The organism is Sphingomonas echinoides ATCC 14820, from assembly GCF_000241465.1.
Taxonomy (GTDB): Bacteria; Pseudomonadota; Alphaproteobacteria; order Sphingomonadales; family Sphingomonadaceae; genus Sphingomonas; species Sphingomonas echinoides.
In genome coordinates this window covers 3,890,156-3,933,020 of sequence record NZ_JH584235.1, presented here as the reverse complement: position 1 = coordinate 3,933,020, position 42,865 = coordinate 3,890,156, and the positions used below count along the sequence as shown (strand labels likewise).

Genomic DNA, 42,865 nt, shown 5'->3' with positions numbered 1-42,865 from the left:
TCATCCTACGCCCATGCCCTCCCCTACCCCCTCCCGCAAGCGGGAGGGGAATTTTAGCCCAGCCGCGCCAGCGCCGCGCTCAGCCGCTCGGCTTCGGCGGCCTTTTCGGCATGATCGGCCCGCGCCTTTTCGACCGCTTCGGGCTTGGCGCGCTCTACAAAGCTGGGGTTGCCCAGCCGCCCGGCGAGCGCATCGCGTTCCTTGGCTGCCGCTTCGATGCCCTTGGTCAGGCGCGCGCGCTCGGCGTCGAGGTCGATCACGCCTTCGAGGGGGATGACGAAGGTAGCTTCGTCGATCACGATTTGCAGTGCCGCACCAGATGGCGGTGCCTGCACATAGCTATCCTGCAAACGGGCCAATCGCCGCAGCGCCGTGTAGAAGACAGTAATCCGCTTCTGGGTGGTCTCGTTTGCGTCCCGCACATAGGCGGTCAGCATCGTGCCGGGAGAAATGCCAAGTTCGTTCTTGGCAGCACGGACGTCGCTTACCACTCGGATAAGCCAGTCGATGTCGGCACTCGCTTGCGGATCGATCGATCGCGCGTCCGCCATTGGCCATTTGGCGACGATCAGATCATTCTCGCGCGGGCCCATGGCGTGCCACAGTTCCTCGGTGATGAACGGCATGAACGGGTGCAGCAGCACGAGGATCTGGTCGATCACCCAGCCGGCGACGGCGCGGGTTTCATCGGCTTGGCCTTCGACTTTCGCACCCTTAGGCAACTGCTCTTCATCCGAAAGCACCGGCTTGATCAGCTCCAAATACCAGTCGCAGAAGCGGCTCCACACAAATTGATAGACCGCGTTCGCCGCGCCATCGAAGCGCAGATCGGCGAGCGCGAGGTCGACCGCCTGCACGCACGCGATCGTCTCGGCGATGATCCATTTGTTGACCGCGAGCGTCGCCTTCGGCGCATCGAGCGTCGTGCTCGCGCCGATGCCATTGGCTTGCGCGAAGCGGCAGGCGTTCCACAGCTTGGTGGCGAAGTTGCGATAGCCCTCGACTCGCTTCTCATCCATCTTGATGTCGCGGCCCTGGCTTTCCATCGCCGCCATGAAGAAACGCAGCGCGTCGGCACCGTATGTGTCGATCAACCCGAGCGGGTTGACGACATTGCCCTTGGACTTGGACATCTTCTGCCCATCCGCCGCGCGGACGAGGCCGTGCAGGTACAGCTTCTTGAACGGCACATCGCCCATGAAGTGGATGCCCTGCATCATCATCCGCGCGTCCCAGAAGAACAGGATGTCGAAGCCCGAGATGAGCACGTCATTGGGGTAGCGGCCGTGGAGTTGCGGGGGGCGCGAGGTCTCCCTCTCCCCTTCAGGGGAGAGGGTCGGGGAGAGGGGCTGTCCTGGAACATCGAGCGGAACGCTCGTTGCAGCGTCCCCCTCTCCCCGACCCTCTCCCCGCGAGCGGGGAGAGGGAGAAGAAGAGTCGGGCCAGCCCATCGTCGCGAACGGCCACAAAGCCGAGGAGAACCATGTGTCGAGGACGTCGCTATCCTGCGTCAGCGCGACGCCTGCACCGGCCTGGGCCTGCGCTTCGGCCTCGGTCAACGCGACATAGATCGAACCGTCCTCGGCGAACCACGCCGGAATCCGATGCCCCCACCAAAGCTGGCGGGAGACGCACCAGGGCTGGATATTCTCCATCCAGTTGAAAAACGTCTTTTCCCACGTCTTGGGCACGATCTCGATCGCGCCCGAGCGCACCGCCTCGATCGCGGGTTTCGCCAAGGTCGCGGCGTCGACATACCATTGGTCGGTGAGCCACGGCTCGATCACCACGCCCGAGCGATCGCCGTACGGCGTCTGGATCGTGCGCGGTTCGGCGTCGTGTTCCACGCCGTCCTTGTCGATGTGCGGGATCAGGAAGCCTTCGGCCTTCAACTGCGCGACCACCGCCTTGCGCGCCTCGGCGGTGGTCAGGCCCAGGAACGTGTCGGGGATCAGCCCGTCCGCCACCTGCACGACCTGGGCCTTGGCATCGAGCATGTTGAGCATTGCGCCCGCCGCGATGCCAGCCCGCTTGCCGACCTCGAAATCGTTGAAATCATGCCCCGGCGTGATCTTCACCGCGCCCGAGCCAAGCTCGGGATCGGCATGGTCGTCGGTGATGATCGGGATCAGGCGGCCCGTGATCGGCAGCTTGATCTGCTTGCCGACGAGATGCGTGTAGCGTTCGTCCGAAGCGTTCACCGCGACCGCCATATCGGCGAGCATCGTCTCGGGCCGCGTGGTCGCGACTTCGATGAAGCCTGACCCGTCCGCCAGCGGATAGCGCAAATGCCAGAAGCTGCCCTTGATCTCGCGCGTCTCGACCTCAAGGTCGCTGATCGCAGTGCCGAGGCCGGAGTCCCAGTTCACCAGCCGCTTGTCGCGGTAGATCAGGCCTTCTTTGTGCAGATCGACGAACACCTTGAGGACGGCCTTGGAAAAGCCCTCGTCCATGGTGAAGCGCTCATTCTTCCAATCCATCGAGCAGCCGAGGCGGCGGAGCTGCTGGGTGATTTCCCCGCCGCTCTCTTCCTTCCATTCCCACACTTTGGCGACGAACGCTTCGCGCGTGTAATCGGTGCGCTTCTGCTGGCGCTCCGCCATCTGCCGCTCGACCACCATTTGCGTGGCGATGCCGGCATGGTCGGTGCCAACCACCCACAAAGCATCCTTGCCCTGCAAGCGAGCGTGGCGCGCGAGGATATCCTGCAGCGTGTTATCAAGCGCATGGCCGATATGGAGCGACCCCGTCACGTTGGGCGGCGGGTTGACGATGGTCCACGGCTCGGCACCGGGACGATCCGGGCGGAACTGGCCCGTATTTTCCCAATGCGCATACCAGCGCTTTTCAATTTCGGCGGGGTCGAAGGTTTTTGGAAGCTCGCTCATAGCGTCTGGCTTTAGCCGCGACGCCGCAAAAGAAAAGGGCGGCCCGCCCTCAAAACTGCCCGTGCAAGCGGATCGCAAAGGCACTGATCGGCCCGCGGTCGCGGTTATAGCCAGGGTTGCCGATCACCTGATAATCGGCAGTGATCGAGACAGGCCCGATCGGCACCCACGAATAATAGACTTCGCCAATCGCTTCCGCACCCGGATGCGGCAATTTCCCATCGCCGACCAGCACCCCGACGCCGCCCGCGTCAAGATAACGCTGATGCGCAGCCGAGATGCCGTTGACGACAGCGGCGATGCCGACCGTGTCCCCGCCCCGCCCCCACGACGCGCCCTTGATCGAAACGCCGGCTGAGGCGGTGCGGTCGACATCGGTGAAGTCATAGGGCTCGATCTGGCCGTCCGCGATCCCTGCGCGCGCAAAGACGCCGACCGATGCCGTTACCGCTTGCTCCAGATTGACCGACGCGCCGATCCGCGTCCGCCAATCGCGCACCGGCGCGGTGTCGGGAGCCGCACCCGCCTTTGCAGCAAGCGCCAGCGCATCGTCAAAACGCCCGAACCGCCCGTGATTGCGGAACACGGTGACGCGGACGGCACCATCCCGGTCCCCGATCGTGTGGCGATGCTCGATTTCGCCATCCAGTTGAAACTGGCTGAAATCGCGTTCCAGCGTTTCGCCATTGGGGATTTTGGAGAGGTTGAACAGCCCGGCCCGCACCGTCCACGGCCCCCGATACCATTCGACCGCCGCACCCGTACTATAGCCCCAGGCGTCGGCGGCATAATCGAAGCTGCCGGCATCGACGAGCGTCCAGTTGAGGAAATCGGCGCGCGGATCATGCGCGTAGCGGTTGGTGTCGAACACATCGCCGACCCCGAACTTGCCGAGCGTCAGCACCACCCGGTCGGCCGTCCGCCGGGCGGCGAACTGGTTGAGCGTCGCGGTCGCATCGTCGCGCGCGCCACCGAGGTTGATCGTCTGGCGGAAGAACAGCCGCTGCAGCCGGAAATATGGGCTGCTCTTGCCGACCTTATACGCCTCCGCACTGGGGAAACCCGCGACGCCCAGCGTGTTGGACAGGCCAAAGCCCTGGTCCATTTCCGGATTGATCCACACCTCGCCGCCTTGCCACGGGCGCACCCCGGCATAGAGCGTCGCGTCGACCGTTTCCTTAATCTGGTGCGGCGTCAGGCTGTTCTGCCCCGCATAAGGCGAGGAGAAACCCGGCGTGCCTTGTGCGGTGAGGGTGAACTGGCCGTGGACAGCGAAAATGTCGGACTGCGAGGGAGTCGAGGGTTCGCTGCCAGAAACGGCAGCCGGTGTGGTCTGCGCCATCGCCGGTGCCGCAATGCCCGCCAGAAGAGCCAGGAGGTAGATGCGCATCGGCGACTCCGAATTCACGCGCCAGCGCCGGTACGCCCAAACGGTGTGCGTACACCTATCCGGTACCGGAAGCGGACGATCTGCTTGTCAAGAATGCCCCGCCAACCGCCCGGCTTCGGATTCGGCAGCGCAACATCGCCACGCCCCGTAATCGCCCGGGCGCGCCGATGCTAGCCGGAAACGGCGCGCTTCATACGTGATGCGCAAGGTCCGGGTCGACACCGCACCAGCCCGGCATGAACCGCGCCTCATGCGACCGCGCATAGCCCAATGCCTTGTCGAGCGCCTTGTCGAAATTCTTCTCGACCGTCGTTTGCTTGATCAGGCGGCGCAGATAATCGGCCCAGATGAATTCGCTGAACGGCGTGGTTTCCTTGGCATAGCCGCCCGCCTGGCGCACCGCACCCGCCAGCGAGCGGAACGGATCGTCGGCAAGGTCGCGAATGCGTTTGGGGATATCGCCATAGCCGCGACGCTGGCCCTGCTCGTCAAACGGGTGCAGCCAGCCGCGATTGTCGAGGAATACCCAAAAGGCATCCTGGCTGAGCGGCCGCAGGTCGGCGATCACGGTGGTCAGCACCTCCTCCTGCCCCTCTTCGACCAGCGCACGCGCAAGATGATGATGGTCGATCACATAGGATTTGCCCTTGGGGCCGAGCACCACCGGGATCATGTGCCGCCCAAGATACTTGCCGGCATCGTCGCGCTGCCCGCGCCATTCCGCGCGCTTGCGTTCGACTTCGCGCAAGCCGACCGTCATTTGCGTCGGCCGCAGCGCATCGAGCTGAATGGGAAGAAGCATCGGCTCGCGGCTGGTTCTCATACCGTTGTCTCCTGTGAAAAAGGGCGTGTCGCTGAATCAACCGCGTCGGCGACGCTGCGTGCGCTGCGCCCGGCCAGCTCCACCAAGGCCGGGCCGCTCGCATTGAGCAAATCGCGCACCGGATCCTTCAGCCGTGCCAGCACCAATGTGCGCCCGGCCGCCCCCAAGCGGATCGACGCCTCGCTCAGAACATCCACTGCCGTGCTATCCAAATCGCTGCTTTCCTCCAGGCTGAGGATCACCGTGTGCGCATCCTGCGCCACTGCGCGCCGTTCGACCAGCGCCATGATTCGCTCGGCATTGGCGAAAAACAAGGGTTCGCCGGGGCGCAGCACCAGCACATCGGCTTGCACCAAAGCCTCCGGATGGCGCGACAGATCGACGAAATCACGCCCCATGCCAAGCCGCCCGAGCTGCGCGATTTCGGGAGATGCCAGCCGGTGGATGATCGCCAGCACAGACAGCCCCACCGCCAGCAACATGCCGTACAAAACGCCCAGCACCAGCACACCCAGCGCCGCCGCGCTCGCCACATATTGGTCGCGGTCGATCCGCCACAGCCGTCGCAAGGGCGACGGGTCGAGCGCGTGGAGCAAAGCTGAAACCACCACTGCGGCCAATACTGGCATCGGCACGCGCGCAATCAGCCCCAGCGCCAGCGCCATCAACGCCATCAAAACGCCGCCCGCGATCAGGCTGGCGCGCCGCGTCGCCGCCCCGGCGCTGTCATTGGCAGACGCGGCGGAAAACCCCGCCCCCACCACTTGCCCGCCCACCGCTGCGGCGGCGAGATTGGCAACACCGATCGCCACCAGCTCGCGATTGGGGTCGAAACTTTCCCCGCGGTTGAGCGCGAGCGAGCGCATCGTGCCCCAGGATTCCACAAACACGATCAACGCCAGCGGCATCGCGGCAGAGGCGAGCGCCACCCAATGCGCGTGATCGAGCTGCGGCAAACGCGGCGCGGCAAAGGTCAGGTCGATCGCGCCGACCAAGGGGACATGCCATGCCCGCAGATCGACGAGCGACGCCAGGAGCGTACCCAGCGCCAGCAAGACCAGCGCGCTCGGCACCATGGGCCAGCGCCGCAGCAACACCGCCACCGCGCGCGCCCCCGCCCCGATCGCAAGGCTGGCACCGTTCCACCCCGGGATATGGGCGACCGTCACGGCCAGTTGCGACAGGACGTCGCCATCGCCCGGCGCGACCCCGGTGGTGGCGATGAACTGGCGCAGGACGATGCTTGCCGCCAGCCCGATCGCAAAGCCGCGCAGCACGGGCCGCGAAACGAACGCCGCGACAAAGCCGAGCCGCAGCGCCCCCGCGATGAGAAACAACAGCCCCACCAGCCCGACCATCACCACCGCCGCCAGCAACCGCTGCGATGGGTCGGCTATGGCAAGCGATGCCGTCGCCGCAGCGAGCGTCGCGGCCGATGCCGATGTCGGCGCAACAATGGCAACGCGACTGCGCCCAACCAGCGCATAAGCGGCAATCCCGGCCAATGCCGCGACCAACGCCTGGCCCGGTGGAAAACCGGCAATGCCGCCATAAGCGATCGCCTCGGGCAGCAACAACGCCGCCACCGACACGCCCGCGACGCTGTCCCGTCTCATTCCGTCCCGATCCATCAATCGACCCTTACACGCGCGGGAGCTACGGTCGAGATTGGGAGGGTTCGCCGAGCGTCAAATCCACGCAACCACGCTCAGCACGACGCCCAGCACCGCAGACGCGCCCGCGCCCCACAACAGCCAGCGCCGCTGAGTCAACGCGCTGATCGAGGCGAGCGCGATCGCGATCTGGATGAAGGTCATTGCGATGGCGAGCTTGGTATGGGGCGATAGCGCGCGCCGCGACTCCGCATCCGCCTCTTCGGATTTGCGATCAAGCTCTTCCGCCGTCGCGCGCAGTTCCCGGGCACGTTCGGCATATTTGCGCGAATCCGCCGCTGCGGCGCTGGCCGAAGCGGGCGCGATCTTGGCCACGCTATCGGCCAAATGCCGCTTGATATCCTCCGCCTGATAATAGGCCCAGCTATCCGATGCCCGCGCCTTCATCAGCACGGCTTCATTCTTGTAATAGAGCGCGTCGTTCTGGGTGTGGCCGCCGAGGAAACTGACGATCGCGCCTAGCGTCGCCAGCACCGCCGAAAAGAGCGCGATCTTCTGGCTGAGCGGTTCGCGGTGGTGGGCGCGCTCCTCGATTTCCTCTTCATGCGCGCCGCGGATTTCAAAACCTTCTTCCGGCATCCTCTAGCTCCTCGTGATCGCAATAGGCCGCGCTATCACGTCTCAATCGGTGACGACACCGCCACCTGCCGCCTGAAACACTGCAACGGTGTCCGCCAAGCGCGCCGCACGGGCCTGAATGAGCTGCGCGCGCGCCTGTGCATCGGCGGCGGTGGCGTTGAGCAGCGCCAGCGTGCCGACATCCCCCAGCGCCAACTGGCGCCGGACGAACCCCAAAGCACGGCCCGAGGCATCGCTCGCGCGGGCCGCCGCATCCAGCGCATCGGCATCCGTCCGCAGACCGCTCAACGCGTCCGACACATCGCCAAAGGCTTGCAACACCGCCGCGCGATATTGCGCCTTCGCGCCGTCCAAGGCCGCTTCGGCAGCATGTTGCTGGTGTCGCAAGGCCCCTCCGTGGAAAATCGGCTGGGTGACGCCGCCAAGCAACGCCCAGAACGGATTGCCGTTCTGGAACAGGTCGAACAAATGCTGCGCTTCGCCGCCAGCGGTCGCGCTCAACTGAAGGCTGGGCAGCCGCGCGGCAATCGCCACGCCGACATCGGCCCCTGCCCCCTCCAGTTGCGCCCGCGCCGCGCGCACATCGGGGCGGCGCGCCACCAGGTCCGATGGCAAGGCAAAAGGCACTTCGCGCGGCAGCGAGAGCGCCGAGAGGGTCGGCAAGGTCGGCAAATCGCCCCCCGCCGCGCGACCGAGCAAGGTGCCGATCACCACGCGCTGATGCGCCTCAGCGCGCACGAGTGCGGGCAGCGCCGCTTCCGCCGTCGCCAAGGCGGTCTGCTGGGTCGCCACATCCGCCTCGCCCACGGCACCAAGTTGCTGACGGCGGCGCTGCGCTTGCAGAATATCACGATTGACCGCCAGGCTCGCCCGCGCCGCCTCGATCTGGTCGGCCAGCGAGGCGCGCTGGATGACGGCCTGGATCAGATTGGACACGACGGTCGCGCGTGCCGCGTCCAGACGATATCGCGCCACATCCGCCGCAGCCCGTGCCGACCGGATCTTGGCGTGCGTTCCACCAAACACGTCGGGCGAATAGCTGACCGTCACCTGCGCGGTGTGCAACGAATACAGATATTGCGACGCATCGGTCACGGCAGGCGCAAGCGCCTTGGACACGCGCGTGCGTTGCGCCTGATAACTCGCATCGACCTGGGGTAACGCCGCGCCGCCCGCCGCCCCGGCAAGCTCGCGCGCCTGGCGCAAGGCCGCATCGGCGACGGCGATGTCGGTCGCATGGCCGAGCGCCTCGTTGACCAGCGCATCGAGATCGGCCGATCCGAACGCGCGCCACCAGTCGCTCGCCACCGTGCCGGTCTGCGCCACCTGCGCCTCGCCAGCGCGCGGAGCGAAGCTCTGCGGTTTGACAGGCGGCGGTAACGCGACGTGCGGATCCAGGTCGCGCGGACCGACTGCGCAGGCCGATACCGACCCGGCGAGCAAGGCGAGCAAGAGGCGCTTCATGCGGGCATCTCCCCATGATCGGCGGCGGGGGGCTGGTGGTGCCCGACATCGCGCCCGTGCGCACCGCGATCCCCCGGCGGCACCCGGCGCGAGAAGCGATCGATCAGCACCGGCAGCACCAGCAGGATCAGCAGCGGGGCAAGCGTCATGCCGCCCACCACCACCAGCGCCAACGGCTTCTGCACCTGGCTGCCGATGCCGTTAGAGATAGCGGCAGGGAGCAGGCCGATGGCCGCCACCAGGCAGGTCATCACCACCGGGCGCAAGCTGTGCCGCACCGTCGTCGCCAACGCCCCCTGCCGCCCCATATATTCGTCGATCGCATGGTTATAGGTGGTGACGACGAGAATGCCGTCCATCACCGCAATGCCGAACAGAGCGACAAACCCGATCGCCGAGGAAATGCTGAACGCGGTACCGCTCAACGCCAGCGCCAGCACGCCGCCAATAATCGCCATCGGGATCGCCGAGAAAGCGAGCAGGCTGTCGCGGATCGACCCGAAATTGGCATAGAGCAGCAACAGGATCAGCAGCAGGCTGATCGGCACCACCACCTCCAGCCGGGCGACGGCGTTGGTGAGATTGTCGAGTTCCCCGGCCCATTCGAGATGATAGCCGGTCGGCAAATGCACGCTCCGCGTGATCCGCGCCCGCGCTTCCTCCACCGCACCGCCGAGATCGCGTCCGCGCACCGAGAATTTGATCGGGATGTAGCGTTCCTGATGCTCGCGATAGATGAACGATGCGCCCGATGTCAGTTTGATATCGGCGACTTCGGACAGCGGCACCTGGATCGTACCGCTGCCATTGGGTGCCGGTGCGCCAATGGTGATACGGCGGATCGCGTCGATCGAGTCGCGCTGTTCGGCCTTCAGGCGCACCACGATCGGGAAGTGCCGGTCGGTGCCCTTTTCATACAGTTCCGCCGAGGATTGCCCGCCAATCGCGGCCGCCACCGTTGCGTTGATGTCGTCGGGCGTCAGGCCATAACGCGAGGCGCGCGCGCGATCGACATCGATCCGCACCGTCGGCTGCCCCAGCGACTGGAACACGCCCAGATCCTCGATGCCTTTAACCTTCGCCATCTCCGCCTTGATCGCATCGGCATATTTTTCGAGCGTCGGCAAATCTGGGCCGAACAGTTTGATCGAGTTGGCCCCTTTCACCCCCGATGCGGCTTCCTCGACATTGTCCTCGATATATTGCGAGAAGGAGAAATCGACGCCGGGATATTTGGCCTGCAGTTTCTTCGACAATTCGGCGGTCAGCGTTTCCTTGGTCACGCCGGCCGGCCAGCTACCGGCCGGTTTCAGCGGCACGAAGAATTCGGCGTTGAAGAAGCCCGTTGAGTCGGTGCCGTCATCAGGCCGTCCATGCGCCGACAACACCGATTCCACTTCGGGATATTGCGCGATCATGCGGCGCACACCATCCACCACCGGTTGCCCTGCCTCCAGGCTGATCGAGGCCGGCAGGCTGGCACGGATATACATGTTGCCCTCTTCGAGATGGGGCAGAAATTCAATGCCAAGCGAGCGCACGCCAACCATCGCCCCGCCGAGTAGCAGCAGCGCACCACCGATCGCCAGCACGCGATTGCCCAGCGCAAAGGCAGCGGCAGGTTCGTACAGGCGGCGCAACCGCGCGACGATCCATGTCTCCACCTCGGACAATTTATCGGGCAGCAGCATCGTCGCCAGCACCGGCGCGACCGTGAAGGTCGCGATCAGGCCGCCGGTAATGGCATAGGCATAGGTCTTCGCCATCGGGCCGAAGATATGGCCCTCGACGCCCGTCAGCGTGAACAGCGGCAGGAAGCTCGCGATGATGATCGCGGCGGCGAAGAAGATGCCGCGGCTCACCTCATGGCTCGCCCCCAACACTGCGGAGAAGCGGCTGGCGAGCGTATAATGGCCGCGCCCGCCTTCGACATGCGCTGAGCGTTCCACCATATGGCGGAAGATATTCTCGACCATGATGACGCTGGCATCGACCACCAGCCCGAAATCGAGCGCGCCGACCGACAACAGGTTCGCACTCTCGCCCTGCAACACCAGGATCAGGATCGCGAAGGCGAGCGCGAAGGGAATGGTCGCGGCGACGATGATCGCGCTGCGCAAATTGCCGAGAAACGCCCATTGCAGGAAGAAGATCAGCGCGATCCCCGCCACCAGATTTTCCAGCACGGTGTGGATCGTCAGGTGGATCAGGTCGGATCGGTCATAGATGCGATCAAGATGGACGCCCGGCGGCAAGATGCCCGAGGCGTTGATGTCGGCGACTTCCTTCTGCACCGCTTCGATCGTCGGCATCGATTGTGCGCCGCGCTGCATCAGCACGATGCCCTGAACGATGTCGTCCTCATTGTTATACCCGGCGATACCCAGCCGCGGCGCATTGCCGATCTCGACATGGGCGACGTCCTTCAACAGGATCGGCTGACCATTGGCGGTGCCGACCAGCACATTCTCGATCCCCGACACCGACTGGATCAGCCCGACACCGCGCACGATCGCCGCCTGCGCGCCGAAGTTGATCGTCTGCCCGCCGACATTGCCATCGCTCTTGCTTAGCGCGGCGAGCACTTGCCCGACCGCGACGCCGTGCGCCGACAACCGATCATTGTCGATCACGACATCATAAGCGCGCAGCTTGCCGCCCCAGCCGGTCACGTCGATCACGCCCGGAATGCGTTTGAAGCGGCGTTGCAGCACCCAGTCCTGCAAGGTCTTGAGGTCCATCACCGAATAGCCCGGCGGCGCGCTGATCTTGTAGCGGAAGATCTCGCCGACCGGGCTGGTCGGCGACAGCGACGGCTGCGCCCCGCCCGCCAGCGGCGGCAATTGCGACAGGCGATTAATCACCTGCTGCTTGGCCGCCTCATTGGTCAGGTCATAGCTGAACTGGATCTTGATGTCGGAAAGGCCGAACAGCGAGATCGCGCGGATCGCAGTCAGATGCGGAATACCCGCCATGCCGACCTCGATCGGGATGGTGACATTGCGCTCCATCTCCTCCGCCGACAGGCCTTGCGTCTGCGTGATCACCTCGACCATCGGCGGCACGGGATCGGGATAGGCCTCGATATTGAGGTTCCAGAAACCGATCGCGCCCGCGACCAGCATCGCGGCAAAGATGCCGACGATCAGCAATCGCTGCCGCAGCGAAAATTCGACCAGGCGGTTCATTCGCCGAGACCCGCCTCATTCACGAACAGCGCGCCCGAGGTGACGATCCGCTCGCCCGACTTCAGACCGGCGAGCACGGCAATGGTGCCATCCTGCGCGTCACCGGCGGTAATCGTGCGGGCCTGGAGCAGCCCATCGGGGCGTACCACCCACACCCGCGCCGCTTCGCCCTCATGGATCACGGCTTCGGCGGGGATTCGCAGCGCCGTGCCACGTTGCGGCCGCTGGATCGAGAAGCTGGCGAACATTTGTGGCTTCAGCATGCCATCGGGATTGGCGATGGTTGCGCGGACCGGCAGGCGGCGCGTTTGCGGATCGAGCGCCGCGCCGACCAGATCGATGGTTGCATGGAAGCTGCGTCCCGGCAGCGCCTGCGTCGTCACCGTTACCGAATCCCCGACATGCACCGCATTGGCATCGCTTTCGGCAATCTGCGCGATCAGCCAGACATGCGACGGATCGGTGATCGTCATCACCGGCTTGTCGCCGCCTTGCGACACATATTGCCCGGCCGACACATCGCGCGAGGCGATCAGGCCGCCGATCGGCGCATGGAGCGTCGTGCGGTCGTGAATGCCCGAAACCTCGCTGACGCTTTCCAGCCGCGCGATTTCGCCCGACGTCTTGCCCAGGATCGACAATTTGTCGCGCGCCGCGCCCAGCGCCGCCGCTGTGGTGCGCGCGGTCGCTTGTGCCGCGACCAGATCGGTCTGCGCCTGGAGATAATCCTTCTGCGCGCCGCCCGCCGTCTCGAAAATCTGGCGCTGGCGCTCGGCATTGCGCGTCGCGGTCGCCAATTGCGCCTGCGCGTTCTGGAACGCCGCGCGCGCCGCGAACAGGCCGCTGCGCGCATCGACGAAATCGCTGGTCTTGACCAGCAGCAGCGGCTGCCCCGCGCGGACATATTGCCCGGCATCGGCCAGGACCCGCACGATCTGGCCGGCATAGGGCATCAGGACCGGCGTGCTGCGATCGCCATCGACGGTGATCGCGCCGCTCGCCAGCGTGCGGTCATCCGAGGCCGAATAGCCGACACGCATCGTCTTCAGCCCCGCCATCTGGTCGGCGGTCAGCCGCAAGGTTCCCGGCGGCGTCGGTTGCGGGGCGGCGGGCTCGCGGTGCGTCAGGCGCTCGACGGCGAACCACAACAGCACCGCGCCAACCGCGCAGACGGCGGAAACGACCAGCCAGCGTGTCTGCGTGGCCGGGGCCAGCGTGCGGGTCTGGGGCAGGGATTCGGGTGTCGGAGAAGCGTGCATCGGAAACCCTATTGCGGCAAGGCTGGCACCTCTACGTAAGCCAGCTTACATCTCGCTTACAAATTGCTGCAGTGCAGAAAGTCCGAGAATGCGGGTCTTGTTGGTCGAGGACGACGATGAAGTGGCGGTGCCGCTGGTCGATGCCCTCTCGCGGCGCGGTGTCTCGGTAGAACGCGCACGCGACGTTGGCGAAGCCGAAGCGTATCTCGCCGCAATCGATTATGCGGCCGTATTGCTCGACCTAGGCTTGCCCGACGAAGACGGCATCGCCCTGTTGACGCGGATGCGCGCGCGCGGCGACACGCGGCCCGTGCTGGTGCTGAGCGCGCGTGGCGCGATCGATGCGCGTATTCGCGGCCTGAACGAAGGGGCCGACGAATATATGGTCAAACCGTTCGACGTCGATGAACTGCACGCACGGCTGCTTGCCATTCTGCGGCGCCGCGACGGCTATACCGGCAAGTCGCTCCGCTGCGGTGCCTTGGAATTCATCGTCGAGACGCGCGTCGCCTATATCGACGCCCAGCCGCTGGCGCTGTCCGTGCGCGAAACGCAGTTGCTGGAACTGCTGCTGCGCCGATCGGGCAAGGTCGTGCCCAAGACCGTCGTGGAGGATCAGCTCTTCGGCCTCGACAGCGACCTGGGGTCGAACGCAGTCGAGGTCTATATCCACCGCTTGCGCAAGAAGCTCGAAGACGGGTCGAGCTGCGCGCGGATCGAGACGGTGCGCGGCGTCGGCTACATGATGGTCGCCGCCGCGTGAGAGTGCGCGCGCCGCGCTCGCTGCTTGGCCAGTTTATCGCGCTGCATGTCGGCATCGCTTTGGTCGCCGCGATCACGTTGCTGTGGAGCGCGTCTGCCCTGCTGCACCAGACCGCCGACCATTTTCAGCGGAATTTGCTGCGCCGACAGGCCGCGCTTTCGGCGTCGTTCGGGCAGGCCGGTGCGCCGCAACCCGTGGTCCTGTCCAATGGCATGGCAGTCAGCGTGATCGGCCGGAATCGCCGGGTGCTCAATTCCTACGGACCGCCGCGGCCGCAGATCCTGGCGGCAGCTCCGCTCGATGAGACATCGCATTTCTTTCGCAAGGGCGCGATCCAGGCGTTCTGCCTGCCCGCCACGGTAGGCTGGATCGTCGTCTCGCAAGACGATGCCGACCCGGAGGTGGTCACCGACGATGTCGTGCGCAATTTCCTCTCGCGCTTTGCGCTGATATCGCTGCCGATTGCATTGCTTGTGCCAGTGATCGGCGCGCTGCTCGCCCGCCGTTTGACGCACCGCATGCGCATGGTCTCGCTGGCGGCAGCGCAAATCGGCCCGCAATCGCTCGATGCGCGCTTGCCGCGCGGTCTGCTCCCGCTGGAAGCGGAGCCGCTGGCCGAGGCGGCCAATGCCGCGCTGGACCGTCTCGCCGCCGCGATCCGGGTGCAAACCGCCTTTGCCGCCGATGTCGCGCACGAATTGCGGACGCCGTTGGCGGCGATACGGCTGCGCGCCGATGCGATTGCCGACCCAGAGGCGCGCTCGGCCCTGATGGCAGCCGTGGATCGCGCCGGGAGGGTGATTGCCCAATTATTGGCATTGGCGGAGCTGGAGCGACCGTTGGAATCGAGTGGAACAACCGTCGATCTTCACCGCCTGGCGGAACAGGTCGTCGCCGATCGCGCCCCTGCGATACTGGCATCGGGCCGCAGCATTGCGCTCGATCGCGATTCGGGACCGGCGCAGGTCTACGGCTATAGCGAGGCCCTGACGCTCGCGCTCGAGAACCTGCTCGACAATGCAACCCGCCATACCCCGCACGGGACGGCGATCCACGTCCGCAGCGGCAGCAGCCACATCATTGTCAGCGATGACGGCCCGCCGCTGCCGCAGGATGATCTGGCGCGCCTGACGGAACGGCTCTGGCGCGGGGCCGGGTCCCCCGTCGAAGGCTCGGGCATCGGTCTCTCGATTGTCGACCGGGTCGCCCATGCCCATGGCGGGCGGCTGAACGTGCGGCGCGGCGACGCCGGGCGCGGACTGGTGTTTGAAATCAAGGTCCGGCGGCCGAAACTCGGCGTCACCGGCGATTGAACCTCACCGATCGTGATCGACCCGGTCATAGGCGGCTTCGATCTCTTTCGGCACGTCGGTGAAGCTGCTCCACGGCAGCGGCTTGTGCAGCGCCATCGACCAGCGCTCGATCCATTCGATCCCCTCTTTTCCGGCATAGGGATCGGGGGTGCGGTACGCCGGGTCCTTCATCGCCTGCGCCAGCGTCACCGGTCGCAAATGCTCGCGCTGGAGGATAGCCGCGAGATCATCGATCGAATCTGCATTCAGCCGGGTCGCGTGTAGCAGCATGACATAGGCGATATCGCGCCCGAACAAGGCATGCGCTGCGCTGCGATACCAGCGGATCGTCGTTGCGGTATGAGCGAGATAGAGGTGCCGGATCCGCGCCCGCGTCGCCTCATCCCGCGCGATGGTCGCGGCATCATAGGGCTCGGCAAATTCCCAGTCATCGGCATCGATCGTAACGGGCGCGATGCGGTAGCCATGCGCGGTCAGCCAGGCGTTGATCTCGTGCTTGACCGCCTCCGGCGTGCCGGTTTCGAGATAGGGGTGGCGAAACCACCCGATCCGACGGTGCCGTTCTTCGAGCAGGCCCCGCGTGACCGGCTCGCCGCGCGCAATATCGGCAATGTAGGCGGCCGCGCCCAGGCGGTTGGGCGATTCGTGCGAAAAGGTGTGGTTGCCGAGGTCCATGCCGGCATCGAGCCAATGCTCCAGAACGGCGATCTGTTGCGGCCGATCCAGCTCGTTGAGTTTCGATTCGTTGACAAAGCCCGTCGCCGGGATCCTGTGCTTGCGCAGGCCCTCCAGAATGTCGGCGTTCAAACCGTTCACATAAGGCTGCTCCTTCGCCATCGTCAGCGCCGGCAGGTCATCGAAGGTCAGGGCGATTTTGGCGTGCTTGCTTCGTGCCGCCACCGGACTGCAGCCCAAAGGGATGGCGATCAGGCCGAGCAGGATCAAGCGGAGCATCGTCATGGTCGCTGCGTCTTTCAAGCGCGGCTCCGCATCTGTCGACCGCTGACTTTCTGCCCGTGCAGAATCGTGATGAAGAGATTGGCTGGGGCGGCAGGGTTCGAACCTGCGAATGGCGGCATCAAAAGCCGCTGCCTTACCACTTGGCGACGCCCCAATCCGGGAGCGGCGTGCTTTAGGCTGCGAATCCGCGCTTGGAAAGCCCGGATTCACGCTTTCAGATCACGCGCTCGAGCCAGCCATACGGATCAGGCGCGTGCCCGCGCTGAATATCGATAAGCGCCTGGCGCAAACGCTGGGTGGTTTGCCCCGGCCCGCCGCCACCGATCTGGAATGCGCCATCACGCATCTTCATCGTGCCGATCGGGGTGACCACCGCCGCCGTGCCGCACGCAAAGGCCTCCAGCAGCCGACCGCTTTCGGCGTCGGCGCGGCACTGGTCGATCGCATACGGCTCTTCGCGGACACTGAGCCCCATATCGCGCGCCAAAGTCAGCAAGGAATCGCGGGTGATGCCGGGAAGGATCGTGCCCGTCAGCGGCGGCGTGGCGATGCTGCCATCGTCGAACACGAAAAAGATGTTCATGCCGCCCAGTTCTTCAATCAAGCGCCGCTCGACCGCGTCGAGGAACAGCACCTGGTCGCACCCTTGGCGAGTCGCCTCGGCCTGCGCGATCAGACTGGAGGCGTAATTGCCGCCGCATTTCGCGGCCCCGGTGCCACCGGGGGCGGCGCGCGTATAGTCCTGCGACACCCACAGGGTGACGGCGGGCGCGCCACCCTTGAAATAGGCCCCGACCGAGGAGGCGATCACCGCATATAGATATTCGCTGGACGGCTTCACCCCCAGGAACACCTCGCTCGCGATCATGAACGGGCGGAGATACAGCGCGCCTCCGTCGATATCGGGGATCCAGTCGGCCTCCTGACGCACGATAGCGCGGACCGACTCGACAAACAGCTCATCGGGCAGCGGCACCATCGCCATCCGCTCCGCCGATGCGCGGAAGCGCGCGGCGTTTGCCGACGGGCGGAACAAAGCTGCCCCGCCATCGGGCAAGCGATAGGCCTTCAGCCCTTCGAAAATCTCTTGCGCATAATGCAGCACGGCGGACGCGCTATCCATCTGGAACGCCGCACGCGGGGTGATCTTGGCGTCATGCCACCCGGCGACCTCGTTATAACGGATCGTCACCATATGATCGGTGAACACGCGCCCGAAGCCCGGGTTTGCAATCAAGCCGGTGCGTTCGTTTGCGGGCACGGGCGTCGGATGCGGTTCCACGACAAAAGCGTGCGTGCTGGCGGTGGGGCGGTGGTCGAGATCGGCGTTCTGGTGCATCGAAGCCCTGCGACAAGTTGTTACAATTTGGGGGTTGAAGGGCTGTACGGGAGGCGGCAAACGCGGTCAACAATGGCTACCGCAATCGCCTCCGCCTCGCCGCTTTTCCTGCGCGAACCCGAAATCCGTCGTGGCATGGAACTCATGTACTTCGCGCAGAGCACGCTTGCGCGCTCCACCGAGGAGCAACTGAGCGCTTTAGGACTGGGCCGGGCGCACCACCGCGCTTTGTATTTCATCGCGCGCCATCCCGATCTCACCGTCAGCGCGCTGCTCGGGCTGCTCGGCATCACCAAGCAATCGCTCGGTCGCGTCCTGAACGAACTGGTCGAGCGCAACCTCGTCGAAACGCGCATTGGCGAGCGCGATCGGCGGCAACGGCTGCTGCGCTTGTCGGAAGCGGGCAAGCAGCTCGAATCCGATCTGTTCGAATGCGTTCGCCAAGTGTGGGCGCAGGCTTATGCCAGTGCGGGGCAGAATGCGGTCAGCGGCTTCTGGGCGGTGCTGGAAGGAATCACCCCAGACGAGGTGCTGAAGCTCCTCTCGGTCTGACTGCAGACTTAGGCGTCGCGCGTCCGTCCTAACGCCGCGCTTCTGCAGCCATCTCTGCGTTGCGCGCAGCCGAGGCTGCAACCGTCGCGCGCAGCAAAGCGACAAGCGCCTGCCCCTGATCCAGCACGTCGAGCCCCTTGCGCGTGGAACCATCCGGGCTGGCAACACGATCGGCCAGCGTCCCCGGCGGAACATCCGCCGCAGCCGCCAGCAGCGCCGACCCTTCAACCGTGGCGAGCGCCAGACGGTTCGCCTGGTCTTCGGGTAGCCCCTGCGCGACGCCAGCCGCTGCCAGCGCATCGATAAAGCGATATAGAAACGCCGGCCCGCACCCGGCCAGTGCGGTGACTGCATCGAACTGTGCTGGATCGACCCATTCGACCAGACCGAGTGCTGCCATCACCGTGGTGATCGCCTTGCGCAGGGCGGGATCGGCGCTGCTGCTGTCGAGCGCGACGACGCCCTTGCCAATCCCGACCGGCAAATTCGGCATTGCGCGAACGATCGCGCCTGCCTGAAACCGCGCAGCGAGCGCGTGTTCTTCCACCCCCGCCAAAATCGAGACCAACGCTGGCACGCCCCGCAAGCGCTCCGCAAAGCGCCCGGCGACCTCGTCCAATTGCTGCGGCTTCATCGCCAGGATCACGAGATCGGGCAATGCCCCGCTCGGCACATCCCGCGCCTGCCGGACGCCTGCCGGCAAAAGCCGGTCGGCCCGGTTGACCACATCGACATTGCCGGGTGCCAGAACCCCGCTGGCGATCCATTGGCGGAGCATCGCCCCGCCCATAGTCCCGCATCCGACCATCCAGACGCGAGTCACCGTCCGCTCCGGACGGTCGTACCCGTCCATTCAGGCCTCGCCCTGCGTCTCGGTCATGGCTGCGGCCATGGCTTCGGCAGGGGTCTTGCCGCCCCACAGCACGAACTGGAACACCGGATAGAAGCGCTCGCATTCGTCGATCGCGCTCTCGACCAGCAATTCCGCCGTCCCCAGCGACATCGTGCCGCCCCCCGATTCGGTCGCGCCTTCGATCATCGCGGCATGGCGGTACAGCAGGATCCCGCTCGCCGACCACAATTCGAAATGGCCGACCCACAATTGCTCGTTGATCAGCCCGATCGCTTCATAAATCGCGGCGCGCCGGTCATCGGCCACGCGCACGTCGGGAAAGGCCAGGAACTGAATAACGCTGTCTTCCTCGCGCCATAGCGCGCGAAGCTCATATTGCGTCCAGCTCCCTTTGACCTTGGCGATGACTTCATCGTCCTGCCGCTCATGGTCCCAGCCATGCGCCGCGAAATAGCTTTCCAGCATGTCGATCGGCGCTGCATCGTCGCGATCGAAATCCGCCTCATCGAGGATCATCGTGCGCCTCCATCATTCGCCTTTGGCGCTGTGGTGACGCAGCGCGGCGGGCAGCACAAGAATGGGGCAGGCAAGCCAATCGAAAAAACTGTGGAAAAGATCGTCTCAGCCTTCCGCCTTAGGCGTTGCCGCCGCTTTCGCTTCGAGCGCATCGAGCCGCGCACGCAGCGCATCCGCATCGTCGCGCGCGGCCGCCGCCATCGCCTTGACCACCTCAAACTCGTCGCGCGAAACGAAATCCAGACCGCCAATCCACTCCTTCGCCCGCGCGCGCGCGCCTGCCTCGGCCTCACGCCCAACACCGGCCAGCGTTCCAGCAGCACCGTTCAGGAACTTGGCGAGGTCGTCGAAAATCTTGTTATCGGATTGCATGCGGAAAATCCCGTGGGGTTCAGAGCTTGATGATTTGGGTGGTAGCGGACGGTGGCGCAAGGGTTTCGGCCCCTGGGTTCAAGTCCATGATCTGGTAATTGAGATAGAAAGCGAACACCAGCCAGAGAAGATACGGCACCAGCAGAGCCCCGGCCAGCACGCGGATCCGGCCGAAGACGATCGCCATCGCCAGCGTGAGCAGAAACATCAGCACGACGATCCCGAGCGCGAAGGTCACCTGATGCATGCCGAAAAACACCGGCGACCAGCTCAAATTCACCGCCAGTTGCACGGCGAACAGCGCGATCGCCGGGCCCCGCATGCGCGAGCCGCGGGCATGGATGATCATCGCCAGCGCAAGGCCCAGCAGGACGTAGATCGCCGTCCATGCCGCCGGGAAGGCCCAATCCGGCGGCGTAACGGGCGGTTTAACCAGCGCAGCGTACCAGACATTGGCCGATCCAGCGGGAGCCAGGCGCGCTGCGGTAAAGCCCAGCAAGAGCACGAACGGCACCGTCACGACCGCCCAGCGCAAAAACGCAAGCCGCAACTGCTGTTTCGATGCAATCTCTCTCAAGCCACGGCCCCCGGTTACACGCGAATCTGTCAGGCGCTCAGCTGTCGCCCCGCCTGTTCTTCTATAGAAGAACGACGGCCAGGTTGCGTGGTTAAATTTTCCCCAACCAGTGCCTGCCTCCTACCGGGTGGCGGCGATCAGAAATTCGACATTGCCCTCAGGCCCGGTGATCGGGCTCTCGACCAGCGTGACGACGGACCACCCGTGCGCGACCACCCATGCCGAGACCTCCGTGCAGACGCGCGCATGCACCGCTGGATCGCGCACGACCCCGCCCTTGCCAACCTCATTGCGGCCCGCCTCGAATTGCGGCTTGATCAAAGCGAGCAAGCGCGCCTGCGGCTTGGCAAAGCGCAGCGGCACCTCGAGCACCTTGGTGAGGCCGATGAAGCTCGCATCGCAGACGATCAGGTCGACCGGCTCGGGAATATGCGCCTCGGTCAAGATCCGGGCGCTGGTTTGTTCGTGGACGATCACCCGGTCATCCTGGCGCAGCTTCCACGCCAATTGGTTGGTGCCACTGTCGACGGCATAAACCCGCGCCGCGCCACGCTGGAGCAACACGTCGGTAAAGCCGCCGGTCGAAGAGCCGACATCGATCGCCACCGCGCCCGTTACGTCCCAGCCGACCGCATCCAGACCATGCGCCAGCTTGATTCCGCCGCGCGAGACCCATGGATGGTCGCGCCCGCGCACGTCGAGCACGACGTCGTCCGCCACCGCTTGGCCGGGCTTGTCGATCTTGCGCTCGCCCGCAAACACCAGCCCCGCCATGATCAGCGCCTGCGCGCGCGTCCGGCTTTCGGCGAGGCCGCGATCGACGAGGAGCTGGTCAGCACGGGTCTTGGACATACAGCCCCTCCAACGCCAAGCGGCGCACGCGCGCAAGGGGGCTTCGAGTCGCGCGCGCCTTAGCGCCCCTGAAATACCGCTCGCCGCGGCCCGTTTTACGCCGCGCGGTCGTCCCCGTTTCAGGTCATCGCATCCACCATTCTTTCTGGCGCAGCGCTATTGCCTATCTTTTAAGTAGGAATACATTTTGCTCTTGGAGGCGTGGCCATGCGGCGTCCCCCTAGAGCACGAATGGCCACGTCTCTCCACCCCTGTTTCAGGGCGCATTGGGAGAGAATCGATGGGTACCTTTTCGAATTTCGACCCTGTTCAGCCGACCATTTTGACCGTTCCGGGCCTTGGCGGCTCGGGCCCGTCGCATTGGCAGACCTTATGGGAACAGGCACGCCCAGACACGATCCGCGTCGAACTGGGGATGTGGAATACGCCGCATCGCAACGCCTGGGTGACCAAGCTCGACCAGGCGATCCGTTCGGCGCAGGCTCCAGTCGTGCTCGCCGCGCACAGTCTTGGCTGTCTCGCCGTGGCGTGGTGGGCGGAGCTGACCCGCCAGCCTTATGGCTGGCCCGTCGCCGGGGCACTGCTGGTCGCCCCCGCCGATGTCGACCGCCCCGACGCCCAGGCCGAACTCGCCGCCTTTGGCCCAACCCCGATCAGCCCCCTGCCCTTCCCCTCCATTGTCGTCGCCAGTCGCGACGATCCCTGGATCACGATCGAGCGCGCGCACAGCCTGGCGGTCGGCTGGGGCAGCCACTTTGTCGATGCCGGGGCCCAAGGCCATCTGAACGCGGCGAGCGGGATCGGATGGTGGGAAGAGGGGCAGGAACTGCTCCACCGCGTCATCGGCGCAGCGGCGGATCGTCACGGCAAGCCCCTGGCTCCCGGCGATGCGCGCTCGATTCTCGCCATCAACGCGACCGATGCGGCGCAGACGCATTATTTGACGGGTGTGCCGATCAGCTGAAGCGCCCCTTCAATCGAAGAACAGATAGGCCGGGTCGAAATCGGCGAAGCGCCGCAACGCGTTCCAATCGAGAATCTCGACCGTCCCCTGTCGAAAATTGACCAGCTCCTGTTCGCGCAACTGGCGGAGCATGCGGTTGGCGTGAACCGCAGTCAGTCCGGTGGCGTCGGACAGGTCGACCTGGGTCAGCGGCAGCGCGAACGTGGTGCCCGAGGTCATCCCGATCCGCTCTAGGCGAACGTACATCTCGCAAAAGAGGTGCGCGAGGCGGACGACAGCACTGCGCGCGCCGATCGACACGATCCATTCGCGGTTGATCGCGGCATCGATCAGCGTCGAGCGCCACAGCAATTCGGTCAGCGTGGCGGATCGCTCGGTTAGCGCCCGAATTGCGCTGTGCGGGAAAAACGCGACCTTCACGTCGGTAAGGGCCGCGACCGAATGTTCGAGGCGCTTCAGCGGGTAGCTGTGCAAATCGACAAAATCGCCGGGAACGTGAATCGCGAGGATTTGCCGCCGCCCCTCGGGCGTATCCTTATACCGCTCGACGAAGCCCTCCAGCAGCAGCGTACATTGGGTCAGCGGTGTTTGCTGACGCACGATGATTTGCTTGGCTGAAAAGGTGGCCGTCCGTCCAACCGCCGCTTCCAGCGCGGCCACCTCTTCGGCGTTCAGCACCGGGATGCGATGAGTCTTAAGGAACAGGCTAGTGTACATGGTTTCCCCTATTTTCCCGGAACATGCGCCGCGTCACCACGTTCTGTCCACTGGGAGAGATGCAATGTCGAAAACACCGAGCGATACGCCCATCCGTGTAGCGGCGGAGCGTGGCGAAGTCTTGCTCGATGGGCCGGATGGTTTGGCGACCTCGCTCACCCCGCAGGCCGCCAAGCAATCCGCCGAACATCTTCACCGCGCAGCCGACCTGGCCGATCGCCGACCGAACGAAGAATTTCCGTGGAATCATACGCTTTAAGGAAAGAGTGTTAATCACGGTTCGCTATGGCGAGCCTGTGCCATTTCGAAAACTCTTTCTCAGCCGGTGGTCCGCGCTGCTATGGGCGATCGGCATACTTTGGACGGCGGTCGATACGGTTGGGTTTGCGCCCCCGGCTGGGCATGGCGACGCAACAGCAGCGGCCAATGCCACCGACGCCACCGGGGCGGCCATCGACAATGCCGACCTTGCCATCCTTGCCAATGCAATGAAGGGCAACTGAAGCGCTTAGCGGTCCAGAGCGTCGTTAACATCATCGTTGGGGATCGTAAGGGTCAGCGCCAGCGCGCGACATAGCCCTCCGCCTGCGATTGGTGGAGGTCAAAAAAAGGGCGGCCGACAAATGTCGACCGCCCCAATCCTATAGTCAGGGACGCAAGGCCGCGTCGTCGCGGTCGCTCAGTTCGTCGTCATCCACCGTATCGTCGTCGAGTTCGTCCTGAACGTCGTCTTCCTCTTCCTCGTCTTCATCCGGATCCTTTTCCGAATCGAGGTCGTCATCTTCCTCGCCCAGATCATCGTCTTCCATGTCGAGATCGTCGTCATCGTCGTCGTCATTTTCGGACGCGATGTCGGGGTTGAGGTCGGTCAGCAAAGTGCCATCGCTGGGCCCGTCGCGCGTGACCTCCAGGATTTCCGCGCGTTGGCTTTCGTCATAGCCTTCTTCGTCATATCCGTCGTCGCCGGTGCCTTCCCCCGGCACGCGATGTCCACCCATGCTCATTGCGTCTCTCCCGACAGCCCACACAATGTAGGATCATTCCAAACTTCGAACCGCGCAACCCGCGTTCGGTTCCGCGCGGTTCACCGAAATTCGCTCAACTGGGGCGAAACAGCCGACCACGCTCGACAATGGCCGCGATGCCTAGCCCGGCCACACCGGCGATGAGGAAACCCAGGTGCATCGGCGCGGTCGTGCCATTGAAGCTGCGCCCAATCGCCCAGCCGATCACGCCGCCAAGCGTGATGCCGAAAAAGCCCTGCACGCTCGATGCAATCCCCGCGATTTCCCCCATATTTTCCATCGCCATTGCCGACATGTTGGAGGTGGCGAGGCCAAAGCACGCCATCGTGATCGCCTGGACCACAACGAACACCAGCAACGGCTCATCCCCAAAAGACCCGACCGCCAGGCCCGTGCCCGACGAGACGATCATCACCACCAACGCGACCTGCGAAATACGGCGCATGCCCAGATGAATGACGATCCGCGAATTGAGCAAGTTCGCCACCGCCATCGTGCCCGCCGAGGCGGCGAACACCATGCCGAGCAGCCCTGGGCGATGGAAGACATGCTCCATGATCGGCTGGATCGAGCTGAGATACCCGAAAATCGCGCCTTGGCAGATCAGCGCCGCAATCATATAGCCCAGCGAATAGCGGTCGCGCAGCGTGTGTCGCCAGCCCGACACTGTACTACGGATCGATAGCGGCGCGCGATTCTCCGGACGCAGCGTCTCGGGCATGCGGAGGACGAACCAGACCAGGCACAGCAACGCCGCCGCCGCGATCATCTCGAAAATCAGCCGCCACGATCCCAGCAGCAAAATCGCCTGCCCGATGCTCGGTGCCACGATCGGCACCGCCATGAACACCATGAAGGCCAGGCTGGTCACCTGCGCCATCGCGCGCCCGGAAAAGCAATCGCGGATCACGGCGATGGTTACGACGCGACTGGCGGCAACCGCCAAGCCGCTGATGAAGCGCATCGCCAGCAGCAGCGCAAACCCGTTGGCCAGCCCCGCCAGCAAGTTGCACACGATGTACCCGAGCAGCCCCGCGATCAACACCGGCCGCCGCCCGAAACGATCGGTCAACGGTCCGTGGATCAATTGCCCGATCCCCAGCCCGACCACGAACACCGTCAAAATCAACGGGCCGTCGACGATCGCATCCACCCCGAGCCGACGTGCGATATCGGGCAAGGCGGGCAGCATCGTATCGATCCCAAGCGCACCAAGCGAAATGAGGGCAGCGATCAGAGGCACGAACTCCACCAAGCGGATTGGCGGCGTGTCCTGCACGGGGATGTCGTTCGAAACAGGCATATCGCCCCAATGCCCGAGCCTGCCGCGCAGGTCACCCATCAATTCATCCGCACTCCAGCTCGAATCTCGCGCGCGTCATGGAACCGTAGCACCGTTGCGGCACTTTCGTGTCTCCACCAGAAGGAGCATGGCGATGGGCATTTTCAGCATGATCAAGGATGCAATCTGGGGCCAGAAGGCCGCCCCGGAAGAAGCCGTTCCCTCGACATCGGCGATGCCGCAGATGAACACGCCGTCCGACCCGGGCAACCCGCCCGCCGAAGCCGCCCCGACGGCGCCCACGGCACCCGTCGATGTCGAAGCGATCCTCACCGCCAAAGCCGAGGCCAAGGGGCAGGAGCTCAACTGGCGCGACTCGATCGTCGATTTGATGAAGCTGCTCGATCTCGACGCGAGCCATGAAAACCGCCTCGCCCTCGCGCACGAACTGGGCTTCACCGGTGACACCGACGACAGCGCAACGATGAATGTCTGGCTGCACCAGCAGGTCATGGCCAAGCTGGCCGAGTCTGGCGGCACCGTGCCCGCCGCGCTGACGCACTGAGACCTTGACGAACCGCATGGCAGGCCTTTAGTGTGTTAGCACGATGATACACATGAGGTCTGCCATGCTCCGTCCCCTGGTGTGCGCAATTGCGCTGTTCCCGCTTGCCGCCTGTGGGGGCGGCAAGGACGGCACCTCGATTTCGATCAACACGTCGGATGGTGACGGCCCGGTCCTGGCCGGTTTCGACGGCAATGGCGAAGCGGCGATCGACACGCCGTTTTTCAAGGGCAAGATGAAGTTGCCCAACGTCAAGTTGGATGCGAGCAATTTCGACATGAACGGGGTGCATCTGTATCCCGGTTCGACGATCGGCAGCGTGAACATCACCGCCAAGAACAAGCCCGATGCCGAGGAAGACGGCCACGTCCGCGTTGCCTTTACCAGCCCCGCCGCCCCTGCTGCGGTCCGGGACTGGTTCAAGACCAAGCTGACTGCGGCGGGATTCACGCTGACGGCGGCGGGCAATGGCCTGACCGGCAAGACCAATGAAGGGGAGCCGTTCGCGCTCGACCTCGTGCCCGACGGCAGCGATATGGCGAAGGGTGTCATCACCATCGGCTGAGCGAGTGTAGCGGTCTGCTGATGACGTCTGGGCAAATCCGGTTTATCCGGTGGCTTTACCCTGACGGACTCCCGATCATGCTCGACACGCCGACTGCTCCCGCAACCGCGCAAGTGCCTGCGCTCTCGCTCAACGACCAGTCCGCCGATCCGGTCGCCTTTGCCGCTGCGCTCGGCGGGTCGTTCGAGCGGTTCGGCTTTGCCGTCGTCGCCGATCACGGCGTGCCGGCCGATCTGATCGCGCGCGCCTGGGCGATGACCGAAGCGTTCTTCGCGCTGCCGGAGGACATGAAACGCGCTTATTTCGTCGCAGGCGGCGGCGGGGCGCGCGGCTATACGCCGTTCAAGACCGAGATCGCCAAGGGCGCGAGCCATGTCGATCTAAAGGAATTTTGGCATATCGGGCGCGAACTGGCCAACGGCCACCGGTTCGAGGCGCAAATGTCCCCCAACATCTGGCCCGACCAGCCCGAGGGATTCCGCGAAACCTTCATCGAGCTTTTCGCGGCCTTCGACACTGCGGGCGATCGCTTGCTCTCCGCCATTGCGCGCCATCTGGGACTCGCCCCCGACTGGTTCGATCCTGCCGTAAAGGACGGCAATTCGGTGCTGCGGCTGCTGCATTATCCCCCCGTCGCCGCCGACGCGCCAGAGGTTCGCGCTGGTGCGCATGAGGACATCAACCTCATCACCCTGCTGCTCGGGGCCGAGGAAGCCGGGCTCGAGTTGCTCGACAAGAATGGTGAGTGGCTGGCGATCCGGCCGCCCGAAGGCGCAATGGTCGTCAATGTCGGCGACATGCTGCAGCGCCTGACCAACCACGTTTTGCCCTCGACCACGCACCGCGTCGTCAATCCCGCGCCCGAGCGGCGCGGCCACTCGCGCTATTCGATGCCGTTCTTCCTGCACCCGGCGCCCGATTTCCTGATCGAGACTTTGCCCTCGACGATCAGCGCGGAAAACCCGAACCGCTATCCCACCCCGATCACAGCGCACGATTATCTCCACGAGCGGCTGGTCGAAATCGGGTTGGTGAAGGCGTGAAGTGATCCGGGTCGGACGATATCTACAACTGGCGGTCGGCGGACTCGGAACGGCGCTCGCTGGGTTGACGGCGCTGTCTGCCCTCACGCACCCTGCGCGCTTCCTCGCTTTACCGTTGCTGGTGTCGATCTTGTTTGCCATCACCATCGTCAGTGGCTTCACGCAGTGGATCACGTTCCAGCGCCGACACTTTGATACAGCGGTAAGGCTGTTTGGCTTTACGATCATCAGTTGGAGTGTGGCGGCGATTGTTCACGCCGCTTACACCATTCCGGATTGTAGCAAGGGGTGCACTGTCGTCGTGTTCACCGCTCCCAAATAACTGCGATCTTGTTTCAGGGTCGATCGTGCCGCATGAGCCGCGCCGCACTACAAGGCAGGAAGTCGAACCCATGACCAAACCCCTCCGCATCGCGCTTGCCGGTCTCGGCACGGTTGGCGCAGGCGTGATCCGCTTGCTCGACACCAATGGCGCGCTGATCGCACGGCGCGCGGGGCGACCGATCGAGATCGTCGCAGTCTCCGCGCGCGATCGGAGCAAGGATCGTGGGGTCGATATCGGTCGCTTCGCCTGGGTCGACGACACGACAGCGCTCGCCCATGCGGACGTGGATGTCGTGGTCGAGCTGGTCGGCGGGTCGGATGGCCCTGCCCTCACGCTCGCGCGCGCCACGCTCGGTGCGGGTAAGAGCTTCGTCACCGCCAATAAGGCGATGCTGGCGCATCACGGGCTGGAGCTGGCGCGCGCCGCCGAAGCGGCCAATGTCGCGTTGAAGTTCGAAGCAGCGGTGGCCGGCGGCGTGCCCGTCATCAAGGGGCTGCGCGAGGGTGCCGCCGCTAATGAGATCGAGCGCGTTTACGGTATCCTCAACGGCACCTGCAATTTCATCCTGTCCAAGATGGAAGCCGAGGGTCGCGATTTCGCCGATGTGCTGGCCGAGGCGCAGGCTTTGGGTTTTGCCGAATCCGACCCGAGCTTCGATATCGATGGCGTCGATGCCGCGCACAAGGTTTCGCTACTGGCGAGCCTCGCCTTCGGCACGCAGCCCGCTTTCGCTGATGTTGCCGCCAGCGGCATTCGCGACGTGCTCGCCGCCGACATCGCCGAGGCGGCGTCGCTCGGGTATCGCGTGCGCTTGATCGGCCTCGCCGAATCCGGCCCGAACGGGCTATTCCAGCGCGTCCACCCGCATCTGGTCCCCGTCAGCCATCCGCTCGCGCACGTCACCGGCGCGACCAATGCGGTGGTGGCGGAAGGCAATTTCGTCGGGCGCTTGCTGTTCCAGGGGGCGGGTGCCGGCGACGGGCCGACCGCCTCCGCCGTCGTCGCCGATCTGATCGACATCGCACGCGGCGAATTCGGCCCGGCCTTCGCCATGCCCGCCGACGCCTTGCTCGCGCAGGGGCCTGCCGATGCGGGTGACCGGTTGGGCCGCGCCTATGTGCGTTTCACCGTCGCCGACCGCGTGGGTGTGCTGGCTGAAATCGCGGCCGCAATGCGCGACGCCGGGGTTTCGATCGAAAGCCTGATGCAGCGCGGCGTCCATGCCGACGGATCGGTGTTGGTGGCGATCGTCACCCATGAAGGCCCCGAGCGCAGCGTCGCGCAAGCGTTGGAACGGTTGCGCGGCTCGCAAAGCCTGGTCGGCCAGCCGCTATGGATGCACATCCTCGCGTAACCGCCGTGGCGTGCGTTTAGGGCGTTATTCGGCTTGAAGTATCCAGCGGCGGGTCTTCCAGCGGGATCGAAACGCGGCGCGATTTGTCAGGCTTCTTGCGGAACGCCCGCCCGACCCCGTGTGCGGCGTCGCCCAGCAGCATGCCAAGGTCGGAAGCCTCGCCCGGCCGCTCGCAGCAACTGTCGGGCGCGATCGCCTTCTGCACAAGGCGCACCAACTGCGTGGCTCCGCCAAAGATGTTAACCCCTACATTGCAGCCGCTCTGCACCGTCGCACAGGATGGCGTCGACAGATCGAGGGCGCGGGTCGCCCGCAGGTCGGGGTTGGACGGGCGCGGCTCGTCGAGCACCACTTCGTTGGGATAGGGCAAAGCCTGCGACGGCAGCGGCTGGCCGCACACCACAATATCCTCGGGATTGCTGTCTTTCGCGCCACGCCGCACGCACGGCTCGTCCGGCACCGGTTGCAGAATGGAAAAGGATGTCGGTGCGGCTGCGGGGCTTGCCGCAGGGCTGGCGCTTTGCGCGGCAAGGAGCAGCAACAGCATTGGAGCGAAGCTGCGCTGCAATCGTGGCGAATTTCAGGCGATCGGCGCGATCCCGAGACGCGCGAGTTCGATTGCGGGGCAACGGTCCATGACGACCTTCAATCCCGCCGCCTCTGCCCGGGCGGCGGCGACGTTGTTGACCACGCCCAACTGCATCCAGACCGCTTTCGCACCCGCTGCAATGGCGTCATCCACCGCCTCGCCCGCTGCCGCAGAATTGCGGAAGATATCGACCAGATCGATCGGATCGCCAATTTGCGAGAGGTCGCGAAACACGAATTCGCCGTGAAGATGCTCGCCGGTGATCTGCGGATTGACCGGGATCACGCGATAGCCATGCTCCTGCAACGTCCGCATCACCCGGTAGGACGGGCGATCGGGGCGATCCGATGCGCCCACCAGCGCGATCACGCGCGTTTCCTCCAGCAAGGTGCGTAGCTCGGCATCTTGGGTGAGCGGCATCAGCCTTGTCCTTTGATCCAATCGCCAACCTTGTCGGCCACGCCCATGAACGCAACGCCTTCGGGACCGTTCCCGGCCGCCGGGGGCTGCCCCGCATCCGAGGCGACGCGCACGCGGATATCGAGCGGGATGCGCCCCAGAAACGGCAGGCCCAGTTCCGCCGCAGCGGCCTCCGCCCCGCCTGTCCCAAACGGATCCGATACCTCGCCACATGACGGGCAGACATAGCCCGCCATATTCTCGATCAGCCCGATGATCGGCACGCCCGCCTTGACGAACAGGTCGATCGCGCGGCGCGCATCGATCAGCGCCAGATCCTGCGGGGTCGAGACGATCACCGCGCCGCTCGGGCGATATTTCTGGATCATCGTCAATTGCACGTCGCCCGTGCCCGGCGGCAAATCGAGCACGAGCGTGTCGGCCGGCCCCCAATTGGCGTCCATCATCTGCGTCAGCGCGCCCGCCGCCATCGGCCCGCGCCACGCGATCGCCTGATCGGCAGCGACGAGCATCCCCATCGACAGCATCGGCACACCATAAGGCGTCGGCACCGGCTGCAACACCTTGTCGCGCGCGGTTGGCTTGGCGTCGGCAACGCCCATCAGGCGCGGCTGCGACGGGCCGTAGATATCGGCATCGACCAGCCCGACGCGCCGTCCGGAGCGCGCCAGCGCGATCGCGAGATTGGCCGAGACGGTGGATTTGCCCACCCCGCCCTTGCCGCTTGCCACCGCGAGCACGATTCGGCGCGAACGCTGGCTGGTCAGCGCAACGCGCACGCTGGTAATGCCGGGAACATCGGTAGCCGCGGCGCGGACATCGGCCTCCAGCGCGTCGCGCGCAGGCTCGTCCAGGCCACTGACATCGACGATGATGCTGGCGCGTCCCTCCTCGATCCTGGCGGTGGCGCGCCCCTGGGCAACGCGGAGAAGGGCGGCATCTAGCAAACTACTATCGGTCATCGTGCGCAGATAGGCGACGCGGATGCGCTTGCCACTGTTTTTCGCAAGAACGCACCCCTATAAAGGTTTCATGACGATCTTATCGGGCTGGTTTCAGCGCCTCTCCATCCTCGCCGCCGACAATAAGGGACCGTGGGGCAGCGGCTCCGGGTCCGACAATGGCGGGGGCGACAGTGGCGGCCCGCGCAACCCATGGGCACAGCCGCCCGGCGGCAAGCCGCGTGGCACTACGCCGGGGCCCAGCGCGCTCGATGAATTCCTCAAGCGCGCGCGCGGCGGCGGAGGCGGCTCTGGTGGTGGCGGTGGACGCCCTCGGATTCCCGGCGCGCCTAGCGCAGGCCAATTGTGGGTGATCGCGGTCGGCATCCTGCTGGTCGCGTGGATCGCCCTCACCAGTTTCCATTCGATCGGCCCGCAGGAGCGCGGCGTCGTCACCGTGCTCGGCCGTTATTCGGAGACGCTCGAGCCCGGCATCCGCTTCACCTTGCCTGCGCCCTTTGTCGAGGTCGCCAAGGTCGATGTCGCCGCGATCAATACCGACACCTTTCCCGATGACAGCAGCGCCGTCACCGCCGGAAAAGACACTGACAAGCTGATGCTGACCAGCGACCAGAACATCGTCGATCTCGACTATTCGGTGCGCTGGCAGATCGCCAACCCGCAGGACTTCGCCTTCCAGATCGCGCGCCCGCGCGAGACGCTGCGCGCCACCGCGCAAAGCGCGATGCGCGCAGTCGTCGCCACCGCCACGCTCGACGAAGCGATCGGTGCCGGACGCACCGCAATGGAGGTGAAGGTCCAGCAGGCAATGCAGGAAATCCTCGATCGCTATAATGCGGGCATCCGCATCCAGGGCGTCGCCATCAAGGGTGCGCAAGCCCCCGCCCAGGTCGCCGACGCCTTCAAGGAAGTCTCCGCCGCGCAGCAACAGGCGCAAAGCGACATCAGCCGCGCACGCGGTTATGCACAGCAGGTGCTGGCCAAGGCGCAGGGCGAAGCCGCTGCCTTCGACGTGATCTACGCGCAGTATAAGCTCGCGCCCGAAGTCACGCGCCGCCGCATGTATTACGACACGATGGAGCAAGTCCTGTCCAAGTCGGACAAGACGATCATCGAGTCGCCGGGCGTTGTCCCTTATTTGCCGCTGCCCGGCATGCGCCGCGTGCCGTCGGCACCGTCCCCCACCGTAGCCGCTCCTCAGACTCCGGGAGTCGCCCAGTGAACCGCGCCCTGCTCCGCAATCCCATCGCCCTTGGCGTGTTCGCCTTGGTGTTGCTGATCCTCGCCGCCAGCACCTTCGCGATCGTGCCCGAGACGCGCCAGGCGGTCGTGCTGCGCTTTCAGCAGCCCGTGCGCACGATCAACGAATATCGCCCCAATGAGGTGTTCGGCCAGACCGGCGCGGGCCTGACCGCGCGCGTGCCCTTCATCGATCGGCTGGTGTGGGTCGATAAGCGCGTGCTCGATGTCGAACTCGACAACCAGCCCGTGCTCTCGACCGACCAGACCCGGCTGGAGGTGGACGCCTATGCCCGCTTCCGCATCGTCGATCCGTTGAAGGCGGTGATCTCGACCGGCAGCACTTCGGTGACCGAACAGCGCGTACAGGATCAGTTGAAGCCGCTGTTCAGCTCCTCGCTGCGCAACGAGCTCGGCAAGCGCCCGTTCGCCGCCTTGCTCAGCCCCGAGCGCACCCAGGTGATGGGCAACATCCGCGCCGGCCTGCAAAAACTCGCCTCGCAATATGGCGTGCAGATCGTCGATGTCCGGATCAAGCATGCCGATTTGCCGAGCGGCACGCCGTTCGACAGCGCGCTCAACCGCATGCGCACCGCGCGCCAGCAACAGGCGCTGACGATCAAGGCACAGGGGCAGCAGACCGCGCAGATCATCCAGGCGCAGGCCGATGCCAAGGCCGCGCAAATCTATGCCGACGCCTTCAACAAGGACCCCGATTTCTACGATTTCTATCGGGCGATGCAGTCCTATCGGTACACGTTCGCGCAGGATGCCAAGGGCCAGACCTCACTGGTCCTGTCGCCCGACAATGCCTATTTGAAGGAATTCCAGGGACGACGCTGATCCATGGTTCCATAACCCTCCATCAGCCGTTCATATTCAATCGCCGTTCAGCATCGCTTAGTATCTACAAAAGCGATGCTGCCAATTGGTAGACGAGAGGAAACGACCAAAGTGCGCTACGCCTACGCCATTACCGCCGCCCTGTTGCTGAGCGGCACCGCGACCGCCATTGCCTTGCCGTCCGCCGGGGGTGCGCAGACCGCGCAGAACGAGCCCGCCGTGATGGCCGCCACCGCCCCCAAGCCGGGCGCGCCGATGAGCTTTGCCGATCTGGTGGCGAAGCTGCAGCCGGCCGTGGTGAATATCTCGACCAGCCAGCACATCACGCAGCAGCAGCCCGCCAACCCGTTTGCCGGCACCCCGTTTGAGGGGCTGTTCGGCCAGCAGGGCCAGGGCGGCAATGGCGGCCCCGCGATCACGCGGGAAGCAACCTCGCTCGGGTCGGGCTTCATCATTTCGCCAGACGGCTATGTCGTGACCAACAACCACGTCGTGGCTCCCGGTGCCAAAGGGGCAACGGTAGATTCGATCACCGTAACCCTGGTCGATCGCAAGGAATATGTCGCCAAGCTGATCGGGCGCGATCCGACTTCGGATCTGGCGCTGCTCAAGATCGATGCGAAGAACCTGCCCTTCGTGAAGTTCGGCGATTCGGATGCCGCGCGCGTTGGCGACTGGGTCGTCGCGATCGGCAATCCGTTCGGCCTGGGCGGCACGGTGACGGCGGGCATCGTCTCGTCACTGCACCGCGTCACCGGCGGCGGTGCTTATGATCGCTTCATCCAGACCGACGCGGCGATCAACCAGGGCAATTCCGGCGGCCCGATGTTCGACCTGAACGGCAACGTCATCGGTATCAATTCGCAGATCCTGGGCAGCACCGGCGGCGGCAATATCGGCATCGGCTTTGCCATTCCGGCGACCGACGCCAAGCCCGTTATCGAAAAGCTGATGAAGGGCACTAAGATCGCGCGCGGCTATCTCGGCGTTGGGCCGCAGCCAATCGACGACGATCTTGCCTCGTCCTTCGGCCTGGTCAAGAATCACGGCGAACTGCTCCGCAGCATCGAGCCGGGCCAGCCTGCCGAAAAGGCCGGGCTGAAGGTTGGTGACGTCGTGCTGCGCGTCGGCGGCAAGGATGTCACGCCCGATCAGTCGCTCAGCTATCTCGTCGCCAATGTGACGCCGGGCAGCCGGGTGCCGCTCGACATCATCCGCCAAGGCAAACCGCAAACGATCATCGCCACGATCGGGACGCGCCCGCCCGAGGATCAGCTTGCCGCCAAGGCAGCGGGCGAGGAAGGCGATGATGGGGATGACAGCGACAACACCACGGTCGGCCAGGCGGCCGCCAATGCGCTGGGCGTAACGGTGCAGACGCTGACCCCGCAAATCGCGCGCACCTTCAACGTCGATTCGTCGGTCCAGGGCGTGGTTGTCGCCACCGTCGATCCGTCGAGCGATGCCGGGTCGAAGGGCCTGAAGCGCGGCGACGTGATCGTTTCGGCCAATGGCGTTCCGGTCACCACGCCAGCGGCGCTCGGTGCAGTGGTCGCCCAGGCTAAGGCCGCTGGCCGCACGCAGGTCGCGCTGTATCTCGTGCGTGGTCGTCAGCCCGCTTTGTTCATCGCGGTCAAGCTGAAGAAGTAAGCCTATCGATCCCTCTCCCGTCGTTCCCACGGGAGAGGGATTTTTCCTTCCGCCGCCCCGCTTTTCGCGCGATAGCTTTTCGCCGAAATCGCGGGAGGCTTCATGAACGACACGACCAGTATCTTCCTTGGCGCGGGTGCCGGTGGCAGCAATCCCCAGCAGCTCGAACTCAAGCGCGCCAATCGCCACGGCCTGATCGCGGGCGCGACCGGCACCGGCAAGACCGTCACCGTCCAGGGCATCATCGAAGGCTTTTCGCGCAACGGAGTCGCGTGCTTCGTCGCCGATGTGAAGGGCGATCTGTCGGGCCTCGCCATGGCCGGCTCGCCCACCGCCAAGAATCACGACGTCTTTGCCGCACGCGCCAAGGAAATTGGCGACGACGCCTGGGCCTATGCCGATACGCCCGTGCAATTCTGGGATCTGTACGGCCAACAGGGCCACCCGATCCGCACCACCATCACCGAAATGGGGCCGCTGCTGCTCTCGCGGCTGATGGATTTGAACGAAGTGCAGGAAGGCGTGCTGACGATCGCCTTCCACGTCGCCGACACGGATGGGCTGCTGCTGCTCGACCTTGATGATCTGCAAGCGATGCTGGTTAGCTGCGGCGAGCGCGCCGACGAGCTCACCACCACTTATGGCAATGTCTCGAAGCAATCGATCGGGACGATCCAGCGCGCCTTGCTTCAACTCCGCAGCCAGGGCGGCGAGCATTTCTTCGGCGAGCCCGCGCTCGATCTCGACGATTTCATCGGGGTGGACGACAAGGGGCGCGGCATCGTCAACATCCTCGCCGCCGACAAATTGATGGCGAGCCCGAAGCTCTATTCCACCTTCCTGCTGTGGCTGATGAGCGAATTGTTCGAGCATCTCCCCGAGGTCGGCGATCCCGACAAACCCAAGCTGTGCTTCTTCTTCGACGAGGCGCATCTGCTGTTCGATGCCGCACCCAAGGCGTTGCTCGAAAAGATCGAGCAGGTCGTGCGCCTGATCCGATCGAAGGGCGTCGGCATCTATTTCATCACCCAGAACCCAATCGACATTCCCGATACGGTGGCGGGGCAGCTCGGCAATCGCGTCCAGCACGCGCTGCGCGCCTTCACCCCGCGCGATCAGGCGGCGGTGAAGTCGGCCGCGACCACCTTCCGCGCCAATCCCGGTGTCGATGTCGAAACCGCCATCACCGAATTGAAGGTCGGTGAGGCTCTGGTGTCGCTGTTGCTGCCCGACGGATCGCCCTCGCCGGTGCAGCGCACGCTGATCGCGCCACCCGCCTCGCGCGTCGGACCGGTCACCCCGGTCGAGCGCGGCGTGATGATCCAGACCGATCCGGTCGGCACCAAATACGACACCGCGATCGACCGCCAATCCGCCGAGGAAATCCTCGCCGGCAAGGCACAGGAAGCGAGCGCAGCCGCCGCCGAAGCCAAAGCCAAAACCGAGGCCGACAAAGCGGCGGCGGCACAGGCCAAGGCCGACGCCGTTGCCGCGCGCGAAGCCGAGCGCCAGCGTGTCGCGGCGCAACGCGAGGCCGACCGCCAGGCCCGCCTTGCCGCGCAACAGGAAGCGGCGGCGGCAAAGGCCGCTGCCAACTCGCCGTGGAACCGGGCGATCACCTCGGCAACCCGATCCGCCTCCTCCGCAGTCGGGCGTCAGGTCGCCAATGAAGTGTCGAAGGCAGTGTTCGGATCATCGCGCGGTGCCGGAGCCGGGATCATCGGCGGGCTGGTGCGCGGCGTCCTTGGCGGGCTGTTCAAAGGCCGCTGACCCCAGTGCCGCCGCTCCTCGCGAGCGGCGGCACCCAGGCCGACATCAGAAGCTGATGCTCACCGTTCCGAACACCTGACGCGGGGCCAGCGGGAACACGCTGTAGGTGTTGGTCGCCGACCCGATGCTGAGCGACGACGCCGCCTTGCGATCGGTGATGTTGGTCACGTTCACGCTGACATGCAGCGCTTTTGCCACCATCCGCTGATCCAGCGGAATCGTCGCCCCGATCTGGCCTGCCAGCGTGAAATAGCCCCCGACCGACAGATCGTTGGTGTACGTCGCATAACGACGACCGATATAATCACCGATCAACTGACCGTCGAAAATCCCGTGTCCAACCGACAATACGGTCTTGTTGAGCCAGTCAGGCGATCCGGGCACATTCTTGTCCTTGGTCGGGATCGTCGTCGTTCCGCTGATATAATCGGCCTTATATTTCGAGGTGTTGTACGACAGCGCATTGTACAGCGAGACCCGCGGCCCGGCGTGCAACGTGAACGCGAAATCCACACCGTTGGTCTTCACGCCACCCACGTTCTGAATGATCGCAGCGCCGCTGGTGATCGAGTTGACGATCGGGTTGGGCGAAATGCCGAGTAGCCGGTTCGAGAAATCGACGTGATAGACGCTGAGCTGCCCCTCAATCGACAGGCCGCCCCCCAGTTGGTGATGCGAGCGCACGCCTCCTTCATAGGTCCAGCTCGTTTCGGGCTGGACGGTCGAGGAAAACAGGTCGAACGCCCCTTGGCTGCCCAGTGCGAAGGGCGACAGGCCAGCCGCAGCGCTCGTCTGGAACTGGCGGATGTTCTTCTGCGCGTTGACGAACAACTGATCGTTGGGGGTCACCTCCCACACCGCACCGACTTCGGGCAAAAACACCTTGGTCGTCTCAAGCGCGCCATTGGGAAGCGCGACGGTTCCAGCGAACGAACCCAGCAGCGGCTGGACTTTGATGCGCTGCGTGGCGAATTGATAGGTGGACTTGAAGCCGCCGAGGATCGTCAGCGTCGGCAGCACGTGCCACGCGTCCTGCACATGGCTCTGCAACTGGTCGACGCGCACTTCGCTATAATATTGAGTGATCAGCGGGTTGAGCGTGTCGCGCGGACGCTGGTACGGCGTCGAGGGATTGTTGACGTCCAGCGCATACCAGCGACGGAACGCCGAAGAACTTTGCCGCTCAAACCAGCCGCCAAATTCGATGTCATGGTTGCCGAGCGACAGTTTCAGCGTCTGGATGATGCCGCCGCGATCGATGCGATATTCGGTCGTGCGCGTCGCAAAGCCCGATCCGCCGAACACGGTCGAGAGGTTTTGCCCCGGATAATAGACCGAAAAGAGCTGCGGCAGGCCAGCAACCGTGATCGGCCCGGCAACCACGCCGACGCCATCATCGTGGTGATAATAGACCTTGGCGTCATAGGTCACCGCGCTGCTCAGCTTTGCCGTCATCGCGACATAGCCGAGATAATCGGTGCGTTGCGCGTCGCTGTAATAGTTACGGTAATTGTCCTTGGCCGCAGCATACTCTGCCGAGGTCAGATAGGCGACTGCGGTCTTGAAGTCGGGGTAGAGGAACGGGCGCGTGTACGGCACGCTGCCGGGCACCTCGCCCTTTGAAATATTGACGACGGTCGCGTCCTCATTGGGTTCGGTCTTGTCCGAATAGGCGAAATAGCCGGTCAGCTTGATCGATCCGCTATCGTGGACGAACTTGCCATTGGCTTGATAGCCACCTTGATGGCCATTGAAATCCCACGCGCGCGCGTCCTGTCGCACGCCCGACACATAGAAAGCGTTGCCGCCGCCGAGGTCACCGCTGTCGAGCCGCACGTAGGTGCGAAGCGCGCTGTAGCTGCCAACCGTCTGCGCGACCGTGCCGCCGAAGCTATGCTTGGGATCGCTCGAAAAGGTATCGATCGTGCCGCCAAGGTTGCTGGTGGAGGCGGTGCCGAGATCGCCCGCACCGCTCGCCAGCGTCACCTTGCCGACGTTTTCCGAAATGATCGCACGTTGTGGCGACAAGCCATTGTAATTACCGTAATTTTGGTCGCCGAGCGGAATGCCGTCGAGGGTATAGCCAAGCTGTTGCTGGTTGAAGCCATGGATGAACAGCGAGATGTTTTGTTCGTTATTGCCCCATGGATCGGCGGTGAGATAGGTCACGCCGGGCAACGTCTGGATCGCCTTGAGCGGGTTGATGCCGGGCAGGATCTTCTGGATCTCGGTGCTGTCGAGCTGGGTCACCGATCGCGTGCTGCGGCGCGCAGTGACCAGAATGTCGGTCTGTGCCGCGTCGTCGGGTTGCGCAGCAGGGGCTGCCACAGGTTCGCCGGGCGCGGGTGCGGCGTCCGAGGTCGCAGCATTGGCGACGTTGGACAGGCCAGCGAGCAGCCCAAGCGCCAATGCGACGCGTGAAACAGTGTGAAACGACATCGAAACAAACCCCTTGTGCAATGCAACAATTGGGGCGTTACGAGCCTTGTGCGACGCATCCGCTACCGCGCCACGTCGCTTCGATGACGCTTTGATTTCAGTTTTGCGGCGATGCGCAAAAGGCTCAGCGCGGGATCACGCCGCTTGCCGCCAGCTGATCGAGCGCTTCTTCGGAAAGCCCCAGCGTCTCGCCCAGCGCCGCGCGCGTATCCGCCCCGGCGCAGGGCGGCGCGCGATCATAGCGCGCGGGCGTCGCGGACAGTTTCGCCGGGAAAGCGACGACCTTCAGCGGCGTGCCATCCTGCCGCGCCATCGGCTGCACCGTGGCCCGGTGCGCCACATGCACGTCGGCCAGGATTTCGGGCAGACCGTTGACCTTGCCGGCGGGAAGCTTGGCCGCCTCCATCGCCGCGATCAGATCGTCCGAGCGCCACCGCGCGACGGCGGGCGCGAGATACGCATGCAGCGCCGCGCGATTGGCACTGCGCAGCGCGACGCTGGCGAAGCGCGGGTCGTCACCCAGCCCCTCCAGCCCCAGCACCCGCAGGAAATCGCGGAACTGCCGGTCATTGCCCAGCGCAACCACGATCTCGCCATCGGCGGTCGCATAGTCGCGATAGGGCACGATATTGGGGTGATCATTGCCCATCCGCACCGGCACCGCGCCGCCATTGAGGTAGTTGGACGCCTGGTTGGACATCATCGCCAATTGCGTGTCGAGCAAGGCGCAATCCACATGCTGCCCCTGCCCCGTCGCGTCGCGGTGGCGCAAAGCGGCGAGGATCGCCACGGTGGCATAGGTGCCGGTGAACAGATCGACGATCGGCACGCCGACCTTCATCGGCGGGCCGTCGGCTTCGCCGGTCACGCTCATCAGCCCGCCCATCGCCTGGATCAGGAAGTCATAGCCGCCTTTGTCGCAATACGGTCCATCCTGGCCGAAGCCGGTGATCGAGCAATAGACCAGCCGCGGGTTGATCGCCGACAGCGCGGCATAATCGAGCCCATATTTGGCGAGCCCGCCGACGCGGAAATTCTCGACCACGACATCGCTCTCAGCGGCGAGGCGGCGGATCAGATCGGCACCCTCGGGCTGGGCAAGATCGATCGCGAGCGAGCGCTTGTTGCGATTGGCGCAGAGATAATATGCCGAATCGCCCGAATCATCGGCGAGCGCAGGCGGACCCCAGCGGCGCGTGTCGTCGCCCTGCCCCGGCTGTTCGATCTTGAGCACCTCCGCCCCCAGATCCCCCAGCATCTGCGTCGCCCACGGCCCGGCGAGCACGCGCGACAGATCGAGCACCTTGATCCCGGCCAGCGCGCCCGGCGTGGAAGCCTCGGTCATGCCCCGGTGTCGAGCCGCACGAGCACGACGCCCTCCTGCACTTGCCCGCCAATTTCCGCATTCACTTCGGCAATGGTGCCGTCGAACGGCGCGGTCAGGCTATGCTCCATCTTCATCGCTTCGAGCGTGACGAGCTTCTGGCCCTTGGTGACGGTGTCGCCGGCCGCGACATCCACCGCGATGATGCGGCCGGGCATGGGGGACAGGATCGCGCCATCGGCGGCGGTGCCGGTGGCGGTTCCGCGCGGATGATAGAGTTCGACGCGATAGGCATAACCGCTGTCAAATTTGACTAGTGAGTCGCGACCTTGAAAAGCGCGTGCGCCGTAATCGGCGAGCGGGCTGAAGGGTTCCGACACATCGAAGCGCCGGGGTGCGCCGTCTACTGCCAAGATCACCTCGGTCTGCGATGCCGCATTAAGCCGGAAACCGGACCGGAACAGCGGCATACAGTCACGCTGCGGCCCGACCAGTATATTATAGGCAGCATCGGCAGCCTCAGCGGAGAGCATCGGCTTTTCGATCAGCGCTTCCTGATGGGCCGCGATGAACCCGGTATCGATCATCCCGTCCCGGAATTCCACGCGGTCCAGCAAACGCGCCAGGAAACCAGCGTTGGTCTTAACCGGCCAGACATCGGCGGTACTGCACGCGCCCTGCAAGTCGGAGATCGCGTCGCCTCGGCACGGGGCGTGGACCACCAGCTTCGCGATCATCGGGTCATAGAATGGCGAGATTTCGTCCCCAGCCCCTACCCCCGTCTCGACGCGCATCGTCCGCAGCGAGAAATGTTGCAGCACTCCGATACTGGGCAAGAAACCGCTCGCCGGATCCTCAGCATAAAGCCGCGCTTCCATCGCCCAGCCATTGATCGACAGCTCATCCTGCCGCTTGGGCAGCGCCTCACCGCTGGCGACGCGCAATTGCCATTCGACCAGATCGACCCCGGTAATCTCCTCGGTCACCGGGTGTTCGACCTGCAATCGCGTGTTCATTTCCATGAACCAGATGCGGTCGGCGCGCAGCCCGTCGCTGGCATCGGCGATGAACTCGATCGTACCCGCCCCGACATAATCGACCGCGCGCGCCGCGCGCACCGCGGCTGCGCAGATCGCCTCGCGCGTGTCCGGGTCCATGCCCGGCGCGGGGGCTTCCTCGATCACTTTCTGGTGGCGGCGCTGGAGCGAGCAATCGCGCTCGAACAGATGCACGACGTTGCCGTGGGTGTCGCCGAACACCTGCACTTCGATATGGCGCGGGCTGAGGATGTATTTCTCGATCAACACATCGGTATTGCCGAAGGACGACGCCGCCTCGCGCTGGCACGAGGCGAGCGCATCGGCGAAATCCGCAGGGTCATCGACGCGCCGCATCCCCTTGCCGCCGCCGCCCGCCACCGCCTTGACGAGGACCGGATAGCCGATCGCCGCCGCTTCCGCCGCCAGCCGTTCGGGCGCCTGATCCTCGCCGAGATAGCCCGGCGTCACCGGCACGCCCGCCGCGATCATGCGCGCCTTGGCGGCATCCTTCAGCCCCATCGCGCGGATGCTGTCGGGTTTCGGCCCGACCCAGACGATCCCGGCATCGATCACGGCCTTCGCAAATTCGGCATTTTCGGACAGAAAGCCATAGCCGGGATGGATCGCGGCCGCGCCCGTCGCCTTGGCCGCGGCGATGATCTTCTCGCCCACCAGATAGCTTTCGCGCGCCGGGCTCGCGCCGATATGCACCGCTTCATCGGCCTGGCGGACATGCAGCGCCTTGGCATCGGCGTCGGAATAGACCGCGACGGTGCGGATGCCCATCGCGCGCGCGGTGCGGATGATGCGGCAGGCGATTTCGCCGCGATTGGCGATGAGCAGCGACTGGATCACCTTAGCCCTCGCAACCAGTGGTGCGCGACGACCACGTCAAATTCTGAATTTTCCAGCGTCCGTTTTCGCGCACCAGATCGAAATGGTCATATCCGCAATGATGCACCTTACCGTCGATCAGGAAGGTATAGGGCCCCCACACCATCGCGATGTCCCCGTCGATTTCGATCGCGGGGTCGCCGAGCCGTTCCTGAAAACGCTCGGGCCCAGGCGTGAAGCGGGCGAGCAACTCTGCGCGAGTCTTGTGCGTGATTGTCGAAGCGCCCGCTTGTTCGGTCGCGATCGTTGCGCTGGCATCGGGTCGCAGCGCCTCGCCGATCGCCACCGCATCGCGCGCGGCGATGCCGTTGAGCAGGACCGTGACCGGGGCCATCACTTGCGCTTCCTCGGTTGCGGGGGGCGGCAGGCCGGTGCCTTTGGGCAGCGGCTGCACTGGCGTCGTCATCGGCGACATTTGCGCGGCGAGGGCGAGTGCGAAGATCAAAGGCATAGAGCTTCCTTAAATCCTCCCCGGAACGGGGAGGGGGACCGCC

At 64.8% G+C, this 42,865-nt stretch carries 40 protein-coding genes and 1 tRNA gene; 15 read left to right on the top strand and 26 right to left on the bottom strand.

All coding sequences use genetic code 11. The features are described 5' to 3' along the window. Window positions 1-53 precede the first annotated feature (53 nt). The 8 genes from ON00_RS18180 to ON00_RS18145 form a co-directional block, all read right to left on the bottom strand. The gene (locus ON00_RS18180) at window positions 54-2,888 is read right to left on the bottom strand and encodes a valine--tRNA ligase (protein ID WP_010408468.1); all 2,835 of its coding nucleotides are present in this window, start codon (window positions 2,886-2,888) and stop codon (window positions 54-56) included. A 49-nt stretch (window positions 2,889-2,937) separates the two neighbouring features. After that, on the bottom strand, window positions 2,938-4,278 hold the full coding sequence (locus ON00_RS18175; RefSeq protein WP_010408465.1) for a carbohydrate porin: 1,341 nt from the start codon (window positions 4,276-4,278) through the stop codon (window positions 2,938-2,940). A gap of 190 nt (window positions 4,279-4,468) precedes the next feature. Further along, a complete protein-coding gene (locus ON00_RS18170; protein WP_010408463.1) occupies window positions 4,469-5,101 on the bottom strand; it encodes a ParB-like protein in 633 nt (210 codons plus the stop codon). Continuing rightward, on the bottom strand, window positions 5,098-6,717 hold the full coding sequence (locus tag ON00_RS18165; RefSeq protein ID WP_010408461.1) for a SulP family inorganic anion transporter: 1,620 nt from the start codon (window positions 6,715-6,717) through the stop codon (window positions 5,098-5,100). The genes ON00_RS18170 and ON00_RS18165 overlap by 4 nt, the downstream gene beginning before the upstream one ends. Before the next feature lie 72 nt (window positions 6,718-6,789). Next, the gene (locus ON00_RS18160) at window positions 6,790-7,353 is read right to left on the bottom strand and encodes a DUF4337 domain-containing protein (protein ID WP_010408459.1); all 564 of its coding nucleotides are present in this window, start codon (window positions 7,351-7,353) and stop codon (window positions 6,790-6,792) included. A 42-nt stretch (window positions 7,354-7,395) separates the two neighbouring features. Then, window positions 7,396-8,817: an efflux transporter outer membrane subunit gene (locus ON00_RS18155; protein WP_010408457.1), complete on the bottom strand. Its 1,422-nt coding sequence runs from the start codon at window positions 8,815-8,817 to the stop codon at window positions 7,396-7,398. Then, window positions 8,814-12,005 carry an efflux RND transporter permease subunit gene (locus ON00_RS18150; RefSeq protein ID WP_010408456.1) on the bottom strand — a complete coding sequence of 1,064 codons (3,192 nt, stop codon included), beginning with the start codon at window positions 12,003-12,005 and terminating at the stop codon, window positions 8,814-8,816. The genes ON00_RS18155 and ON00_RS18150 overlap by 4 nt, the downstream gene beginning before the upstream one ends. Continuing rightward, the gene (locus ON00_RS18145) at window positions 12,002-13,264 is read right to left on the bottom strand and encodes an efflux RND transporter periplasmic adaptor subunit (protein ID WP_010408454.1); all 1,263 of its coding nucleotides are present in this window, start codon (window positions 13,262-13,264) and stop codon (window positions 12,002-12,004) included. Before ON00_RS18145 ends, ON00_RS18150 begins: the two co-directional genes overlap by 4 nt. An 88-nt stretch (window positions 13,265-13,352) precedes the next feature. Here ON00_RS18145 and ON00_RS18140 point away from each other — a divergent pair, with 88 nt between their 5' ends. After that, complete coding sequence (locus ON00_RS18140) at window positions 13,353-14,027, top strand: response regulator (RefSeq protein ID WP_010408453.1); 675 nt, start codon at window positions 13,353-13,355, stop codon at window positions 14,025-14,027. Window positions 14,028-14,029: 2 nt separating this feature from the next. Next, a complete protein-coding gene (locus tag ON00_RS19955; RefSeq protein WP_010408451.1) occupies window positions 14,030-15,340 on the top strand; it encodes a sensor histidine kinase in 1,311 nt (436 codons plus the stop codon). 3 nt (window positions 15,341-15,343) lie between these two features. Here ON00_RS19955 and ON00_RS18135 read toward each other — a convergent pair whose 3' ends face one another. The 3 genes from ON00_RS18135 to ON00_RS18125 all read right to left on the bottom strand — a co-directional run bounded on the left by ON00_RS18135 (window position 15,344) and on the right by ON00_RS18125 (window position 17,639). Continuing rightward, complete coding sequence (locus ON00_RS18135) at window positions 15,344-16,300, bottom strand: polysaccharide deacetylase family protein (RefSeq protein ID WP_010408449.1); 957 nt, start codon at window positions 16,298-16,300, stop codon at window positions 15,344-15,346. A gap of 79 nt (window positions 16,301-16,379) precedes the next feature. Next, window positions 16,380-16,454, bottom strand: a tRNA-Gln gene (locus tag ON00_RS18130). A gap of 60 nt (window positions 16,455-16,514) precedes the next feature. Then, entirely contained in the window at window positions 16,515-17,639 is a 1,125-nt protein-coding gene (locus tag ON00_RS18125; RefSeq protein ID WP_010408445.1) for a branched-chain amino acid aminotransferase, read from the bottom strand. Between the two features lie 72 nt (window positions 17,640-17,711). On the opposite strand from ON00_RS18125, the gene ON00_RS18120 reads away from it, so the two are divergent. Next, on the top strand, window positions 17,712-18,191 hold the full coding sequence (locus ON00_RS18120) for a MarR family transcriptional regulator (RefSeq protein ID WP_010408442.1): 480 nt from the start codon (window positions 17,712-17,714) through the stop codon (window positions 18,189-18,191). Between the two features lie 28 nt (window positions 18,192-18,219). Here the strand turns inward: ON00_RS18120 and proC are convergent, their stop codons facing one another. The 5 genes from proC to ON00_RS18095 form a co-directional block, all read right to left on the bottom strand. Beyond that, window positions 18,220-18,999, bottom strand: coding sequence for a pyrroline-5-carboxylate reductase (proC, locus tag ON00_RS18115; protein WP_040602261.1), 780 nt, complete (start codon window positions 18,997-18,999; stop codon window positions 18,220-18,222). A gap of 45 nt (window positions 19,000-19,044) precedes the next feature. Further along, a complete protein-coding gene (locus ON00_RS18110) occupies window positions 19,045-19,560 on the bottom strand; it encodes a type III secretion system chaperone family protein (protein WP_010408437.1) in 516 nt (171 codons plus the stop codon). 105 nt (window positions 19,561-19,665) lie between these two features. Further along, on the bottom strand, window positions 19,666-19,932 hold the full coding sequence (locus ON00_RS18105) for an accessory factor UbiK family protein (RefSeq protein ID WP_010408435.1): 267 nt from the start codon (window positions 19,930-19,932) through the stop codon (window positions 19,666-19,668). A gap of 19 nt (window positions 19,933-19,951) precedes the next feature. Beyond that, window positions 19,952-20,509: a TspO/MBR family protein gene (locus ON00_RS18100; RefSeq protein WP_029623109.1), complete on the bottom strand. Its 558-nt coding sequence runs from the start codon at window positions 20,507-20,509 to the stop codon at window positions 19,952-19,954. Between the two features lie 120 nt (window positions 20,510-20,629). Beyond that, entirely contained in the window at window positions 20,630-21,361 is a 732-nt protein-coding gene (locus ON00_RS18095; RefSeq protein ID WP_010408431.1) for a TlyA family RNA methyltransferase, read from the bottom strand. 280 nt (window positions 21,362-21,641) lie between these two features. On the opposite strand from ON00_RS18095, the gene ON00_RS18090 reads away from it, so the two are divergent. Then, window positions 21,642-22,325 (top strand): RBBP9/YdeN family alpha/beta hydrolase, encoded by a 684-nt coding sequence (locus ON00_RS18090; protein ID WP_010408428.1) that lies wholly within the window; start codon window positions 21,642-21,644, stop codon window positions 22,323-22,325. Between the two features lie 9 nt (window positions 22,326-22,334). Here the strand turns inward: ON00_RS18090 and ON00_RS18085 are convergent, their stop codons facing one another. Beyond that, the gene (locus ON00_RS18085) at window positions 22,335-23,042 is read right to left on the bottom strand and encodes a Crp/Fnr family transcriptional regulator (protein WP_010408426.1); all 708 of its coding nucleotides are present in this window, start codon (window positions 23,040-23,042) and stop codon (window positions 22,335-22,337) included. 64 nt (window positions 23,043-23,106) lie between these two features. Between ON00_RS18085 and ON00_RS18080 the strand changes: the two genes are divergently transcribed. Both ON00_RS18080 and ON00_RS18075 read left to right on the top strand, forming a co-directional pair. After that, entirely contained in the window at window positions 23,107-23,301 is a 195-nt protein-coding gene (locus ON00_RS18080) for a hypothetical protein (RefSeq protein WP_010408424.1), read from the top strand. A gap of 37 nt (window positions 23,302-23,338) precedes the next feature. Then, the gene (locus ON00_RS18075; RefSeq protein WP_029623107.1) at window positions 23,339-23,545 is read left to right on the top strand and encodes a hypothetical protein; all 207 of its coding nucleotides are present in this window, start codon (window positions 23,339-23,341) and stop codon (window positions 23,543-23,545) included. Window positions 23,546-23,689: 144 nt separating this feature from the next. Here the strand turns inward: ON00_RS18075 and ON00_RS18070 are convergent, their stop codons facing one another. After that, entirely contained in the window at window positions 23,690-24,046 is a 357-nt protein-coding gene (locus ON00_RS18070) for a hypothetical protein (RefSeq protein WP_010408421.1), read from the bottom strand. Window positions 24,047-24,140: 94 nt separating this feature from the next. Continuing rightward, complete coding sequence (locus tag ON00_RS18065; protein ID WP_010408419.1) at window positions 24,141-25,409, bottom strand: multidrug effflux MFS transporter; 1,269 nt, start codon at window positions 25,407-25,409, stop codon at window positions 24,141-24,143. An 88-nt stretch (window positions 25,410-25,497) separates the two neighbouring features. Between ON00_RS18065 and ON00_RS18060 the strand changes: the two genes are divergently transcribed. The 5 genes from ON00_RS18060 to ON00_RS18040 all read left to right on the top strand — a co-directional run bounded on the left by ON00_RS18060 (window position 25,498) and on the right by ON00_RS18040 (window position 29,201). Continuing rightward, window positions 25,498-25,914 (top strand): DUF3597 domain-containing protein, encoded by a 417-nt coding sequence (locus tag ON00_RS18060; RefSeq protein ID WP_154651371.1) that lies wholly within the window; start codon window positions 25,498-25,500, stop codon window positions 25,912-25,914. A 64-nt stretch (window positions 25,915-25,978) separates the two neighbouring features. Then, window positions 25,979-26,479 (top strand): hypothetical protein, encoded by a 501-nt coding sequence (locus ON00_RS18055; RefSeq protein WP_010408414.1) that lies wholly within the window; start codon window positions 25,979-25,981, stop codon window positions 26,477-26,479. A gap of 77 nt (window positions 26,480-26,556) precedes the next feature. Then, on the top strand, window positions 26,557-27,522 hold the full coding sequence (locus tag ON00_RS18050; RefSeq protein ID WP_010408413.1) for an isopenicillin N synthase family dioxygenase: 966 nt from the start codon (window positions 26,557-26,559) through the stop codon (window positions 27,520-27,522). A 1-nt stretch (window position 27,523) separates the two neighbouring features. Further along, window positions 27,524-27,844 (top strand): hypothetical protein, encoded by a 321-nt coding sequence (locus ON00_RS18045; protein WP_010408410.1) that lies wholly within the window; start codon window positions 27,524-27,526, stop codon window positions 27,842-27,844. A 70-nt stretch (window positions 27,845-27,914) separates the two neighbouring features. Beyond that, window positions 27,915-29,201, top strand: coding sequence for a homoserine dehydrogenase (locus ON00_RS18040; RefSeq protein WP_010408407.1), 1,287 nt, complete (start codon window positions 27,915-27,917; stop codon window positions 29,199-29,201). A 16-nt stretch (window positions 29,202-29,217) separates the two neighbouring features. Here ON00_RS18040 and ON00_RS18035 read toward each other — a convergent pair whose 3' ends face one another. The 3 genes from ON00_RS18035 to ON00_RS18025 are packed head-to-tail and all read right to left on the bottom strand — an operon-like array spanning window position 29,218 to window position 31,172. Beyond that, window positions 29,218-29,748 (bottom strand): hypothetical protein, encoded by a 531-nt coding sequence (locus ON00_RS18035; RefSeq protein ID WP_010408404.1) that lies wholly within the window; start codon window positions 29,746-29,748, stop codon window positions 29,218-29,220. Window positions 29,749-29,781: 33 nt separating this feature from the next. Beyond that, the gene (locus tag ON00_RS18030; protein WP_010408401.1) at window positions 29,782-30,210 is read right to left on the bottom strand and encodes a CoA-binding protein; all 429 of its coding nucleotides are present in this window, start codon (window positions 30,208-30,210) and stop codon (window positions 29,782-29,784) included. After that, window positions 30,210-31,172 carry an Mrp/NBP35 family ATP-binding protein gene (locus ON00_RS18025; protein ID WP_029623103.1) on the bottom strand — a complete coding sequence of 321 codons (963 nt, stop codon included), beginning with the start codon at window positions 31,170-31,172 and terminating at the stop codon, window positions 30,210-30,212. Before ON00_RS18025 ends, ON00_RS18030 begins: the two co-directional genes overlap by 1 nt. A 70-nt stretch (window positions 31,173-31,242) precedes the next feature. On the opposite strand from ON00_RS18025, the gene hflK reads away from it, so the two are divergent. The 4 genes from hflK (at window position 31,243) to ON00_RS18005 (ending at window position 36,674) form a co-directional block, all read left to right on the top strand. Beyond that, a complete protein-coding gene (gene hflK, locus ON00_RS18020; protein ID WP_029623101.1) occupies window positions 31,243-32,394 on the top strand; it encodes a protease modulator HflK in 1,152 nt (383 codons plus the stop codon). Further along, window positions 32,391-33,254, top strand: a complete 864-nt coding sequence (gene hflC / locus ON00_RS18015) for a protease modulator HflC (protein WP_010408391.1) — start codon at window positions 32,391-32,393, stop codon at window positions 33,252-33,254. The genes hflK and hflC overlap by 4 nt, the downstream gene beginning before the upstream one ends. Window positions 33,255-33,365: 111 nt before the next feature. Further along, window positions 33,366-34,904: a Do family serine endopeptidase gene (locus ON00_RS18010; protein WP_010408389.1), complete on the top strand. Its 1,539-nt coding sequence runs from the start codon at window positions 33,366-33,368 to the stop codon at window positions 34,902-34,904. A gap of 102 nt (window positions 34,905-35,006) precedes the next feature. After that, window positions 35,007-36,674, top strand: coding sequence for a helicase HerA-like domain-containing protein (locus tag ON00_RS18005; RefSeq protein ID WP_010408386.1), 1,668 nt, complete (start codon window positions 35,007-35,009; stop codon window positions 36,672-36,674). A gap of 45 nt (window positions 36,675-36,719) precedes the next feature. On the opposite strand, the gene ON00_RS18000 is transcribed toward ON00_RS18005, so the two are convergent. The 4 genes from ON00_RS18000 to ON00_RS17985 all read right to left on the bottom strand — a co-directional run bounded on the left by ON00_RS18000 (window position 36,720) and on the right by ON00_RS17985 (window position 42,822). Then, window positions 36,720-39,113 (bottom strand): TonB-dependent receptor, encoded by a 2,394-nt coding sequence (locus tag ON00_RS18000; RefSeq protein WP_010408385.1) that lies wholly within the window; start codon window positions 39,111-39,113, stop codon window positions 36,720-36,722. A 124-nt stretch (window positions 39,114-39,237) separates the two neighbouring features. Then, window positions 39,238-40,458, bottom strand: coding sequence for a CaiB/BaiF CoA transferase family protein (locus ON00_RS17995; protein ID WP_010408382.1), 1,221 nt, complete (start codon window positions 40,456-40,458; stop codon window positions 39,238-39,240). Next, a complete protein-coding gene (locus tag ON00_RS17990) occupies window positions 40,455-42,332 on the bottom strand; it encodes an acetyl/propionyl/methylcrotonyl-CoA carboxylase subunit alpha (protein ID WP_010408379.1) in 1,878 nt (625 codons plus the stop codon). The genes ON00_RS17995 and ON00_RS17990 overlap by 4 nt, the downstream gene beginning before the upstream one ends. Before the next feature lies 1 nt (window position 42,333). Further along, entirely contained in the window at window positions 42,334-42,822 is a 489-nt protein-coding gene (locus ON00_RS17985) for a nuclear transport factor 2 family protein (protein ID WP_010408378.1), read from the bottom strand. Between the last annotated feature and the right edge of the window lie 43 nt (window positions 42,823-42,865).

Coding starts and splice junctions, on each gene's coding strand:
- ON00_RS18090 (WP_010408428.1), top strand. CDS start 21,642: ATGGGTACCTTTTCGAATTTCGACCCTGTTCAGCCGACCATTTTGACC.
- ON00_RS18080 (WP_010408424.1), top strand. CDS start 23,107: ATGTCGAAAACACCGAGCGATACGCCCATCCGTGTAGCGGCGGAGCGT.
- ON00_RS18180 (WP_010408468.1), bottom strand. CDS start 2,888: ATGAGCGAGCTTCCAAAAACCTTCGACCCCGCCGAAATTGAAAAGCGC.
- ON00_RS18160 (WP_010408459.1), bottom strand. CDS start 7,353: ATGCCGGAAGAAGGTTTTGAAATCCGCGGCGCGCATGAAGAGGAAATC.
- hflK (WP_029623101.1), top strand. CDS start 31,243: ATGACGATCTTATCGGGCTGGTTTCAGCGCCTCTCCATCCTCGCCGCC.
- ON00_RS18145 (WP_010408454.1), bottom strand. CDS start 13,264: ATGCACGCTTCTCCGACACCCGAATCCCTGCCCCAGACCCGCACGCTG.
- ON00_RS18030 (WP_010408401.1), bottom strand. CDS start 30,210: ATGCCGCTCACCCAAGATGCCGAGCTACGCACCTTGCTGGAGGAAACG.
- ON00_RS18085 (WP_010408426.1), bottom strand. CDS start 23,042: ATGTACACTAGCCTGTTCCTTAAGACTCATCGCATCCCGGTGCTGAAC.
- ON00_RS18035 (WP_010408404.1), bottom strand. CDS start 29,748: ATGCTGTTGCTGCTCCTTGCCGCGCAAAGCGCCAGCCCTGCGGCAAGC.
- ON00_RS18165 (WP_010408461.1), bottom strand. CDS start 6,717: ATGAGACGGGACAGCGTCGCGGGCGTGTCGGTGGCGGCGTTGTTGCTG.
- ON00_RS18025 (WP_029623103.1), bottom strand. CDS start 31,172: ATGACCGATAGTAGTTTGCTAGATGCCGCCCTTCTCCGCGTTGCCCAG.
- ON00_RS18050 (WP_010408413.1), top strand. CDS start 26,557: ATGCTCGACACGCCGACTGCTCCCGCAACCGCGCAAGTGCCTGCGCTC.
- ON00_RS18155 (WP_010408457.1), bottom strand. CDS start 8,817: ATGAAGCGCCTCTTGCTCGCCTTGCTCGCCGGGTCGGTATCGGCCTGC.
- ON00_RS18055 (WP_010408414.1), top strand. CDS start 25,979: ATGCTCCGTCCCCTGGTGTGCGCAATTGCGCTGTTCCCGCTTGCCGCC.
- ON00_RS17985 (WP_010408378.1), bottom strand. CDS start 42,822: ATGCCTTTGATCTTCGCACTCGCCCTCGCCGCGCAAATGTCGCCGATG.
- ON00_RS18135 (WP_010408449.1), bottom strand. CDS start 16,300: ATGACGATGCTCCGCTTGATCCTGCTCGGCCTGATCGCCATCCCTTTG.
- ON00_RS18170 (WP_010408463.1), bottom strand. CDS start 5,101: ATGAGAACCAGCCGCGAGCCGATGCTTCTTCCCATTCAGCTCGATGCG.
- ON00_RS18105 (WP_010408435.1), bottom strand. CDS start 19,932: ATGCAATCCGATAACAAGATTTTCGACGACCTCGCCAAGTTCCTGAAC.
- ON00_RS18095 (WP_010408431.1), bottom strand. CDS start 21,361: ATGTCCAAGACCCGTGCTGACCAGCTCCTCGTCGATCGCGGCCTCGCC.
- ON00_RS18110 (WP_010408437.1), bottom strand. CDS start 19,560: ATGATCCTCGATGAGGCGGATTTCGATCGCGACGATGCAGCGCCGATC.
- ON00_RS18125 (WP_010408445.1), bottom strand. CDS start 17,639: ATGCACCAGAACGCCGATCTCGACCACCGCCCCACCGCCAGCACGCAC.
- ON00_RS18175 (WP_010408465.1), bottom strand. CDS start 4,278: ATGCGCATCTACCTCCTGGCTCTTCTGGCGGGCATTGCGGCACCGGCG.
- ON00_RS18140 (WP_010408453.1), top strand. CDS start 13,353: ATGCGGGTCTTGTTGGTCGAGGACGACGATGAAGTGGCGGTGCCGCTG.
- ON00_RS18065 (WP_010408419.1), bottom strand. CDS start 25,409: ATGGGTGACCTGCGCGGCAGGCTCGGGCATTGGGGCGATATGCCTGTT.
- ON00_RS18040 (WP_010408407.1), top strand. CDS start 27,915: ATGACCAAACCCCTCCGCATCGCGCTTGCCGGTCTCGGCACGGTTGGC.
- proC (WP_040602261.1), bottom strand. CDS start 18,999: ATGGTCGGATGCGGGACTATGGGCGGGGCGATGCTCCGCCAATGGATC.
- ON00_RS18120 (WP_010408442.1), top strand. CDS start 17,712: ATGGCTACCGCAATCGCCTCCGCCTCGCCGCTTTTCCTGCGCGAACCC.
- ON00_RS17995 (WP_010408382.1), bottom strand. CDS start 40,458: ATGACCGAGGCTTCCACGCCGGGCGCGCTGGCCGGGATCAAGGTGCTC.
- ON00_RS18150 (WP_010408456.1), bottom strand. CDS start 12,005: ATGAACCGCCTGGTCGAATTTTCGCTGCGGCAGCGATTGCTGATCGTC.
- ON00_RS18005 (WP_010408386.1), top strand. CDS start 35,007: ATGAACGACACGACCAGTATCTTCCTTGGCGCGGGTGCCGGTGGCAGC.
- ON00_RS18000 (WP_010408385.1), bottom strand. CDS start 39,113: ATGTCGTTTCACACTGTTTCACGCGTCGCATTGGCGCTTGGGCTGCTC.
- ON00_RS18070 (WP_010408421.1), bottom strand. CDS start 24,046: ATGAGCATGGGTGGACATCGCGTGCCGGGGGAAGGCACCGGCGACGAC.
- ON00_RS18060 (WP_154651371.1), top strand. CDS start 25,498: ATGGCGATGGGCATTTTCAGCATGATCAAGGATGCAATCTGGGGCCAG.